We start from the raw sequence: 57,351 nt of genomic DNA on the forward strand, positions 1-57,351 counted from the left end.
GGAGTGTCTGATACACCACATTTGTCTCCATCAGGGGCGCTTCGCGCCCCAGCGCGGGCGGTGCGACGATTCGACAAGCCCGCTCGCCACAGAGGTCCCAGTTTGCTGCGCGACAGCGCTACGTCGAAGAGGTAGTGGCACCTCCCTCGCCACAAGTGCAGTGTTCTTCCTTAAATGACGGGGCTCGTCTGATCGGGGCTGTTTTCCTGCTGACATTTTCTGACAGGGTGCTCTGCTAATCTGCAGCTCTTTTGTTTTTCGGCAGGATCAACGTGTCGCGTACCACTCGTTTACTGACGTTGTTGCAGGCCCTGCGGGGCAAGAAACGCCCGGTGACCGCCGCCGTGCTGGCGGCGCAATTGGAGGTGTCCGAGCGTACGCTGTACCGCGACATTGCCGAGTTGACCGCCCTGGGCGCGCCGATTTTCGGCGAGGCCGGGGTAGGGTATGTGCTGCGCAGCGGCCTGTTTTTGCCGCCCTTGATGCTCAACGCCGAAGAAACCGAAGCGATCGTGCTGGGCTTGCGTTATGTGGACCAGCGCGGCGATGACGTGCTCAGCCGTGCCGCCGCCAACGCCTTGGCGAAAATCGCCGATGTGCTCGACCCGACGGCGCAGGAAGCCTTGCGCAACCCGACATTGCTGCCCGGCCCGCCAGGGTTTGGCTACCCGGAAAACCGCGTGCCGCTGGATGTATTTCGCGAAGCGATTCGGCATCAGGACAAGCTGCATATCGACTACGCCGATGCCAGCCAGACCCAGAGTCAACGCCTGATCTGGCCCCTGGCCCTGGGGTTTCTCAATGAAGTGCGGGTGATCGTGGCCTGGTGTGAGCTGCGCGGCGCGTATCGCACCTTTCGCACCGACCGCGTGGCGAGTGCCGAGGTCGTCGGCGAACGTTATCCGGGGCGGCGCAGCGACTGGCTGCGGGCCTGGCGCAAGCTGATGGAGCAGAATGAATCCGGGCCGTTCACTCCTGACAAAAACTGACACACCCCTGGCTTAGCATGCTGTTACAACCACCTGAAAAGGAGCTTTGCCATGTCCCAGCCTGAATTGGCCCCCGCCATCGCCGCCTATATCGCGGCGACCAATACCCGCGACACCTCGGTCATTGCCCAGTGTTTTGCCGACGATGCCAATGTGTTCGATGAAGGCCAGCACCAGGTGGGCACCGCCGCCATTGCACGCTGGATGGAAGACACCGGGCGCCGCTACCAGCCGCGTGTCGAGGTGCTCAAGGTGCAGCACCGTACCGGCAAGGTGCTGGTCAGCAATGTGGTCTCCGGCAATTTTCCCGGCAGCCCGCTGGAGTTGCGCTACACCTTTCGCCTGGACGCGAAGGGCAAGATTTCACGGCTGGACATCTCCCTGTAGGTCATAATCGCGGGCATGACTTTCGACTCGCCCCTCGCTGCTTACCAACACGCCATCGCCCAACAGGGTTTCGTTGCCGACGACGCCCAGCGCCGGGCGGTGGATGCCCTGCAAGCCTGTCATGCGGCCTTGCATCAAGGCCGTTCGCCCGTGACTGGCGTTTACCTATGGGGGCCGGTGGGGCGCGGCAAGACCTGGTTGATGGATCAGTTCTACCAAAGCCTGCGGGTGCCCGCGCGGCGTCAGCATTTTCACCACTTCATGGGCTGGGTGCATCAGCGTCTGTTCCAGCTCACCGGCACCCATGACCCGTTGCAGGCCCTGGCGCGGGAGCTGAGCCGGGAGGTGCGGGTATTGTGTTTCGATGAGCTGTTCGTCAGTGACATCGGTGACGCGATCATCCTCGGCCGGCTGTTCCAGGTCATGTTCGAGGAAGGTGTGGTGATGGTCTGCACCTCCAATCAACCACCGGCCCAGCTGTATGCCGATGGCTTCAATCGGGAGCGCTTCCTGCCGGGCATTGCGGCGATCGGGCGGCATATGCACGTGGTGGCGGTCGACGGTGGCGAGGATCATCGCTTGCATCCAGGCGTGGGCCGGCAGCGCTACTGGGTGAACCAGCCCGATGCGCTGGCGAACGTGTTCGCACAATTGGCCGAAGGGCAGGTGGTGAGTTGTGGCCCGGTCAACGTCGGCCATCGTTCCATCGTGTGCGTGCAGGCCAGTGACAGCGTGCTGTGGTGCCGCTATGCCGACCTCTGCGAACAACCCCTGGCGGCAATGGATTTCATCCTGCTGTGCGACCGCTTCAAGGCGATCCTGCTGGGGGAGGTGCCCAACCTGAGTGCGCAACAGCGCCCAGGCCGGATTGCCCGCGGCACCGAGGATGGGGTCGAGCGCGTGGTGGCCGGTGATCGCGAGTTGCCGCAGTTGTCGGTGCACGACGACAGTGTGCGTCGCTTCATCGCCTTGGTGGACGAGTGCTACGACCGCAAGGTGCCGTTGTTCATCGACGCCCAGGTGCCACTGGAGCGCCTGTATACCGACGGTTACCTGGCGTTTCCTTTCCGTCGCACCCTGAGCCGGTTGCAAGAAATGCAGCTGCAGCGCTTCGGCTGAGGCCTGTACGAAAAAAGCCCTGGATGGGCACTTTGGGTTTTTTTAGTGCCAAAGCCTTCGCGCTTTCGGGCGCACATTTGTAGTTAATCTCCTTCATCTGGTGCTGACTCCACGCTTACAATCGTGCCCCTCAAAGGGAACCGGTTCCCTTGTAGTCGTGATCGAGGACGGAAATGGACACCCCAGATATCCTGGTGCTGCAAGCCAGCTACACCAATCCTGTACATGCCGAAGCCATTGCCAAGGTGCTTAACCATTACGCCGAAGACCCCATGGGCGGCGGCCATAGCCTGCCCGCCGACCTGCTGGAGCAACTGCCGGCCGAGTTGGCCAAGCGCCCCCATGCGTTCAGTGTGCTGGCGTTTGTCGGCGGTGAACCGGCGGGGCTGGTGAATTGCTTTGAAGGGTTTTCCACCTTTGCCTGCCGCCCCTTGGTCAACGTGCACGACGTGGTGGTGATGAATGAGTTTCGCGGCTTGGGACTGAGCCAGAAAATGCTGCTGAAGGTCGAGGACATCGCCCGCCAGCGTGGTTGCTGCAAGATTACCCTGGAGGTGCTGGAAGGTAATGCCGTCGCCCAGTCGGCGTATCGCAAGTTTGGTTTTGATGATGCGAAGTTTGATCCGGCCCATGGGCGCATGTTGTTCTGGAACAAGCCGCTTTAATAAATAACCGGCGAAAAAAAGGGCGCCAGCAGAGGGCGCCCAATAAACCTTTGCCAACGGAGCGGAATGGCCCAGGGTGTTGCGGGTTAACTAACGATTAACTTAACTCTTGGGTTGTTCCTGTTCGGTCGTATTGGTGTTCGGTGTCTTGCCGTCGGCGGACGCCGTTTGTTCAGTCGTGCCGTGAAGCGTCTGCTGCGTGAAGGTGAAGTTGTTGTAGAACTCCTTCGAGCGCTCCGAGCCGCCTTCGGCAAACGCGGCGGCGGAGCACAGGGTCATCAGGCTGGCAAGCATCAAGGTCGAGAGTTTCATCTGTGTTTACTCATTAAGTGTGATCGGTTATCTGCTCTGTCCTTGATCAGAATCGTGGGGCGATTCTGGTGCGATCTTATTAAGTGGGAATTAACGCGAGAAACATCCGAAGTTAACAATATCGTTAACTTCGGATGGCCGGCTTTAAAGCTTCCAGTCCAAGGCCAGCGTAATGGCGCGTGGGTCGCCCCAATACACGCCGTTATAAAAGCCGACGCGTTCGTAATACTTTTTATCGAACAGGTTGTTGACGTTAAGCGACGCTGAGACGTGCTCGTCGAATTGATGGCGGGACATCAGGTTGACCACCGTGTAGGCCTGTTGTGTGATCTTCGCCCGTTCGGTCACCGGTGTGTTGCCGACGCGTACCCCTGTAGGTCGGTTGCTCCAATCGTAAATGTCGCTCTGCCAGTTCACCGCGCCGCCGACCGTGAGGTTGCGCCACGCCCCCGGCAAACGGTAGGCGCTGGACACTCTCAGCAGGTTCAGCGGCTGCCCGGTGTTGTTGCGTTTGCCCGAGCCGTTGACCGAATGGGTGTAGGTATAACCGGCCGTCAGGTTCCAATCGGGCAGGATTTCTCCGGCAGCTTCCAATTCGAAGCCGTTGACCTTGTTACCTTTGCCGCCGGACTTGTAGTACTCCTCGCCGGTGGTCGGGTTTCGCTCCACCGAATCGTCCCGCTCGGCGACGTTGTCCTGGGTGCTCCAGAAATACGCCGCCGCCAGGTTCAAGCGTTCGTCGAGCACGCTGCCCTTGAGGCCTACCTCGTAGTTGCTGCCGACCACGGGCTCCAGGTACTTCTTGTTGGCATCCCGCAGGCTCTGGGGTTTGAAAATGTCGGTATAGCTCGCGTAGACGGTGTACTCCGGCGTCAGGTCGTAGAGCAGGCCGGCGTAGGGCGTCCACATATCATTGTGGGTCTGGCTGGTTTTCCCGGCGGCGGTAAGCTGGTCGTTGGCATCGTAGTGCGGGGCGGCGCTTTTCAGTTCCCAACTGCCATAGCGGCTGCCCAGCACTGCATGCAAGCGGTCGGTAAGGCTCAGTCGCGTGGCCAGGTAGCCGGCCTTTTGTTGCTTGCTGCTGTGTTCGCCCTTGAGGTCGGTGACGGTGTCGCCGAACTTGGCGATCCCGCCCATGTATTTCCAGTCTTCGATGGTGTAATAGCCGGCGGGTAGGTTGCTGCGCATCACGGGGGAGACGTCCCGCTGCGTGGCCTCGCCATAGCCCATCATCAGTGCATGTTCGCGGCCCAGCAGTGCATAGCTGCCGGCGAGGTTGAGGTCGACGGCCTCCATTCTCGATGTGCCGCGCATATGGCTCGCCCAGGCGGTCATGCCGCTGCGGTCATCGTTGGGGAAGCCTGCGCCGCCGTAGTACACCTTGCCATCCGTATCGCTCTGGCGATGGGTGTAGGCGGCCTTCACGTGCCAGTCGCCGCCCAGCCGATGGTCGAGGGTCGCGAAGGTGGTCTTGTCCGTCAGCGGCCAGGAACTCCAGTGCGCCGCCATATTGGTGGAGCGCGACAGTCCGGCCTTGCCGCCCTCACTGTTCCAGTACGGCACGGTACCCCATGAGGTGCCCTGGACCTGCTTGTTCTGGTAATCGAAACCTACGGCCAGCACGGTATCGTCGGAAAGATCGCCTTCCAGGATGCCGTAGCCGACCGCCCGCTGCAGGCCATAGTTGTCGCGGAACGATTGGCTGTCACGGTAGGCCAGCACCGTGCGTCCGCGCAGCTTGCCGTCGAACGCCAGCGGGCCGCCCACGTCCACGTAGCTGTAATAGTTGTCATGGCTGCCGGCGCTGACGCCGGTTTTCGCCTGCCATTGGGCCGTCGGGCGCTTGCGCACCATATTGATGGTGGCCGAGGGGTCGCCGGCGCCGGTGGTCAAGCCCGTGGCACCGCGTACCACCTCGATGTGGTCATAGATGATGGTATCGGCGTCGGACTTCATGTAGCCGAAGGTATTGAGCATTCCGTCAATCTGGAAGTTGGTGATGCCGTAGCCGCGGGAGGAATAGGACACGCGGTCGGAGTCGTTGTGCTGGACGTTGATCCCGGTGGTCTGGCGCAGCACGTCGGTCAACGTGTTGAGATTGAAATCATCCATCTGCTGGCGAGTGATCACCGAGATCGATTGTGGGGTTTCCTTGACCGACAGGTTCAGGCGGGTGGCGGTGCTCATCGAGCCGGTGGTGTAGGCACCGGTGTGTTCGGTGGTGGCGCCCAGGCCTTCGGCGGAGATGTTGGTCGCGCCGAGTTCGAGCGGGGTGTGTTCGGGGTCGGTTTCAGCCAGCAGGTCCGGGCTTAGGGCGGCGCCGCACAGGCCGAGCGTGAGGGTCATGGAGCGGGTAAAAGGCGCGAACATCGCGGAAGACTCCTTGTCGTCTTTGCGGCCACCCCGGAAAGGGAAGGCCTTGGCTCAAAGACGAAAGGAGCGGGGGAACTTTAGGGCTAAACGAGAATGATTGTTATTTTTCTGTTACAAGGCCGGCGGTTCCTGCAGGACCACATCGGTCGGATTAACCTTCTTGGGCTTGATCAGGCTGAAGTCAATCAAGGCCTTTTGCGGGCGCATGTAGGGGTTGCCGATCATCAGCGGGCGCGGCGTGAAGCTGTCGCTCACGACGCTCTTGCTGCGGTCCAGTTCGTTGAAACTCAGCCCGGCGAGGTCGGCCCAGGTGTGGATCAATTGCGAGCTGCTGTAAGGGCGTTGCAAGTCGCCGGCAAACTTCCAGTCGTGGGTTTCACGCCATTTCGGCGAGGCGTAGGCCATGAACGGAATGGTGTACATCGGCGCTGTCGGCTTGCCTTCGTTACGCCCCAGCGTGGCGTGGCCAGCGGAATCGAATACGTCTTCGCCGTGGTCCGACAGGTACAGCAAAAAGCCGTTGGGATCGGTCTTGGCGTAGTCCTTGATCAGGCTCGACACCACGAAATCGTTGTACAGCACCGCATTGTCGTAGCTGTTGTAGATGGGCAGTTGATCGTCACTGATCCCGGCAGGCACGCCCTGGCGGTCGGTGAATTTGTCGAAGGTCGGTGGGTAGCGGTACTGGTAGCTCATGTGGGTGCCGAGCAGGTGCACCACGATGAACTTGCGCTCGGCCGGATCGGCCAGGGCCTTGGAGAATGGCTCCAGTACATCGCCGTCGTATTGGCGGGCGTTCTGGTTGCGGTTGTTGTTCAGGTACACCTGCTCGTCGGCCTGTTCGGAAAAGGTCGTGAGCATGGTGTTGCGTTTGGTCATGGTCTGCTGGTTGGTGATCCAGTAGGTCTTGTACCCGGCCTGTTTCATCACGCTGACGATCGACGGTGTCTTGAGGTAGAGATCGGGGTTCTCCTCGTCGGCGAACGTCAGTACCTGTTGCAGGGCTTCGATGGTATAGGGGCGCGGGGTGATGACATTGTCGAACACCGCCAGTTGGTCGCGCAGCTTGTCCAGTTCCGGCGTGGTGTTGCGCGGATAGCCGTAGAGACTCATGCGTTGACGGTTGGTGGACTCGCCGATCACCAGCACCAGGGTCGACGGCTGGCCGGCCATGGTGTCCTTGAGGTTGGTCAAGGGCGCGATCTGGCTGGCGCTGTCGAGCATGCCCTGCATGTTGTCCAGCTGTTCGGTGTAGCGGCGGTAGGCAACGATCATCTGCCAGGGCACGGCCGGTTCGATGCGCGATTCGAAGCGGTCGATGGCGTCGTCCAGGGTGTCGCTGCGGGCAATCTGCTTGACCAGCGGGTAACCGATGATCGCCACCAGGATCGCCGTTGCCGCCACCAGGGCCTGGCCGCGCGGCAAATACACCGGGCGTACCCGGGTCCACAGGAAAATAGCCACGGCGGTGTGGGCAATGAACGCCAGCACGATCCACCAGGCGAAGTATTGGGTGGCGTACTCGCCGGCTTCGGAGATGTTCGACTCGAACATGATGAAGATGACGCTTTGGGAAAATTCCTGCTGGTAGATGAAGAAATAACCCAGGCTGGCCATGGAACAGGCCCACAGCACCACGCCGATCACAGCGGCCAGCAGGCGCGTACGGCGGGGGAATACCAGCAGGGGCGCGAGCCATATCGCGCTCATGAAGAAGGCTTGGCGAAAACCACTGAAGCCGGAAGTGCCGCTGAGTTGGATCAGCAGTTGGGTAATGCCGGAGAAGTACCAGAAAAACACGAATAGCCAGGCAAGACCGGCCCAATCAAAGCCTTTCGCAGACTTGCTGCTGCGTTCGAACATCGCCATCCAGCGCTCCAACCCGATAATTTTTCAGTTGACGCGCAGGGCTGCACGCAACAGAGGCCACCCTTGCATGGGATGGCCCTTGGGGGCGGGAGTATCGGGAAGGGCATGTGAAAACTTTGTGAGATTTATGTAGCCGTTATCTTACAAAGTGATGACGGGCTCAGCAGAGCGCGGGCTGCACACCGGAAGGCTGGTCCAGCTGGGCTTGAATGATATGGGCACGCAGGCGCATGACCTCAAGCTGCAACTGATCGCGTTCGTCTTTCAACTGGCGCAATTCATCGCGACGGAGTGTGACGTAGAGGGTCTGTGGAGGACGGGTCATCTGTGCTGTGCTCATTGCTTGCCTCGCAAATAGCCGGTGTGTCGCGGTGTGCCAGAACGCTTGAGTCGAGGTTCTCGGCAACAGTCGGAAGCAATTCTGAATTCTTTTTCACTTCAATGGAACTTTTTTATTTTTGGTGGTCGTGTGACTTTCGGCGGCGTGATGGTGAAACGATGGCAATTTTTTCCCATGAAACTACACGGATCTGCCCTGGACTAACCCTCATTAGCCTCATTGCGCTATAAACTATGTCACACATTTATTCAGTAGTTGGGAGCATCAGCACATGCAACTGGGGATTATCGGACTAGGCCGCATGGGCGGGAATATTGCACGGCGCCTGATGCTCAATGGGCATACCACCGTTGTTTACGACCGTAACGAAGCATTTGTCAAAGGTTTGAGCGAAGAAGGCGCCACCGGCGTTGCCGACTTGAAGGCCCTGGTGGCCGGGCTGCAGAAACCCCGTGCCGTCTGGGTGATGTTGCCGGCAGGCGACCCCACCGAAAACACCATCAATGAACTCAGTGAGCTGCTGGAAGACGGTGACGTGATCATCGACGGCGGCAACACCAACTATAAGGATGACGTGCGTCGCGGCAAGGCCCTGGCGCAAAAGGGCCTGCACTATGTCGATGTCGGTACCTCCGGCGGCGTCTGGGGCCTGGAGCGTGGCTACTGCATGATGATCGGCGGCGACACCGAGACGGTGCAGCGCCTCGACCCGATCTTCGCCAGCCTGGCACCGGGCCTGGGCAACATCCCGCGCACCAAGGACCGTTCCGCGTCGGCTGACAAGCGTGCCGAGCAGGGCTACATCCACGCCGGCCCGGCGGGCTCCGGGCATTTCGTCAAGATGATCCACAACGGCATCGAGTACGGGATGATGCAGGCGTTTGCCGAGGGTTTTGACATCCTCAAGACCAAGAACTCGGAAAACCTGCCCGAAGACCAGCGCTTCGACCTCAACGTTGCCGATATCGCCGAAGTCTGGCGCCGTGGCAGCGTGGTCTCGTCCTGGTTGCTGGACCTGACCGCCGACGCCCTGGCCACCGACCCCAAGCTGGACGGTTACTCCGGTTCCGTGGCCGACAGTGGCGAAGGCCGCTGGACCATCGAAGCCGCCATGGAGCAAGCCGTACCGGTGCCGGTACTGTCCACGTCGTTGTTCGCGCGGTTCCGCTCGCGCCAGCAGAGCACCTACGGTGACAAGATGCTGTCTGCCATGCGCTTTGGCTTTGGCGGCCACGTGGAGACTTCCAAAAAATGACCGCCAACGGCAAGAAACTCAAGGCCGAACCTGCTCCACCCACCACCCTGTTTCTGTTTGGCGCCCATGGCGACCTGGTCAAGCGCCTGCTGATGCCGGCGCTGTACAACCTCAGTCGTGATGGCTTGCTGGGCGATGGCCTGCGTATCGTTGGCGTCGATCACAACGCCATCAGCGATGCCGACTTCGCCAAGAAACTCGAGGATTTTATCCGCACCGAGGCGGCGAGCAAGGTCAAGGGCAATGGGGATAACGCCCTCGATCCGGCATTGTGGGCGCAACTGGCCAAAGGCATCAGCTACGTCGAGGGCGATTTCCTCGATGACAGCACCTACGCCGACATCGGCAAGAAGATCGCCGGCAGCGGTACCGGCAACGCGGTGTTCTACCTGGCCACCGCACCGCGCTTCTTCAGTGACGTGGTGCAGCGCCTGGGCAGTGCCGGCCTGTTGACGGAAACCGATGACAGTTTCCGGCGCGTGGTGATCGAGAAGCCCTTCGGCTCCGACCTGGCCACCGCCGAAGCGTTGAACGCCAGCCTGCTCAAGGTGATGAGCGAGAAGCAGATCTATCGCATCGACCATTACCTGGGTAAGGAGACGGTGCAGAACATCCTCATCAGCCGTTTCTCCAACGTGCTGTTCGAAGCGTTCTGGAACAACCATTACATCGACCACGTGCAAATCACCGCCGCCGAAACCGTCGGCGTGGAGACGCGAGGCAATTTCTTCGAAAAAACCGGCACCCTGCGCGATATGGTGCCCAACCACCTGTTCCAGCTGCTGGCGATGGTGGCCATGGAGCCCCCGGCTGCCTTTGGTGCCGATGCGGTGCGCGGTGAAAAGGCCAAGGTCATCGGCGCGGTACGCCCGTGGTCCCTGGAAGACGCGCGGGCCAACTCGGTGCGCGGGCAATACACCGCGGGCGAAATCGCCGGCAAGCCACTGCCCGGCTACCGCGAAGAAGCCAACGTCGCTCCCGACAGCAGCACCGAGACCTTCGTCGCCCTCAAGGTGATGATCGATAACTGGCGCTGGGTCGGCGTGCCGTTCTACCTGCGCACCGGCAAGCGCATGAGCGTGCGCGACACCGAAATCGTGATCTGCTTCAAGCCGGCGCCCTATGCGCAATTCCGTGACACCGAGGTGGACGAGGTCAAGCCCACCTACTTGAAGATCCAGATCCAGCCCAACGAAGGCATGTGGTTCGACCTGCTGGCGAAAAAGCCCGGGCCGACCCTCGACATGGCCAACATCCAGCTGGGCTTTGCCTACAAGGACTTCTTCGAGATGCAACCGTCGACCGGGTACGAAACCCTGATCTACGACTGCATGACCGGCGACCAGACCTTGTTCCAGCGCGCCGACAACATCGAAAACGGCTGGCGAGCAGTGCAACCGTTCCTCGATGCATGGAAGGAGGACGACGGGATCCAGACCTACAAGGCCGGTGAAGACGGGCCCGCAGCGGCTGATGGGTTGCTGGCGCGCGATGGCCGCACCTGGCACTCGCTCGGATGAGTGATGCAGCGATTCATCCCATCCGTTTTATCCTCAGCGACGTGGACGGCACCTTGCTGCATCCGGATCACCGCCTGAGCCAGCGTACTGTCGACGCGGTGAGCGCCCTGCGCGAGGCCGGGGTGTTTTTCAGCCTGGCCAGCGGGCGACCGCCCAAGGCCATGCTGCACCTGATCGAGACATTCGGGATCGATGTGCCGGTGGCGGGCTTCAACGGTGGCACCTTGATCAACCCGGATGGCAGCATTCTGGTTGCCCACCACCTGCCGGCGGAGGCGGCGCTGGTGACCTTGGCGCTGTTCTCGGCCGAGCCGGATGTGGAAGTCTGGGTGTTTGCCGACGGCGACTGGCTGCGCCGTGGTCCGCCAGGGCCGGTGGAACCGCGGGAAGCCCATGGCCTGGGTTATGGGCCGGTGGTGGTGGAAAGTTTCGAACCCTACCTGGAGCGTATCGACAAGATCGTCGCCGCGAGCAACGACACCCCATTGCTGGTGGCGTTGGAAGCGCAATTGCAGCCCAAGGTCCAGGGCTTGGCCCAGGTGTCGCGTTCGCAGCCGATTTACCTGGATGTGACGGCCATGCTGGCCAACAAGGGCGAGGCGTTGAAGACCCTGGCGGCGCACCTTGGGGTGCCGCTGGAGCAGACGGCGGCCATCGGGGACGGGGGGAACGATCCGGCGATGTTTCAGGTGGCCGGGCTGTCGATTGCCATGGGGCAGGCGGAAGAAGCCGTCAAGCGCCAGGCCAGCGTGGTCACCGGCAGCAATGTCGAGGAGGGCGCTGCGGAAGCAATCGAACGGTTTATTCTAGCGGCGCGATAAGCGTCTTAAGTTCCATTGTGCAACTTGCGATCACTGTTTTGCAGTGATCGCAAGTTAGCCGCGATTTACTTCGGCATGGCCCAGGACTGCAACTGGTAGCCATCTTTGTCGAGCTCGGCTCGGGCTTGCAACAGCAAGTCTTCCAATTGCGCCGGGTCGCTATAGGTGTTCGACGACAGTTGTTTGCTGCCGATACGGGTATTGGTGCGGTCGATGACACTCAGGCTCAGGGCGCCGTTGCCGTCGTGCCAGGCCACGCATTGAAAGGGCTGGAAAGCACGGTCTGCGATCAAAAGAGCTTCGTTGATGCGGAGCGGGGCGTTCATGTGGGTCTCTCTCTAAATGCCCATTCAAGTGATTGCCGGCGGTTGGGCTGACCGTGCGGCGGGTTACTTGTACTGATGCGCGATGACGGGGTACGGGTCACATGTTAGAGCAACAAATTTCAACTTTTCCTGATGGACGTCATGTAAGCGGCTGTTTTGAAAGCTGATTGAAAGTTTTGCGAAGACGCAACTTTTTGACCTGCAAACACGAGTAGTGGCTTTTTGTCCGCTCTTATAGCGAAACGATACAAGCACGCTGTCAAGATCTTGCTAGGGTTATCGGCAACCATTACAAACTGTTGTTTCTAAATAACTTTAGTGATTTTTGACGCCAAGGATCAGTCATGGGTGTGCCCCTCGTCCAACGTCGTTTGCTCGTGGTTGACCCCTGTGACGACTGCCACGGGTTGCTGCCCGGTTTGCGTACGGCCGGGTGGGATGTCGACAGCTGCACATTGGAATCGGTAGGAGAGCGCTCATGCGATGTCGGCCTATTGCGCCTGCAGCCCTATCATCTGGAGCGGCCCGAAGCGGTCAAGGAACTGATCAGCCGCAGTGGCACCGAGTGGATCGCCGTACTCAGCCAGGATGTGCTGCGCCTGCAAAATGTGGGGGACTTCGTCTGCGAGTGGTTTTTCGACTTCCATACCCTGCCATTCGACGTGGCGCGGGTGCAGGTGACCCTGGGCCGCGCGTTTGGCATGGCGCGCCTGCGTGGCAAGGGTCACACCCCGGTAGATGAAGGGCACGAGTTGCTGGGGGAAAGCCGCCCCATTCGTGAGTTACGCAAATTATTGTCCAAGCTGGCGCCCACGGAGTCCCCGGTGCTGATCCGTGGCGACAGCGGCACCGGCAAGGAGCTGGTGGCCAAGACCCTGCACCGCCAATCCCAGCGCCATGCCAGGCCCTTTGTCGCGATCAACTGCGGCGCCATTCCTGAACACCTGATCCAATCCGAACTGTTCGGCCATGAGAAGGGCGCGTTTACCGGTGCCCATCAACGCAAGGTCGGGCGCATCGAAGCGGCCCATGGCGGCACCCTGTTCCTCGATGAAATCGGCGATTTGCCCATGGAACTGCAAGCCAACCTGCTGCGCTTTCTCCAGGAAAAGCAGGTCGAGCGGGTCGGCGGCAGCCAGCCGATTCCGGTGGACGTGCGGGTGTTGGCGGCCACCCACGTCGACCTTGAGGCGGCCGTCGCCAAGGGCGCTTTCCGCGAAGACTTGTACTACCGGCTCAATGTGCTGCAGGTGGTCACCGCGCCCTTGCGCGAGCGCCATGGTGATGTGGCGATGCTGGCCAACCACTTTTCACGCTTCTACAGCCAGGAAACCGGCCGCCGCCCCCGCAGCTTCAGCGATGACGCCCTGGTGGCGATGGGGCAACACCCGTGGCCGGGCAATGTGCGCGAACTGGCCAACCGCGTGCGCCGCGGCCTGGTACTCGCCGAAGGGCGCCAGATCGAAGCCGCCGATCTGGGATTGCTGGGCGAACAGGCAATTTCGCCACCCATGGCTACACTGGAAGACTATAAGCACCGTGCTGAACGCCAGGCGCTGTGCGATGTGCTCAACCGGCATAGCGACAACCTGAGTGTCGCGGCCCGTGTGCTGGGGATTTCCCGGCCGACGTTCTACCGGTTGCTGCACAAACACCAGATCCGCTAGGGCGGGTAAACCGAAAAGCCCCGCAACGACCCTTATCGTTGCGGGGCTTTTCCTTCTGCACCGGATTCTGTAGCGGTCGGGTTAGAAGTAATACGGGAATTTCAGGCTGAACGTAAAGTCCGGCGCATCGTCTGTCATGCCGATTGCCAGGTTCGGCACGATGGTCAGGTTATCCGACGCGGCAATGGTCATTCCCACGTTGAAATAACCGGCGTTGGCATCGCTGGAAACCACCGATTGCCAGTCGCCGCCGTTGGGCTTGAGCCTGCTCTTGCGCTGCACCAGGTCGGACACCGAGAACGACATACTCATCTTCTCGTTGAGGGCAAAGGCCACGCCGACCCCGAACTGGAAGCTGTCGCCCAGGCTGACCTTGCCGCCGACCTTCTGGTTGACGTCACTGCTGATGTCATCGAAGGATTCTTCGAAGTTATGGGTGTAGGACAGCGAGCCGAATAACACGGCAGGATCGAAGGTCTTGACCAGGGAAATGCCCGGCGTGATCGACCACACGCCATTGCCCGTAGGCAGGCTTTCCGGCACGAACAGGTTGTCGTTGCCGGGTGTATTGATCAGCTTGATACCAAACGGTTCTTTGCCGGTGGGCGCCTTGACCCGCACCGACACCACCGCATCCGGCAGGGTGGGGGTTTCGTCGAGGAACTTGTAGGCCACGCCGAAGTTGACGTCGCCGATGTTCGGGTCGCGGGTGACCGATTGTTCCGATGTGGCGGTGCCGTTGTTGCCGGCACCGGCAGACTGGTAAGTCGACTCGCGGTACACCACCGGCACGTTCACGTCGAACTGCCAACGGTTATCGACGTTGTAGCGCCCGGTCAGGTCCAGGGTCCAGTTATCGGACTTGATCCGGTCCAGGTTGATATTGCCGAGGAAAATCGAGTCCAGCGCCAGGAACCCGTTGAGGGTCAACTGACGGGCGTCGTAACGGGCATAGGTAACGCCGGTTTCGAAGCTGAACTTGCCGTTGCCGAAAAAGCCGCTGGCTTCGTTATAGAGGTTACTGACACTTTGCGCCGGGGCCGAATCATCCTTGAGGGACTGGCCGTAGGAACTGCCGCCGCCCCCCGCCCCACCGGATGCCGCCGCGGCCCCCGTGCCCGCGACGGTGGTGCCGTTGGCTTTTTGAAAGTCTGCCGGCGACTTGGCCAGGCGTTTGGGGGCCGGGGTTGCCGGTTGGTCTTCGACCTGACGCACGCGCTGCTCCAGCACGGCCAGCGCTTTTTGCTGCACTTCGTACCGCTGCTTGAGTTCCAGGAGTTCCCGTTTGAGGGTTTCGATGTCGCTGTCTGGCGCTGCATACAGAACGGATGCGGGCAAGAGCGTACTTAAACAGATCACAGCACGGAGCGATAACGATCGATGCATGAAATAAGCCGTCCTTTTCTAATGCGTAAGTGTCGACGGTCAGCGTAGTTCAATAACCGAGCGTGCGTAGGGCTTTGAGTTGATCCAGATTGCAGTTCAACGCACCGTTGTTCAAACCGTTGTTGTTCATCACGACGTTAAGTTGGGTCATGTTGTTGACGAAGTTAGTGTTGCCGGTCAGCACCGTGCCTTGCAGCACATTCCCGCCGCCGATCTGCTGCAGGCTGTTGCCCTGGTTGTGGTTGGCCTGGATCGCCATCTGCAAGCCACCGTTGTTGGCCGACACGCTCACGCGGCCTGCCGCGCTGTCACCGGTCACCGTGCCGCCGGCGACCAGCACCTGTCCTGATTGCACGATGTTGGAGGGCGCAAAACCGTTCTCGACGGTGATGCCCACATTGTTGTAGGCGGTGTTGCCATCGCCGGCGGTGCGTACGCTTTGTGTCACACCCTGGCCGCTGCCCAGGCCGGCGCCGCCGGTTACCGTGCCGGTGCCGGTGTTCGGGTTCGTGCCGTTGCCGGTCGAGCCGGTGGTTTGTACGTAGAATTGCGGGGTGATGGTCGACGAATCGATCTGCATGCTGGCCTTGCCGGTGATGGTGTCACCCACGGCGTTGGTCCAGGTGCTGCTCATGACAATGCCGAAGCTGATGATCCGTCCCGGCATCACGTAACGACCGCGCAGGTCGGCCATTTCCGAATCCTTGAGCTCGATGGGTTTGAACCCCGACGAAGCATAAGCGGGCATTGAGGCTGCCAGACACAAGACCGTCAGCCAACGGGAAGTGTTCATCTTTTGCTCCTGGAGCGTCCTGCCCCTTATTGCGCTTCTTAGAAGAAGTCGCTCTGGATAAAACCGAAATCCATCAGCTCGGCATCGCCTACGGGCCTGAACTCATTCAACTGGTTCTTGGCGGTCAGTGGCGTGGGCGGGTCGAGCAGGGCGTTGGCCTTGTCGTAACCTTCACCCAGCACGGCGAACACGATGCCGTTCCAGCCCTTGACGAAGTCATCATGGGAATAGCGCTTATGGCCCAGTACCGGGTCGCCGATATAGACCCAGTCCTTGTCGGCCCGCTGCATCACCACGAAGTGCTTGTAGCCACGAATTTCCAGCAGGACCACCACGGGGATCCTTACGGTGACCAGTGTTTCTGGCGCGATTTTGTAGCCCCGGGCACGCATGCCGATGCTTTCGAGGTAGCGCTTCATGTCCAGCATGGAAAAGCCCTGGGTACGCACCAGGTCCTGGTCGGCATTGACCAGCATGCCTTTGATGACGTGATCTTCGTCTACATCCAGCCAATAACCCTGGCGCAGAATGGTAGCGAGTGCCGCAGCACCGCAGCTGAAATCGGTTTTCTGTTCCACCAGGTTGGCGAACCGGCGTTCACGAATACTCTCGACCTTCTTGTAGATCACTGTACCGCCAGGCAGGGCGGAGATCGCCATGGTGCCTGCCCAGGTCGGGCCGGTGAGCAGCATCAGGAGGGTGAGGGTCGCGAGGCGCATGATCGTGTGACCTGCTGGACACTGGAATAAAAAAGGGCCTTGTTGCCAAGGCCCCGTTGGATCAGAAGCGCACGCCGCTGGCGCAGACGCTGCAACCTTGACCGATCGACAGGCTGTTGCTGCCTTGGTTGCCCGAACCGGATTGCAGGTTCACACCCACATTGCCGGAGTTGCGGTTAACCGAGTTGTCGAGGCTGGAGTTGTTGGACACGTATTGGGCTTTGCTGCCATGGCCATACCCGTAGCTGGTAGCGGCAGTGTTCAGGTAGCTGTTGGCGAGCGAGTTTTGCTCGGTGTTGGCGGCCGCTGCGATGTTTTTGCCATCAGCGGTGGTGATTGCCAGGTTGTTTTTACCCTGGTTGCCTTGACCGGCCTGGCCGTTGTAACCCAGGTTGCCGGAGTTCCCGTTAGCCGAGTTATCCAACGAGGCGTTGTTCTGGGTGCCTTTGTTGACGAAGTTGTTGAGCCCGCTGTTTTGATTGACATCGACGACAGCGAATACCGTTGCAAAGTCACCTTTGGCACTGGAGATGGCGCCGGAGTTGTCGGCCTGGTTACCACTGCCCGCCTGTACGTTGACCCCGGTGTTACCGCTGTTGCTGGTGACCGAGCCGTCGGCGGAGGCGTTGTTTTCGGTTTTGGTGTCATCGAACTTGTTGCCCACGCTGTTCTGCACATCGGTCACCACAGAGGCAACCACACCGGTGGGTTGAGGCGCAGGGTGCCAGCCACCACCTGCTTGAGCAGCAGCAGCCATGAGTGCGGCCAGTGCGAAAACCAGTGGTTTCAGAGCCATTTGAGGTTTCATGGTGTTTCTCCTTGCTTCTAATTAGTTGGTTAAGTGTTGGTACGGTCTAACGAGTGCTACCAAGCGTTTACTTGATAGTGATGCCCAGGGTGTTAGCCACTCGGTTCCCCACCCCGGCACTCTGGTTCACCTGAATCACTCCTCGGCTGCCTGTGAAGGCCTGGTCGCTCGTAACGACAAGGCGGCTGCCAGTGGTGGGGGTGAGCCCTGAGTCGGTTGCCAGCGTCGTGGTGTTCTGTTGCAACAGGACGCTGTCATCGATGCTTTGCGGGCCAGGGTTGATGCTGATCCGCACGGCATTGATGGATTGGTTATTGGCCCCGGCCGACTGGTTGATGCCCAGTACACCGTTGCCGTTGGTAAATGAGCTGCCCTGGATCGCCGCCCTGGCGTTCAGGGACGGGTCGACACTGCCGTCGAGGCGCTGGATGTTGACGTTGGTGGCCTGGCCACCGAGCGCGATGGCGCGGCTGTTGGACATTTGTTGCTGGTTGCCGGCCGCCTGGTTGATCGACACGACACCCTGGTATTGTTGGCCGCTGTTGTGGATCACCGCCGTGTCGTCGGCGAATGCCGGGGCGCTGGCCAACAGGGCGAGAACGAGCAGGGAACGATTCATCACTTGCCCCCCAGCATGCTGCCGATGTTATTCAACGGCGCCATGCCGCGCTGGACCGAGTCGCTGATCTGCCCGCCCATGCCGCTGCCCGCACCGTGGCCCGCGGCGGAGCCGGCCCCCAGGGTGGACATGCTGTTTTGTGTGGCGTGCAGGCCGGTCAAGGTGCCGTTGGTCTGAACTGCGCGGACAATGCTTGAGCCGCTGCTGATGCCGCCGATATCCATATCACTGAGCTCGCCAGTGGCACCGATGATGTCCCGGCTGGGGTTGGCGTTGGCGGTGGTGGGGTAGGGGTCTTTACCGAAGGCGGCGCGGCCGTACATATGAGCCTGTACGTTGCGCCCTGTCACGATCACGCCATCCTCTGCAAAGCTGGGAACACTGATGCCGACGCTGAGTACACAGCTGATCAGCAGCACGTTCATCGAACCTTGAGTGAGTGTGGCCACGGCGGCATTCCTTATTCGTCGCGCTGACCCTAAACAGCGCTGCAAGGGATAGAGCAGAAGCCGTGCCGCTTTTTATTTACCGTTGTTATTCAATGGCTTGGAGTTGTTTGTGGGCGAAGTGATGTCAGTGCTGTTTCAGCGCTGAGACACCTGCCGCCCAGGCATACACACAGCGCCGTACCACAAACGATTCACCAAGCTGTATCAGCGCTGTAACACTGCCTATGACAAAACGATGAATCCGCACCACAGGGGCGGTCCAGGGGAGTCGAGTGTCTCAAAAATGGACACTTCAGGCGCAGCGACGCCCGAGCCGGGGGCAAGCTCAGCCTTTAGGGGATTTACGCGGGATGGAATTGAGTACGGGGTTGCCATCCTGGTTCTGGGTCAGATAGACCGGCAAGACCTTGGGCAAGGAGGGGATGAGGTTATTGACCTCGGTGATGTTGTAGATGCCGCCGATGCGAATCGTCCCGGTGTTGGCGTCTGCCAGCATCACCGGTTTGTTCAGGTAGCGGTTGATCAACGGCAACGCATCCACCAGCGCCAGGTTGTCGAGCACCAGCTTGCCCTGGCGCCAGGCCAGGGCGCTGTCATTGGCGGTGATTGCCTGTATGCGCGGCGTTGCATCGCCCTGTTGGTAGCTGGCCTGCATGCCCGGCGTCAGGGGCACGCTGCCGTGTAACGCGTCGCTGGCAATCTGCACCGAGCCTTCGAGCAACGTGACCCGCACCTGGTCTTCATACTTCCAGACGTTGAACTGGGTGCCCGTGACGCGCACCTGGCCTTCGCCTGCGTGCACGATGAACGGATGGGCGCTGTCATGGCTGACTTTGAAGAACGCCTCGCCCTTGTTCAACGTGACGCGGCGCTGATCCTTGTAGTTGCTGAAGACCAGCTCGGTACCCAGGTTGAGTTCCACCTGGCTGCCGTCGCCCAGGGTGACCTGGCGCAAGCCGTTGGCGGCCTGGAAACGCTCATAGGAACTCGGCAGCCAGCCGGCTTCCCAGCCAGTGAAGGCGGCCAGAGGCAAGGCGACCAGGCAGATCGCCGCCGCGACCGCGTAGGTGCGCAGCCGGCTGCGCGGCTTGAACGGCACCACCACCGACGGGATCTCGTGGCGCGGCAGGTGGTCGGCGACGTCCCAGATTTCCAGCATGGCCGCGTATTCAAAGGCGTGCAGCGGATGGGAGTCATGCCATTGCGCAAAAGCCTGACGTTCATCCGCGGTGCAATCACTGGCGTGCAGGCGCATGCACCAATGCGCGGCGGCGTCGGTGATGGCGTCATATTCGGCTTCTGAAACGGACTTTTCGCTCATTAACTCATCCTGATTTCGCACATTCTAACCTCCCGAGGTGGACCGCGAGAACAGGCGTCATGGCGATTGCACATCAATTGGAACTTATTCTTATTTGCCAGGACCTAAAAAATTCAGGACATTCCCACAATGGAGTACGAATATGCTGAAGAAAACCTTAGTCGCCCTGTGTGCAACCACCGCGCTGCTCAGTGCCGGCGCCGCCATGGCCGATAAGCCCGGTGCGGGCTGGATCACCATTGAAAAGGCGATTGAAGTGGCCAAGACCAAGGCCGGCTACATCGAAGTCTATGCGGCCGAAGCCGATGACAACGGCTATTGGGAAGTCAAGGGCCGCAAGTCAGACGGCACCGTGTATGAAGCGCGCATCGATGGCGCTTCGGGCAATATCCTGCGTGACCAGAAAGACTGATAGACCCGCCGGGAGCCTGTTCAGGCTCCCGCATCCAGTTCCCGGCCGAGTTGGCTGATCATGTAGGTCACCGAGTCGGCATTCGCCAGAATGGTATCGATACGTTTATCGGCGTCGCTCATGAAGATGGCACGGGCATCACTGAGGGTGCGAGTGCCGGTGGTGCTCAGCACCTTGTCCTTGGCCGGTGTGGTCCCGCGGTTGCTGCCGAAGTCTTCCCATTCCTGGGAAAAATCGTCCCAGGTCTTGAACAGCAGGGCGGCGGGCGTGAGGGTGGACAAGGCGGTCTCACGCAAGTCGGCCAGGTCGGTCTGCATCGGCCTGGCGCCGCGGATGCTGACATTGATCAGGTCGTGGAACGGCCGCATGCTGTCCAGGTAGGCCAGGTCTTCGGTCAAGGATTTGATGTGGGTGATTTCGTGAATCAGCACCGTTGCCCGTGCATGGGCAGAGAGGTTGAAGGGCGTGTTCAGACGGTTTTGGTAGATATCCATGTGCGGGTCGAAGAAGCGATCGAGCAAATAGATTTTCTGCTCCGTGTCATTGGGCAGTACGAAGGCAAACGTGTCGTGTGGGCTATAGCGATGGGTGCCGGCGACAAAACGCTGTGAGTCGGGACCGATCAGGGTGTGATTGGTCAACTCATCGAGCAGTTCGTCGACGCGTCGCTCGACTCTTTGCACTTGATCGGAGGTCAGCGTGACCACGCCGAACAACTCACTGAAAAACCGCCCCGCGCGGCCGTTGGGGTCCAGGTGCGTGGCAAAGTGCAGGAGGTTGCGCTTGCAGGTGACCGCATAGTACGTCGCGACATTGAGCGCTTCATCGATGCACTGGGCTTTCCAACTCGACAACGCCGCAATTTCCCGCATGCCCGCCGCTTCGATATTGATGGCATCGCGCTCGGCCGCCCGTGTTTGCACCCTGCCGGTGTAGCGACTCAAGGTTTTTCCGTAGCGTGGATGATGTCGATCCAGGTCCAGTGTCCAGCCGCCCTGGGCATGGTGTTGTACATAAGGGCCGTGCAACTCGCCGTTGCTCAGGCGCCAGCGTTGCCCGGCTTTTTTCACCGGGTAGACCTTGCCTGCCACCGCGACAAAATCGCGGGTGCCGGTCTCATCTCGATAGGGGCTGTTGGGTGAAACTTGCTTCAAATCAGCCAAGGCCACCCCATGGTTTTCAAACGCTTGCAAATGGGTACGCCCGGGAGCGGTCAGGTCCAGGTCAGCCGACCTATCGGGTGAGGGCGCAAAGGCCTTGTCCATGTCCCTGCGCAAAGAGGCCAGCTCGGCCACCCCGGCGGCAAAGGTCTTGAGCGCGTGTTGCCAGCGATGTTGCTGCAGGTCTTCAGCGGAGGCCTTGAACAATTCATAGCTGCGCCACACCACCAGCGGATAGGCGAGCTTGCCGGCCAGCAATTGCAGGCCCTTGGGGATTTCCTCGCTGAACAGGCTGGTGACCGCGTCCCATTGGGCGCTGCCCAATCGCTCGAACTGGCGGGCCAGCATCCGCAGCAGCATCTCACTATTGTCATCGAACAACTGGTTCAGCAGGTTGCCGCCGATGGGCGATACGCCAAGACGAATCTCGGACAATCCTTGGCTCCAACGCTCGCCCAGCAAGTTGCGGTAAGTCGCTTGATGGGGCGCATCCAGCTGCCCGACTATCCAATCCTGCAGTGCGCCCGGGGTGGTGAATTCATGGAGCAGCGCGGCTTCATCCGCGTATTCGCGCAATAGATGCCTGGGACTGTAGGGCGCGTACAGGACCAGTGGGCCGCGGATGCCGGCGGCCGGCCCGATCAGGTAGCAGCCCAGCGCCTTGACCCGCGCCGCGCCCTCGGTGGCGATCAACTCAAGCGGACGAACGATCGCGGTCGCGCCACGCACGGCGGCCCGCGCCACCGCATCGGGCATGTCGAAGGCTTGCTGGATATAGCTCCAGGCCGAGGCGGACAGCCGCTCATCGAGGGTTTGCCCATGGGCGTATTGCAGCAATTGCCAGGGCAATTGCCGGCAGAACAATCGACGCCGTTCGCGGGCCTCTTCGGACTGACCCTTGAGAAGAGGGGTGAGCCGGGCCTGGTAGAGGCGTTTCAAATCCAGTTGGCGCACCAGCTGCACGATGGCATTGCCGTCCAATGCCGCCGGCAGCGGCGTGGCGGTACGCGAACGTGGCCGTATGGCGTCGCCACTGAGTTCGGGCAAGTGCCGCAAGGTAAAGTCCGTCAGGGTCTGGGCGTTACCTTTCAGGTCGATACGGCCGGGTATCAATACGTTATCCGGATTGACCACTTGCCCCGGAAAACGCGCGTTGAGCAGTTCCGCAAGCACACGCCGGGCTTCATTGCGCATCGGCGTGATGCTGTGCAGGTAGTCACGTGCGTCCGGTGCGCTGATGCGGTATTGCTCCAGCAGTTCGGCGTGGAGGATTTGCTCGTGGGGTGGCGCCATGCCCAGCCCTACCGGCAGCGCCTGCTGGCGGACCAGCGCGTGCGCGATGGCGATGGCCCTGGGCAGGTTGCTCGGTGGCGGGCGGCGGATCAGGTTGTCCATGCCGGTCTGCAAACGCGCGGCCTTCAGTCCCATCCAGAACAGATGATTGATCTCGTCACGGGTGAAGTCGCTGTAGGTCTGTTGCCGGTCATGCAGCAGGTGATCGTCGATACGTTGCAGTGGGCCGAGCTGACAGGCCTGATGGGGCACGCGCTTGGAGACGCGCAGGTTTTCCATCAGGGGCAGTCGCCGCCGGGGATCCTGCAGGCGTTGCTCCAGGTCATCGCGCAGGGCCTTGATCGATGCAAAGGCTTCATAGCCGCCATGGGGCGTCCACAACAGCGCCATGCCTGAATGCACGTTGTCCAGGCCGCCACGTTCGGTCAATACAAAACAATTGGCCAGGGCATGGGGCGTGGCATCCGAGCCGATGCGGACAGTCAGGCCGAACGCATCCGGGATAAAGCCGTTCAAGCCATGGCGGGTGAGGCGGGTCATGCTGTCGGCCTGGAGCGTGCTGTCCAGCAACGCCAGGCCGGCGGGCGACAGGCTCTTGTTCAGCGCCCGCAGTTGCGCTTCGCCGTTCAGGCCTTGCAGCATGCCCTGGCTCAGGTGCGCCTGGTTATTCTCCAGCAGCACATTCGGCAAGCTGCGCAGGTCATTGCGGGCAAACGTGCTCACTACCTGGTCGATGATCGCGTTGAAGGTCGCGAGGGTCAGGTTGTTCAGTTTGTAGGCGGCACCGGCGCTGCGCTTGCCGTAGAACCAGGTGAGGTTGGACGCGGGCAGGGCATCGGCTTGCCTGGCCAGGCGGGCGATAAAGTGCTCGACCATGCTCGAAGACGCCTGGGGCAAGCGCTCTTCGCGCTCCTGGGCCTGGGTGGGGTAGGTATTGATGTAGACGTCTTCGGGCTGCAGGTCCAGGTTTCGTCTGCTCAACTCCACCTGCAGGGCATGGGCGGCCAGGGTGCGCAGGGTTGGGAGTTGGCTGCGCTCCCGTGCCATTGCCGCCTCGACCGCCTGCAGGCGTTGCAGGTGCAGCCTGGCTTTTTCCGCCTGGACGGTGGAGGGGCGGCCATTGCCGCTGCTAATCGGATGGATGGACCAGCGTCCGTCGCTTTCCTGCTCCAGCAACCGAGTGTCGAGCATGTTGCGTACGTCCAGGGCGCTGTCGAGCAGGGCGGCCAGGTCGACGTTGCCTGCGCTGCGCCGATAAAGCCCGAGCGCATGCTCAAGGTTGCCGAGCTGTTTGGCGACGATGTCCGCGACCGTTTCCTGGAACACATCGCCGGCGACAGGTGTTCCGGTCACCTGGATTTGATCCATGCCGACGAATACGCTGCGCTCATCCATGGACAGGAAATTAAGCAACTCGTCTTCGTGCCCCGCGGTCTTGAGCATGGCCAGCAGGGTGTCGTTGAGGTCCTTGAGGTCGGCGAGTACCTGCAAGCCACGGGATTGGGTGTAGAGGTACGCGTGGGCAGTGCTGATCATCAGGGTGCTGGCCAGCTCGACGTAATGCTGAAAAGGCGCATGCACCCGCACTTTTTCGATGTTCAGCTGGCTGTCAACGGCTTTGCGCGCGGCCTGGTCCGGAAGGAATACCGTGCGCAGCCGCAGGCTTTCAGCGCTGCTGAGGATCGTTGCCTGGTGCTTGAACAACAGGTCGGCGCGAAACTTGTCAGCCATGACCCGGCTGAAGAAGCGCACGCGCGACTGGCCATCCTTGAAGTCTTCGTTCCAGTAGGTTTGCAGCAGGCTGTTCAATAACTTCGAAAGAATGCTGGCGGTTTGTTCGACCACGCTGTCCCAGCGCTGTTGCTCCTGGACCAGTTGCTCGGCGCTGAAGGCCCGGGTGTCATGCCCGATGTTGAAATACGTGTGGGTCTGGTCCGTGGGCCAGGCCTGCTGCACATAGAAGCGCAACAGCGCATCCCGCAGCGGTTCGGAGGCGACCCAGTGCATGTCCGCGGCCGTGGCCGCACGGCGGAAAAAGTTCACCCGGGTGTTGCTCTGGTTCACCCCTGGAAAATAGGTGCGGGCCATGATGCCGAGCAAGGTGTCGAGCATCTCGCGCAGGCTGGGGAGTTTGCGCAGCTCGGCGAGCATCGCCAGCACATTTTTCTGCTGGGCCGCGAGGATCACGCGTTCCTGGTCCTCCATCACTGCGCCCTGGATCACTGCGGTGGTGACTGTCAGTCGTGTGTCCGCCCCAAGCCCATCCCGCTCGTCGATCGACAGGAAACTCAGCAGGTCGGCGCGGTGCTGCGGTTGAGCCAGGCGGTCGCCGAGTGCATCGAACAACCCGGTGTGGCTTGCGAACAGCTCCAGGCCGCCGTAGGGCGTATAGAGCACGGTCTTGGCCTCGTCGGGTGTCGGGCTCATCACGAAGGCGCCGGCCAATGGGATGGCAGGTTGGTCGGCGAGGCCCACCAGCAGCCTTTCCACCCGCATGGGATAGCCGGTTTCCGTCGGCGCCATGCGTATCGCGTCAGTGGCGTAATACAGCGTGTTCAGCCAATCAAGGTCCTTGACGGTGAACCCGAGCGCACGCTCCCGTTCCGTCGGTTCCTTGCGTCGGTCCGGGCGCAACAGTTCTTCGAAGAAATAAGGTGGGGTGACGTTTGCCATGCTGCACTCTCCATCGGTATGGCGCGTTTGAGGCTCCAAAATAGGTGCTGGCATCACGTGGAGGGCGGTAGATAACTGGCGCAGATCTCAAGCGCCCGTTGACAGCAGGCACGGCAGGCGTTGTTTAATCATCGGTCTGGATTCTTGTTGTCTCTTCCAATTATAAAATCGGAGCTACAGATGTCTGCCCAGTCCCCGATAGTCGACAACGCCACAGCCCTCATCGGTTTCAACGACCTGGTGGGGTTGCTGAGTGCGGTATTCGTGAAACACGGCACCGCGCCGGAAGTGGCCGAAATCCTGGCGCGCAATTGCGCCAGTGCCGAGCGTGACGGCGCCCATAGCCACGGCATTTTCCGCATCCCCGGTTACCTCAGCACGTTGGCCAGTGGCTGGGTCAATGGCAAGGCGGTGCCGGTGGTCACTGATGTGGCGTCCGGCTTTGTACGGGTAGACGCCGGCAACGGGTTTGCCCAGCCGGCCCTTGAAGCGGCGCGCGCGCTGCTGGTGGATAAGGCTCGCAGTGCCGGTATCGCACTGCTGGCGATCCACAATTCCCATCACTTCGCGGCCTTGTGGCCGGATGTCGAACCCTTCGCCGAGCAAGGATTGGTGGCGCTGAGCGTGGTCAACAGCATGACGTGCGTGGTGCCCCATGGCGCCGACCGGCCGCTGTTCGGCACCAACCCCATTGCCTTTGCCGCGCCGCGTGCCGACGGCTTGCCGATTGTGTTCGACCTGGCCACCAGCGCCATCGCCCACGGCGACGTGCAGATTGCCGCGCGCAAGGGTGAGCGCTTGCCGCCGGGCATGGGGGTCGACAGCCTCGGCCAGCCCACCACCGACCCCAAGGCTGTGCTGGAAGGCGGCGCATTGTTGCCCTTTGGCGGGCACAAGGGCTCGGCGTTGTCGATGATGGTCGAATTGCTGGCGGCGGCCTTGACGGGCGGTAACTTTTCCTTCGAGTTCAACTGGGCCGACCACCCCGGCGCACGCACGCCCTGGACCGGGCAACTGTTGATCGTGATCGACCCCAGCAAAACCGCCGGGCAAAGCTTCGCCGAGCGCAGCCAGGAACTGGTGCGGCAGATGCATGCGGCGGGGTTGCGGCGCTTACCGGGGGATCGACGTCATCGCATACGGGCGAAGTCGTTGGAGGAGGGCGTGGTGGTGGATCTGGACGCGTTGAACCAGCTGCGGGACTGGGCTACGTAGCAGTTGACGAGGCTCGTCAGCTGCTACGGGCATGTGTCGGTCAGTTACGGCGACCCAGCAGCAGGCCAACCACCAGGCCAAAGCCCGCGGAGATCGCCACGGTCTGCCATGGATGGCCACCGATGTAGGTTTCGGTGGCATCGACCACCGGCTTGCTGCGCTCGCGCACGTTGGATACCGAGTCCAGTGCCTGCTTGAGTTTGATGGCGACCTGTTCGCGCAGGGTTTCGCCTTCTTCGCCCACCAGGGCAGCGCTGCTTTTAAGCAGCTTGTCCGATTCTTCGATCAGGGCCGTCAGTTCACTGAATGCTTGATCCTTGATTTGATCTTCAACAGCTTGGGCGGCAGTTTTGCGGGCCATGGGTGTGACTCCTTGCAGGTGAATGTGACAGTGAACAATGGAGTGCCGGGCGGTGGCAAAAGTTGCAGTTTTTTTGCCGGGTCGGCACTGGCGAACGAAATCCGAATCCGGAAAAATCGACCTACAGTGTAAGATGTCGTCTATTTGTGCAGCAGGAATTTCAACATGAGCTTCAATCTCGCCAACAAGACCCTCGCCGAACGCGCCGAGCTGGAAGATGAAAAGTCCCGCCTCTACGACCTGTGGCAAACCAACCTGGGCAAAGCCAAGGGCGAAGCCGCGCGGTTGTTCGGTGAGCGCGCCAAGCGCAAGGGCAAGTGGGCCGAATGGGTCCGCGCCGAACTCGACGGCATGTCGCCGCCGGAGTTTTCCAACATGGTGCGCAGCGAAGTCAACAAGTTGATGGCGGCGGCGAAGTAAAGCCGGCGGCAATCGCTTCGCGTACTTTAAGCAACATCGGATCAAGCTGGGCCTGGGTGCGCCAACCCAGTTCCACCGGGTAGCGCGGCAGCGCCAGCGGGCAGGGCAGGACCCGCAGGCCGGTCATCTCGGCGATGGCCTGCGCCGCATGCCCGGGAATGGTCGCCACCGCCTGGCTGCCCTTGAGCAGAAACGGCAGTGCGGCAAAATGACTGGTCGAGGCGCACACCTGGCGGCTCAGGCCCTGCGCTGCCAGCCCTTCGTCGGTGATGCCGATGAACCCGCCTGACGACACCAGCACATGCTCGCGGGTGACAAATTCATCCAGGCTGAGACTTTCCTGGCCCGGCGCCAGGCTGCGTGGGTCCACGACGCAGCGATAATCCCCCTCTCCCAGTACCTGCCGACTCAACCGGCTTTGCGCAAAGCCGCCTGCGGTAATCGCCAGGTCCAGGCTGCGGTCGAGCAGGGCACCGGCAACGATCTGGCTGTGGGTCTGGCGGAAGATTACCCGCAACTGTGGCAGGCGCTGTGCGATGGCATCCATCAGCCGGCGGCCATAGGCGATCTCGAAGTCATCCGACAGGCCCACCACCACCGACCGGCCTTGATAATTCGGGTTGTCCGGATTGACCATCGCCAGGCTTTGCCGACAGCGCTCCAGCGCCTCGCTGATCACCGGTTTCAATTGGTTGGCCCGCAGCGTCGGCGCCAGGCCACGGCCGGTGCGCACAAACAGTTGGTCGCCATAGACGTCGCGCAGACGTCGCAGGCCTGCACTGATGGCCGACTGCGTGACACCCAGGCGCAACGCCGCGCGGCTGGCGCTGGACTCATCGTGCAGGGCTTCGAAGGTTTTCAGCAGGTTCAGGTCGACCTGGGCGATATTCATCTGGCTCATATCATTCAGCACTGAGGTGGGCTTTATTCATGATCGAGCCTGGCGAGAGAATGGGCAACCCCCCTTATCTGGAGTGATCGTGATGCCCGTTTCTACTGTGGCGGCCCTGCAAATCGGTTCCCTGCCTGGCGGCAAGGCCGACACCCTGGCGCAAATCCTCGCCTATGAAGACGAGATCCTGCGCAGCGGCGCGCAATTGGTGGTGATGCCCGAAGCGCTGCTCGGCGGCTATCCCAAGGGTGAAGGATTCGGCACCCAATTGGGCTATCGCCTGCCCGAAGGCCGCGAAGCCTTTGCCCGCTACTTTGCCAACGCCATCGATGTGCCGGGCGCCGAGACCGAGGCCCTGGCCGGCCTGTCGGCACGTACCGGCGCCAGCCTGGTGCTGGGGGTGATCGAGCGCAGTGGCAGCAGTTTGTATTGCACCGTGCTGTATGTCGAACCCACGGGCGGCCTGGTGGCCAAGCACCGCAAGCTGATGCCCACCGGCACCGAGCGGCTGATCTGGGGCAAGGGCGACGGCTCGACCTTGCCGGTGATCGACGCGGCGGCAGGGCGTATCGGCGGTGCGGTGTGCTGGGAAAACATGATGCCGCTGCTGCGCACCGCGATGTACGCCAAGGGCGTCGAGGTATGGTGCGCGCCGACGGTGGATGAGCGCGAGATGTGGCAGGTGAGCATGCGCCATGTGGCGCATGAAGGGCGCTGCTTTGTGGTCAGTGCGTGCCAGGTGCAGGCCTCGCCCCAGGCATTGGGCATCGAGGTCGCCAACTGGCCTGCGGAACGCCCGTTGATCGCCGGCGGCAGCGTGATTGTCGGCCCGATGGGCGACATCCTCGCCGGGCCACTGGTGGGGGAGGCCGGGCTGCTGACGGCGCAGATCGACACCGATGACCTGGTGCGAGCGCGGTACGACTATGACGTGGTGGGGCATTACGCCCGCCCGGATGTGTTCGAGCTGGTGGTGGATGAGCGCGCCAAGCCAGGTGTGCGCTATATCACCGACTGAAAGCCGGTGGAAATGTGGCAGGGCCCCTCAGCGTTTAGAGGATTGGTTTTCCAGCCATTCCTCGCGGGTCATTTCCCAGATATCCCGTGGGAAAGTACCTGCCACAAACTCACCTTCATCCGTTCTGATCAAACGCATACCCGTACGCTCGGAAATCCGCCGCGAGCCCAGGTTGGGCGCGGCCTTGGGCACTCGCAGCACAGGGCGCTTGAGCACGCCGAACCAGTAGTCGGTCACCGCCGCGCTGGCTTCGGCCATCAACCCTTGCCCCTGCCATTGCGGCCCCAGCCAGAACCCGCGGTTGTTATCCTGCTCGTCCATCAAGCTGACGTTACCAATCAACTGTCCAGGCGCGCTTTTCAGGCGCAGGGACCAATGCCATTCCTCGCCACAAGCCATGGCGGGCAGGGCGATGTGCTCCAGGTAGGTGCGCGCGCCGTCGGCCGGGTAGGGCCACGGCACCAGGGCGTTGAGGTAACGCACCACGTCCCAATGCGCGAATTGCTGCTGGATCCCTTCGGCATCGTCCAGGGTCAGCGGGCGCAGGATCAGGCGTTCGGTAAAGAGTGTCGGTTGCATGGTGTCATTACCAGGTCGCGGTATTCGGCAAGTCCAGCGTGCCACGGTCCACAAAGCGCATCGTGCCGAACAGCCCGCCCGCCAGTTTGCCCCGCAGCACGTAGGGCAGGTTGTTCAAGCTCTGGGTCTGGCTCAGGCCCAAGGTCTGGCGCAGCACGGAAAACGCCGAAACGCTGACCGGCACCATCAGCACGGTCTCGGAAAAACGCGGGATGCTGCCGCGCTGGTCACTCACCCCCGACGCCAGCGGCCGGCCATTGACCTCCAGATCCAGGGCCACGCCGTTGTAGTCGATCGCCGTTTCATTGGGGTTCTGCACCCGCAGTTTCACGGCGAAGCGCACTTCCAGGTCCTGGCTTTGCAGCGGCTCGATGCCCACCACATTGATATTCACCGGGTCGCGGTTGGGGAACAGCGCACAGGCGCTCAGGCTCAGCAGTAGCAGCGATAGAACCATGAGCTTGCGCATGCAAAGGGTGCTCCTATTTCGTGACGTCCGGGTCCTGCATCACTTTGAGGGTAGAGGACTCCGGATCAAATTCATCTTCTTCCAGCTCTATGAACGCTTCCGGCAGGAAAATGTTCAGCAGGATTGCACAGAACGCGCCCACGGTGATCGGCGATTCGAAGATGTTGTGCAGCGCCTTGGGCAGGTCGCGCAACACTTCCGGCACGGCGGCCACGCCCAGGCCCATGCCCAGGGAGATCGCCACGATCAGCACATTGCGGCGGTGCAGCCCGGCTTCGGCGAGGATCTTGATGCCGGCCACGGCGACAGTGCCGAACATGATCAGGGTCGCGCCGCCCAGCACCGGCTTGGGCATCAGTTGCAGCACCGCGCCGATCATCGGGAACAGCCCCAGCAGCACCAGCAGGCCGGCAATGAAGTACGCCACGTAGCGGCTGGCCACGCCGGTCAACTGGATCACGCCGTTGTTCTGGGCGAACGTCACCATCGGCAGGCTGTTGAAGGTCGCCGCCATCGCCGAGTTGAGGCCGTCGGCCAACAGGCCCGACTTGATGCGCTTGATGTACAGCGGGCCCTTGACCGGCTGTTGGGAAATCATCGAGTTGGCCGTCAAGTCACCGGCCGCTTCCAGGGGCGAAATCAGGAAGATCACCGCCACCGGGATAAACGCCACCCAGTCGAACGAAAAACCGTACTTGAACGGCACCGGCACGCTGATCAGCGGCACCTGGGGCAATGCCGCCATATCGACGCGGCCCAGGTACCAGGCCACCACAAAGCCTAGGGCCAGGCCGATCACGATCGAACCCAGGCGCAGGAACGGGTTATTGAAGCGGTTGAGCACCACGATGGTCAGCAGCACCAGGGCCGCCAGGCCCATGTTGCTCGCCGCGCCCAGGTCGCTGGCGCCAAAGCCGCCGGCCATGTCGGTAACGGCCACCTTGATCAGCGACAGGCCCATCAGGGTAATGATGGTGCCGGTCACCACCGGGGTGATCAGTTTGCGCAACTTGCCGATGAACTGGCTGAGCACCACTTCGATAAACGCCGCGAAAAAGCAGATGCCAAAGATCGTCGAGAGGATCTCATCGGTGCCGCCGCCCCGGGCCTTGACCATGAACCCCGCGCTGAGAATCACGCTGATAAACGAGAAACTGGTGCCTTGCAGGCACAGCAGCCCCGAACCGATAGGGCCGAACGTGCGCGCCTGCACAAAGGTGCCGAGCCCCGAGACAAACAGCGCCATGCTCACCAGGTAGGGCACTTCGCTTTCCAGCCCGAGCACGCCACCGACGATCAGGGTGGGGGTGATGATGCCGACGAAACTGGCCAGCACGTGCTGCAACGCGGCAAATATCGCCGCACTGAAATGCGGGCGGTCCTCGAGGCCGTAGATCAGGTCGGATTTATAGCGGGGGCGGGGGGCTTGAGCGTCAGACAAAATGAGGGCTCGGGTCAGAAAATGGAGGCGCAGGATGCCAGAAACGGCCCGGCGTCAGAAGTGTAAAAAAATATTTATAAAGACCCTGCATAAAACCCCGATTCCTGCCGATACTGCTTATAGGCCCATCTATCAAAAACAACAGTGATGGCCGGTGTCAGGCAGTGCGTTGACGCTGGCTGATCGTTTCGTGGCATGGACGCGCGCCGCCACTCTATTTCGAGATCGCCCTTATGTCGCTCCGTCACCTGAATATCGCCCCTCGCGCTTCCCTCGGTTTCGCCTTCATCGCCCTGTTAGTGGTGGTGTTGGGCGGGTTCGCGGCCAACCGCATGACGTTGATCCGCCAGGCCTCGGTGGACATGAGCAGCAACCAGCTGCCCAGCGTGACGTACCTGGCCCAGATGACGGAGAACGTCCTGCGCATGCGTATCCTGTCATTTCGAGTGCTGGTCAACCGCGAGCCAGCCGGCCTGCAGGAAGCCGAAACCCGCATCGGCGTGCTGGTCGACAAGGTCAAGACGGCCCAGGCCGGCTACGCGGCATTACCCGCCGGTACTGAGGAAGCGGCGTTGTACAAGACGTTTGTCAGCACCCTGGATAACTACTTCAAGGCCCAGGCGGACATGCTGGCGCTGTCCAAGCAAGGCGACGTCGAGCAGATGCGCACCCTGATCAATACCCGGATCAAGGAAGGCACCGATCAGATGGGCGAGCAGTTGAACAAGCTGATTGCGATCAATGCCGCCAACGCCAAGCAAGCCAGCGACGCGGCAGGGCACAGTTACACCAGTGCCATCACCGGGATTATCGTGGTTTCGGTCAGCGCTGCACTGCTCACGGTGCTGCTGGCCTGGCTGCTGACCCGCAGCATTGTCACGCCGTTGCGCAAAGCCGTTCAGGTGGCTGAAACCATCGCCGGTGGCAACCTGACCAGCGTCGTTGAAGATAATGGCAACGATGAACCCGCGCGCCTGATCAACGCCCTGTCGACCATGCAAACCAACCTGCGCCAGACCATCCAGCACATTGCCGGTTCGGCCACGCAGCTGGCCTCGGCGGCGACAGAGTTGAGCGCCGTGACCGAGGAAGCGTCCCGGGGCCTGCAGCAACAGAACAATGAAATCGACCAGGCCGCCACGGCGGTCAACGAGATGACCGCGGCGGTGGAAGAAGTGGCGCGCAATGCGGTGTCCACCTCCGAGGCCTCCAACCAGTCCAACCAGGCCGCGCGGTCGGGTCGCGACCGGGTGATGGAAACCGTCGGCGCGATCCAGACCATGACCCAGGACGTCCAAAACACTGCCGCGATGATCGAAGGCCTGGCCACCCAGGGCCGTGACATCGGCAAGGTGCTGGACGTGATCCGCGCGATTGCCGAGCAGACCAACCTGCTGGCGCTCAACGCCGCCATCGAAGCGGCCCGCGCCGGTGAAGCCGGCCGCGGCTTTGCGGTGGTAGCGGATGAGGTGCGGGCGCTGGCTCATCGCACGGCGCAGTCGACCCAGGAAATCGAGAAGATGGTCGCCGGCATCCAGAACGGCACCGGTGAAGCGGTGCAGTCGATGCAGCAGAGCAACCAGCGCACCCAGGACACCCTGGAAATGGCCCGCGCCGCCGGCGTGGCCCTGGAGCAGATCACCCAGTCCATCAGCCTGATCAACGAACGCAACCTGGTGATCGCCAGCGCGTCGGAAGAACAGGCCCAGGTCTCCCGCGAAGTGGACCGCAACCTGGTGAACATCCGCGACCTGGCGACCCAGTCGGCGGCGGGCGCCAACCAGACCAGTGCCGCCAGCCATGAGCTGTCGCGCCTGGCGGTGGACTTGAATGGGATGGTGGCGAGGTTCGTTATCTGATCTGAAAAGCAAGTAACGATCTCGGTCAATGGCCAGTGTTGTCAGCTCGCTGAACTGGCTGCTGCCGGGTCCTACCTGTCAAAGTTCACAGTAGACGCTGTCGACGGCGAAGAATATTACTGAAACCTCATTTAAACCACAAAAATGAGGTGGAGTATGGTTTCCGCAAAGAATGAAAAACGCTCTGAAGAGCTACTACCGCCGCCTGTTATTCCTGGAGAGTTGAATTCAGAAGGGTTGATTTCTGTCGATGATGCAAGAAGCGGCTTTCTATTTAAATGCAAAGTTAATGAAGCGTATAAGGGTGATGTGCTGCGCGTTCTATTGGATGACTCGAGAGCACCGATCTTTAGTATTAGGATTCAGGATGATATGGATGATGATAGTCCTCCGTTTGAGTTCACATTTCCTGCAGTTCTTGCGAGAGAAGGTACTTATCGTCTAAGGCAAGAACTCATGATGTCTGGCGAGCAACCTATAATATCGGAGGCAAAGCAGTTTATTATTGATTTCACACCCCACGATGAACCCGCTCGGCCATTGCTGCTTGCCAATTTGCCTGATGGAAAGGTTACATCCGACTATCTCGATGAACACGGCGGTGTGAAGTTTTCATTTGAGGACCCAGAGGGCTGGAAACCTGGGGATACCAACAGACTCTATTGGTGCGATGAGTTCACAAACTTTCCCCCGTTTTTGGAAAGGGTTCCGCTAGAGGAAAAGGGTAATACTTACCTTCTAAAGGCTGATGATATAAGCCGTTCAGGCCCTGGGATATTCTATTTTTGGAATGAACTACAGGACCTTGCCGGAAATATAAGTAGAGCTTCTCCGCCAATAAGACTTCAAGTCGACCTCTGACGTCCTGCAGGTATGCACAATTGGCACGCTTTCGGTTCTCCCTCAACGACAATGTTGATGTCGCGCCGAAAGCGTGCCAAACCTGAGTCGGACAGCGCTTATTTGAATGGGCGCGCTCTTTTTGCTGCTTCATTCACCAGATTGTGCGGGCGTTTACCCGCCAACGCTGCCAACAGATTATCCACCGCACACTTGGCCATCGCCTCCCGCGTCTCATGGGTCGCGGAGCCGATATGCGGGGTCGCCACCACGTTGTTCAAACGCAGCAACGGCGAGTCGTGGCTGAGCGGTTCTTTCTCGAACACATCCAACCCCGCCGCCCGAATCGTACGTTGCTGCAAGGCGTCGACCAACGCCGCCTCGTCCACCACCTTGCCCCGCGAGATATTGATAAAGATCGTCTGCGGGCCCATCCGCGCAAATTGCTCGGCGCCGATCAGCTTCTCGGTTTCGGCGGTCAGCGGCAGGGTCAGGCAGACAAAATCGGCCTGTTGCAGCAAGTCGTCGAGGCTGCGGTACTGCGCGCCAAAGCGCTGTTCCACCGCCGGCTTGGGCGAATGGCTGTGGTAGAGCACCGGCATGCCAAAACCGAAATGCCCGCGCTGGGCCAAGGCTTCGCCGATGCGGCCCATGCCGATGATGCCCAGGATCTTGCCATGCACGTCGCTGCCGAAGTGTGACGGGCCGATATTCTTGTTCCACTGGCCGGCGCGCACCATGTCGGCCAGCTCCACCACACGCCGGGCGGTGGCCAGGATCAGCGCGAAGCCGGTGTCGGCGGTGGTTTCGGTGAGCACGTCCGGGGTGTTGCTGAGCAGGATGCCGCGCCGGGTCAGGTAGTCGATATCGTAGTTGTCGACCCCCACGGACACGCTGGCCACGGCTTCCAGTTGCGGCGCGAGGTCGAGCAAGCCGGCATCCAGGCGCAGGCTGGCACCCAGCAGGCCATGGGCGGTAGGCAGTGCATCGCGCAGCTTGGCCAGGCCGGTCTCGTCCAGTGCGTCTATCAGGGTGACGTCGCACTGTTCATGCAGGCGCGCCATCAACGGTGCGGAGAGCTTCTTGTACAGAACCACAGACTTTTTCATGGGGTTTTCACCTTCAATTCGAGGGTCGAGATGGGCGCGCGTTCACGGTCACTGGCGCCGGGCTTGAGGAAAATCGTCAGCACCACCGACAGCATCAGCGCGCCGCTCATCAGCAGGTACGAGGCGCCGGGCGAGCCGGTGCTGCTATTGAGGTAACCCACCAGGTAGGAGCCGCCGAACGAGCCGAGGGCGCCCATGCTGTTGATCAGCGCCATGGCGCCACCGGCGACGTTGGCGGGGAGGATTTCCGGGACAATGGCAAAAAACGGCCCGTACGGCGCATACATGCAGGCTCCGGCAATGACCAGCAGGGTGTAGGACCACCAGAAATGTTCGGCGCCCAGAGCGTAGGAAGCGTAGAACGCGATGGAGGCAATCAGCAGCGGCGGCCACACGAAGCGCTTGCGCTTTTGCAGTTTGTCCGAGCTCCACGACACCGCCAGCATAGCGATCACGGCGGCGAGATAGGGCAGGGCCGAGAGCCAGCCGGCTTCGACCATGTCCATCTGCAGGCCTTTCTTGAGGATCGACGGCAGCCACAAGACGAAGCCGTACACGCCGATGCTCCAGCAGAAAAACTGCAGCGCCAGGATGATCACCTTGGGCGAACGGAACGCTTCGGCGTAATTCTTCACCGCCTTGATACCGACCTGCTCGGCGGCCAACGCGCTTTCCAGGTCTTTTTTGTGCTGCTCGCTCAGCCACTTGGCGTCTGCGGGTTTTTCATCCGCCAGCTTCCACCAGATAAATGCCCACAGCACCGCCGGCAGGCCTTCGATGATAAACATCCAGCGCCAGCTGAAATGCTGCACCAGGTAGCCGGACACCACCGACATCCACAGCATGGTCACCGGGTTGCCGAGGATCAGGAAGGTATTGGCCCGCGAGCGCTCGGCACGGGTGAACCAGTGGCACAGGTACACCAGCATGGCCGGCATCACGGCGGCCTCGACCACGCCGAGCATGAAGCGAATGACGATCAGCATGTAGGCGTTGGACACCACGCCGGTCAGGGTGGCCAACCCGCCCCAGAGGATCAGGCTGACGAAAATCAGCTTCTTGACGCTGCGCTTTTGCGCATAGATGGCGCCCGGCACCTGGAAGAAGAAGTAGCCAAGGAAAAACAGTGCACCCAGCAACGACGACATGCCGGGGGTGATCATCAGGTCCTCGGCCATCCCGGAGGCGGCGGCAAAACCGTAGTTGGCGCGGTCCAGGTAGGCCAGGCTGTAGGTGATAAAGACGATGGGCATGATGTACCACCAACGGCGGGTGGCGAGTTTCACGGTGTCCATAAGGTTGCTCCTGAGCTTGTTGTAGTTGTGGCAACAGGGTGTGGGTCAAGCGACGGATCGGGTGGGTAATTCGGAGCGGGTGGGCAAGCCTTCCATATCGCCGCGGCTTTGCACGGCGCGGCTGCCGATCCAGTTGCCGCGTTGTACCGCCTCGGGGAAGCTGAGGTTTTCCAGCAGGGCGCTGATCATGCCCACGGCAAAGCCATCGCCGGCGCCGACGGTGTCCACCACCTTGTCCACGCGCACGGCGGCGACAAAGCCCTGGTCCAGCTGGGTGCGGAAGTAGGCGCCGTCCGGGCCGAGCTTGATCGCCACGGCTTCGGCGCCCTGGTCGAGGTAGAACGCGGCAATATCCGCCGGGTCGTCGAAACCGGTGAGCAGACGGCCTTCGCCCAGGCCCGGCAGGACCCAGTCGGCGAGGCCGGCGAGGGCGTTGATTTCGCGGATCATCTGTTCCTGGCTGGTCCACAGCGACGGACGCAGGTTTGGGTCGAACGACACGCTGCGCCCGGCGTTGCGCATCTGGGTCATCAATTCGCGGGACAGCTCGCGGGTGGCCTCGGACAAGGCCGGCGGAATGCCGGTGGCATGCAGATGGCGGGCCTGCAACAGCACCGGGCTGATGGCCGCAGTGGACAAATGGCTGGCGGCCGAGCCCTTGCGGAAGTACTCCACCTGCGGGTCATCGCCGGCTTCTTCGCGGGACTTGAGCTGAAAGCCGGTGGGGTGCAACGGGTCGACCGCCACATGCCGGCAATCCAGGCCTTCTTTTTTCAGCGTGTCGACCACAAAGCGCCCAAGGGAATCATTGCCCACCCGGCTCAGCCAGGCGACGTTGAAGCCCAGGCGCGACAGGCCGATGGCAACATTGCTGTCGGCGCCGGCAATGCGTTTGTGAAACTGCGCCACCTGGGCCAGGTCGCCGGTCTGCTCGGCGACAAACATCGCCATGGTTTCGCCAAACGAGAGGATATCGATCTCAGACATGGGCATTCTCCCCACGGGGTTGGCCAAGGAGGGCGAGGGCGGCCACCTGTTGCGCGGTGACGTCGACCAGGTCATCGCCCTGCAACGGGAATTCCACCGCCCGTGTAATGCCTTGAGTCATGTGGGTGAGCAGTTGTTCCCACAGATGCAGGTCGGTGGCGCCGGGCGGCAGTGCCACCAGCTTGCCGTCCGCGCGACGGGCCACGGCCTTGCAGTGCAGGTAGTCGACGTGCCGGCCGAGCAGGCGCGCGGCGGTCAGGGCGGATTGGTCCTGCCATTGCCAGTTGCCGATATCGAAGGTCATCTTTACCGGCAGGCCCAGGCGTTCGACTTCAGTGAAGAAGCGCTGCATCGGCTCGATGCGCCCGCCGTGCAGGGTCTGGTCGTTTTCCACCAAGAGTTTGACCGGATGGTGGGCGAGCAGGGCGTGCAGGCTTTCCAGGTCGTTGGTATCGGTGAAGTAGCCGAGGGAGACTTTCAGCCAGCGCGCACCAAAGGCCTGGGCGCGGTCCAGGGTTGCGTTGAGGTCGGCATTCGGCTGGGCGCGGCCGGCGATCCACAATTCCAGGGGCGATGAGAACACACACTCCAGGCCTTGCTCGGCGGCAGCCTGGGCCAGTTGTGCAGGTTGCTCGCTGGTCAGCAGTTCTTCGCGCCACTCGATGCGCCGGGCACCGGCGGCGGCCAGCAGTTCGACAAAACTCAATTGGCCTTGCTGGCGGACCAGGTCGGCGCCGTAGCTGGAAAGGCTGATGGAGACGGGGTATTTGTGCATTGTTGTTTACCTCTGAAACCGGTTTCATTTTTTCACGTTATAAAGGTTGAATCGACTCTGCTACGTGTAAGGACGCTGGGTCGAACCTCGAATGATCAACTGGGGCAAAAAGTCCAGGGTGCGGGTCGGTTCGGTGTCACCGCGCAAGCGCTTGAGCAGGCAGTCGAACGCACTGGCGCCAATGGCTTCGGTGGGTTGGGCGAGGGCGGTGATGCCGTTGCCCACCAACGGGTACCAGTCGAGGTCGTCCAGGGCGATCAACCCGATATCGTCGAACAGGTTGCAGTCCAGCGCCTTGAGCGCACGGGTGCAGGCCAGTGTGGCGACGCCGTTGGCACAGAACACTGCCTTGGGGCCGGGTTTGGCGAGAAAGGCTTGCAGGCGTGGTTCCAGCCCGTCATCGAGCGCCAGCACCGCGCCGGTCAGCGCCGGGTGCCGGGCGATTTCGCCCTTGAAGCTGTCCAGGCGTTCCTGCCGTGAACTGGTGCCATCGCAGGCTTCGCTCACCAGCAATACATCGCGGTAACCCTGCTGTTCCAGGTGTTCCACCGCCATGCGCACCGCCGCCGGGTTATCCAGCCCCACTAGGTCGCTGTGCAGCGGCTCGACCTTGCGGTCCACCAGCACCAGGGGCATTTCCCGTTGCAGTTCCAGCAATTGGTCGAGGTGATGGCCGAGGGTGTTCACGATCAGCCCTTCGATGTTGTAGGAGCGCAGCGCCGCCAGGTGTTGGCGCTCCTGTTCGTCATCGCGGTCGGTGTTGCACACCACCAGGCTGTAGCCGTGCCGGCGGCAGGCGGTTTCGACGCCGTGCATCACGGCAATGGAATAGGGGTTGCGGATATCGGCCACCAGCATGCCGATCAGGCGCGTGCGACCACGTTTCAACCCGCGGGCCATCTGATTGGGGCGGTAGCCGAGTTGTTCGATGGCCTGTTCGATACGCAGGGCGATGGCATCGGAGAGCAGCGCGCGGTCCTCGCCGATAAAGCGGGACACGCTGGCTTTGGACACGCCGGCGCGTTGGGCGACGTCGAGCATGGTGACACGGGTGCGTTGGGCGGCGGAAAAAGGGGTCACGGTCGCGGGCCTTTCTTATTGGTGTTGGAGGTCATTAAACATCGACAAGGATGCTTGAAACCGGTTTCAGAAAACACCAAATCAGAAGATCCGTCAAGCCAATGCGGCGCCGACGTAGCTGTTGAAACCGACGAGCGGCGATGCCTACCTGTTAGTTTTGACAGTACCCAAGCGTGGTATTTGGGCGCTTAATCCTTGCCAAGGGCATCTTCCGTTGTATCGTCGGCAGGACAGTTATATGAACACTTCCAACCCTCGTCGCAGACGTGTCTCCAGAAGCAATATTTTGTCTTTTTCCGAGATCAAGGTGCCCATCCTTGATGATGCCGTGCCCCCGATTATCGAGGGGTATATCCCGCGCGAGTACCTTGATTCGGATATTGAGGTGGTCATCGAGGAGCTTTGGCCAGAGTCCGCGCCGGAGGGGAGTTTCGACGTCCTGGTCGTTCATTGGCGCCGTAGTGGAAGTGAGGGAGAGCCGCTCCTGCGCCGGCGGTTCAATGGCCCGATTGATCCGGCGATTTTTCCACTGCGTATTCCCGTTGACCGGAGGTATCTGGAGAACGACGGCACCGTGCTGCTGAGCTATGAGGTGCTTGAGCAGGGCACTTTGCCCACCTCTTCGCCAACGCGCGTGTTAGTGCTGGACCGTACCCCACCCAACAACAATATCGCCCCCCAGGTGCCTGAATTTCCCGTCAGTATCATCGATGAGGATTATCTGGCTGAGAACCCGACTGTGAACATGCGGATACCTTTTTACACTGGCCGTCGCGCATGGGACCGGGTCGAGTATTACCTTTCGGATGAAACACCACCACCGGAGCGGGATACGCCTGATGGTTTTTTTGACTTTGTTTCTGAAACTGAGCCGTTGGTTTTCCCCGTACCAGGAGATCTGTTTCGGCTTTATCGAAACGGCCTTCAATACATGCATATTGTGTTGCGGGACCGCTCCGGTAACCCAGGGCCGCGATCAATTCAGACACCGGTTATTGTTGATCTGGATCCCTCGCCCTCCGACCTCCAGGCACTGGTTGTTCCGGCGATGGTGAACGGCTTGATTGATCGCCAGGATGCACGCCTTGGCGTTGTGGGGAAGGTGCTGTACGACAATTGGCAGGAGGGGGACCATGTCACGGTTACGTGGGGCGCTACGCCGTTATCGCCACAGCCGGTCACCCAGCTGCCTCTTGATGTCAGCATCCCTTGGGAAACGTTGATTGCCCAGGGACTGGGGCAAGCTTCCGGCGTTGCTACGTACACCATTACTCGCACCGGTGGAACGCTCCCCACCCCTCCCAGCCCGCCGACGGTGATCAGATGGAACTTCACGGTGGCGGGGCCAGACCACGGCGATGCACCGCAACTGCTGAATCTCGACCTTCCTGCCGTGATGGTCTGGGGTGAAGGTTCCATGACCGAGAACCTTATCGATATACGTGATCAGGATCAGCGCATTTACGCCAGTGTTCCGTTGTACCACCGGCCTCAGGATGGGGAAAAGTTGACGCTGTATTGGGGCAACTTTCCCAGTACCGCTGTACCGGTTGCACACTACACGGTGGATGTAAGTAAGGGCGATGCGGAAGGCAGCATTGTCGAGTTCAGTGATATTCCCTGGAATGTCATCACGGGAGCAGGCAATAACGACAGAATGCCTGTTTATTACACGACCTCTAACGGCGTTAATGAACAATTGGCCAACTTCACCAACGTGACAGTGGCCGTGGTTCCTATATTGAGTCTTACGCAAGTGCAATTTCCCAGTGCAACTGCAGACGCCTGGATAAATTGTCAGACTGTTCCTCCCATGTGGGACCATATCCCCCTGGGAATTCCGGGAAATACACAGCTCAGAGAAGGCGATGCGGTGCTCTTGAGTTGGCAGGGTTATGAGGGTTTTTTTACCGGGCCCATTGACGGGACTGAAGACTCTTTGCTGCATTTCCTTTCGGCGGAAGAAGCGAAGAAGGGTTATATATTTAAGCAAGATAACTATGAAGAAAAGATAAAGCCCATACGGTCAGACAATCCGGCAAGCGTGGGGAGTTCGGCACTGGTGTCTTACGAAGTGCTCCGTGGCACCAGAATCATAGGCAGGGCACGGGAGAGGCAAGTCAAGATTGACCAACGCTACTCCAGTGGACGTTATTGCGGTCCCGACGAAGACGGGGAACAGGACTCGCCTGTTAACGAGTGACTGAGTCCAATAATAAAATTGAGCTTCGATAGTGGTCTCAAGTGTTTTAGAGGCGGGGCCAACTATTCGGTTCAAGGCGAGCGATTTCTCGTTTCGCCTGTGACATTGAAGTGGTAACCGGCGTTAATAATTCGCTTATGGAGAACGTAGATGACTATCTTTAGTAAGAAACAACAGGCTGCACTTGCCTCTCGAAAGCTCAATCGAGAGTATGTTTCCAAGTATGGCGGCGGTATTTTTGAGTTTGAGGCGCCGGAGTTCAGCTCGCTAAACGATCAGGGGCTGATCCTCGCAGCGGCCTCAAGAAGAGACTTACCTGTTACGTTTGTAGCGCCATCGCTTGAAGTGCCTCCTGCAGAAGCGCGGCTGGAATTGGTGATGCGCGATAAAGGTGTGACAAATTGGGCACCGTCTCTGCATACGCTTCGCTATTCGGGAGCCGGTGCAATCAATGCGGGCGACATTATTGTCAGGAATATTCCGACCTCCCGCCTGAGTCAGGGGAAGTACGAAATTGCCTATATCTTGTATGAAGACAAGCTCCCTACCCTGTCAGGAATCGCGCCATTGGAGGTGGATCTGACGGCACCCTACAAATTCAATGTCGACGACGATGAAGAACACGATATCCATCCGTTTGCTCCGTTATTACCGGCCGACCTAGGGCCGGAAATCGACGAACTCTATGTAGAGGAACATGATGAGGGATTGGTATGTACCTACCCGAATTACGAGGACTATGGTCGAGCAGACGGTGACACAATCACGGTCTATTTCTCGAAGTATTCCTCATCGCTTCTTGCTACAGAGATCGACACGGTGCCGGTGGAAGATAGCCTTGAGTTTGTTATTCCATGGGACCGGATCGAAGTGCTGGAAGCTGGCATATACTATTTGTTTTATATCCTGAAAGACCTGGCCCGTAACAAAAGCAGGGAATCTGTTCCCTGTCCCGTCCGGCTGAACCTGGTGGGGGTTCCTGATCCTTTGCAGGCGAGGGTGCCGTTGGCGCTGTTGCCGGCCGATGGCCTGATTGATCTGGCGGATGCTCACGAGCCCGATGGCGTGACGGTGGAAATTCCTCAGTACGCCAATGTGCGAGAGGAGCTGGATGTCATTGACCTCACCTGGGGCGGCGAGAGCGTTGGGCGCTTCAATGTCAGGGATTACACGCCGTTTCCTCTAAGGCTGCCGGTTGATACCGATATCATCTTCGACGTGTATGGTACCGGCCCCGGGGAAGTGGACACGGATATCGATTACCTGGTTGATCGCAATGGCAACGAATATCCCGCGCCCACGCTAACCATTGAAGTGGATCTTTCAGGCCCCGGCCCCGACCCGACGCCAGACCCGGAAAACTCTCGGCTCAACCTGGTGAACGTGTACGGTAGCGATCCCGATCAGGAAAACCATTTGCTGCCGGAAGATTTCGGTAACGACGCGACCGTCGAGATTGTGCTGTGGGAGGTTCCCCCGCCTGTACCCGGTATCACCCTTACTGGTTATTGGGGCAGTTTTGCGTACCCCTTCGATTCAATCGAGCTGGATGGCGAAGCCGGTGGAGACACCGTTACCCTCAACGTGCCTTGGCCAATCATCAAGGAGGTTGGCAATGGCACGGTCCCGGTGTTCTATACCTTGAGTTGGGAAGTCAATGACAACCTCCAGCGATCTCGTCCCCAGAATGTCGAGGTCGACGCCAACATAGTCGTCATGGAGCAGCCGACCTTCGTCAAGGCTGGCACGGATATGGCTTGTACGGATCTGGATCCGTTTAACTTTTCCGCACGTGTCAGAGTGCCGGGCAATACCACCTACTTCCAGGAGGACGCTGTCGTCCGCGTGGAATGGCAGGTATACAGCGACAGGGCCAGCACTACGCCATTGGGGGATCCTGTATCGTTCAACTCGCTACCGTTGACACCGGATATGGTTTCAAATGGTTTCTTCCTGACGATTCAGCCTTACACCACCGTCATCAGGCCTGCTGGGCGCAACTCAGTCAGCATTCAATACTTTGCGATGGTTAATGGCGTTGAGGAGCCATCTGAGAAGGGCTTTACAACGACGCTGTTCGCAAACCGGTCTACGCCGCCGCTGTACTGCGAGGAGCTGCCGGTTCTCGGGGAGGATGAATAGTCAATACACGTTGTTCAAAGGGCGCTTCGGCGCCCTTTGGTTTTCACCTGTCATGAGCTTCCTTGCGTAGTTGCGTTACCCCATTCCCGCCATTGATACGCGATTTTCCTTAGGATGGTTCGGATAATTCCTACATCCGTCGTTAGTGCTCACCGGTAATTTTGCGGGCCTTAACTGGCCAGTTTCCACTGCATTCGAAACAGGCCGAATTTTTCTGTTATGGAACGCCTGTTGAACGAGTGAGTGATCATGAATACCCAGTCTATTTTTAAGTTAAATCCTTTAGCCTTCGTCGTTAAGGTTGCGTCGATTGCATCACTGTTAGCTCTCGCTCCGCACGCTCAGGCAAGGCTGATCGAAAATCGAACCGAGACCATTGACTTTCACGACGTGCTCGACAGCTATACGTTGGAAAATGCCACGCTCAACGTGATAGAGGGGCGAACCGAGAGCGTCTATGCCGCCCGCTCCAACCTGAACCTGAGCGACTCGAGTACCGTCCTCGGCACCGTCGTTGCACAGGCGGGCTCGAACGTCAACGTGGATACCAGTCGTGTTGTGGCGCAGGGTGATTTCAATGCGGGTATCACGTTGTACAGCAGTAATGCGTTGATCAACGGCAGCGTGATTTCCAGTGCCGACTACGATGGGTTGGTGCTCAGTCGTTTCTCAGGCTCCACCGTGGGTTCCAACGCGACTGTCAATGGCAGCGTGGTTTCCGGGGCAACCGGCGGCGCAGCGGTTGGAGGCCACAGCGTGCTGAACCTGGACCGCAGCATCGTGCAGGGTACAGACGCTGGCAGTTTCGGTTTGAAGTTGCAGGGCGCAGAGGCCCATGCTCGTCAAAGTGTAATCACAGGCGGCCTTAACGGCGTAGTCCTGACGAATGAACCCCGTAGTGTGCTTGCCAATAGCTTGGTACTGGACAATACCCACGTGACTGGCGAAACCGGTGCAGCGATTGTGGTAGAAGGCCTGCTGGGCAGAGGGGCCAACGCATCGATTGAGGTGCTGAATGGCTCGACACTGTCCGGTGGCAACGGCAACCTCCTTGAGGTCAAGGATGGGTCTTCGGCCACTGTACGGGTTGATAACAGCCAACTACTGGGCAACGTGATCGTTGAGTCGGGCAGTACCACACACCTTGACTTGCAGAACCGGGCTGCGTTGACCGGTCGCCTGGAAAATGTTTCGTCGTTGAGTATCGGTAGCCAGTCGCTGTGGGACATGACCGGCAACAGCCAGGTCGGCGCCTTGAATCTGTCGGGCGGGATGATCAGGTTTGGTGCGAGTGACGCCTTTTACCAGTTGGACCTGACCAGCCTGTCAGGTAACGGTACGTTTGTGATGGGCACTGATTTTGCCCGGGGCTTGACCGACTTCCTCAACATCACGGGTTCCGCCAGCGGCAACCATCAATTGCTGCTATCCAGCAGCGGCGTCGAGCCGGTCAGTGCCAATGAGGTGCGTATTGTTCATACCGGTGGCGGTGATGCGCAGTTTTCGCTGATAGGCGGATCGGTCGATGTGGGGGCGTGGTCTTATGGGCTCAAGCAAGACGGCAATGACTGGTTCCTCGACCCGTCGTCGCGGGTCATCAGCCCTGGCACCCGCTCGGTGCTGGCGCTGTTCAATGCCGCGCCTACCGTGTGGTATGGCGAGCTGTCTTCTCTGCGTACCCGTATGGGTGAACTGCGCCACAATGGTGCTGAGTCCGGCGGATGGGTCCGCAGTTATGGCAACAAGTTCGAGGCCAAAGGTGGTGCCGGAAATGGCTACACCCAATCGCAACGCGGTTTTTCCCTCGGTGCGGATATGCCGATGATGGACAGCCCATGGCTATTGGGGGTCATGGCCGGTCATAGTGAATCAGATCTGGATGTTGGCCGTGGAACGTCGGGCACTATCAAAAGTTACTACGTCGGTGCCTATGCCACTTGGATGGATGAAGACAGTGGCTACTACTTTGACGGTGTGGCCAAGGTGAACCACCTGCGCAATGACTCCAAGGTGGGGTTGAGCGATGGCGCACAGGCCAAGGGTAACTACTCCACTAATGCCTTGGGTGTTTCGGCAGAGGTCGGGCGTAATATTCGGTTGGATGATGCGTTCTTCGTTGAACCGTTTGCCCAAGCGTCGGTGATGACTACCAAGGGCAAGAGCTACCAACTGGATAACGGGATGCAGGCCAAGGGCGATCACACCCACTCGGTCCTGGGTAAATTGGGGGTGACTGTCGGCCGTGATTTTGTGCTCGATAGCGGTAGCGTTGTACAGCCTTACTTGCGCGGTGCGGTCGCTCATGAATTTGCCAAGAACAACAAGGTGTCGGTGAATAACCAGACTTTCAATAACGATCTCTCGGGCAGCCGTGCAGAGTTCGGTGCGGGGGTTTCGGTGTCCTTGTCCCAGAACCTGCAGTTGCATGCCGACTTCGAACATGCGAAAGGCAAGCGGATTGATCAGCCTTGGGGCGCCAACGTGGGCGTGCGTTACAGCTGGTAATCAACAATGCCCTGGATCAAGTGATAAAAAACGCCCCGGTTTCCGGGGCGTTTTTTTGGCGGGTCAAACATTGAACAGGATTTGCATACGTTGATCCTTCATATTGACGTCAACGTAGTAGACGTCCAAGGCGCCACTGACATGGTTGGTTTGCTGGTTATGGATAAACTCAATCGTGCCGCGCGAGGCTGTATAAGCGGGAGGTGGCGCGTCATTGAGCTCCATATAAATAATTGAAAAACGCTCGTCGGGTTCGTCGGGCTTGAGGGTATACCGGCCGGAGGGCAATGTCGCCGGATCCGCCAGATATTGGAAAACAACGATTCGCCGGCGGTTGCCAATGCCTAAATCCCGCTGAGTGGCCTCAACCCACCAATAATCGGATTTGAGTTCATGTTTGGGGAAATCGTCCTTGAAAGCCTGAGTCGCGATCGTTCCCTGAAAGTAAACTTGGTTAGTGGACCGGCTGTTTTCACTTACCGCAGATGCAGTTGCAGTACTCATGGTTATAGTCTCCCGCTCTCGTCAATAAATGTCCTGTGAAGGCATCATTGCCCACTTGGGACAAGCCTGTTAAATGCGACGGTTTACGTTTGCCTCCTTTGCACGCGCTTTCATTCCATTGCCTTTAATGAAATATTGTCGACGATCAGAAAAGTAATGCCCTGTATTTGCAGCGTGATGTCATGAATGCCAGCGGGGACGGTGAATAAGTAGGTGTATGAATCCCAGCCTCCCTCTCCGCGTAACTCGAACTCAGGTACGTGATCGGGGGTTATATGAAACATTACAACCCCATGGCCGCCGGTTGGTGTTTGTGCATCGATAGAGAAGACCAGCGCCTGCTCGGGAACGACCCTGATGTCCTGCTCGATATAAGCGCCCAGATTCAACTGACACCGTTGATCGTGGAAGGTCGCGGAATTGGGTGGCGGTGACGAAGTCCATTCATCGCCGTTGCGTGAGAAGTCCCCGTTACCGATCAACTCAATCGGTATGATCGTCCCTTCTTCCTCCACTAGCCTGACGTTATCGAACCAGACGTCCCCCGACGTTCCTGTCAATTGCACGGTTGCGCTGACAGTGCCTGTGGGAGGCGTGAACGTTAATGACTGACGCAACCAGCCTTGGTTGCCGGACATCGATATCGATTCATTGACCCCCGAAGGCTGAAAAACCACCGTTATCGAGCCGGTACCTCTGTAAGTAATCAGCGTAAACAGGCTGAGGGTATAGACCGTTGCCTCAACCACAGGTACCGTTTGCTCAGCCATTCCTTGAGTTCTGACGATGCAACTGTGCTGGGAAAAATCAACCCTGCCGGGAAGTGTCGCGGTGGCTGTCCAATGGGTTCCATGGTCGATAAAGTTTCCATTCAGGATCAGATTCTTATTTAACGGAACAAGTGGTGACATGGCGTGCTCCCGCAGGCTTTGATACCCGTCATGGCCCGTGCTTTTTGACAAGTGGCTTTATTCAGCGCCATTAACGCCTTGCCCACAACTGTCAGAATTCACAGGTTTGCTCGCCATTCGTCGCCTTTTCTATGCTCCCGCTAAAACGCTCAGCCAGGCGGAGCCGAACAACAGCAACGCCATACCTTGGTTAAAACGCTGCATGGCCTTGGTCGAGCGAAACACCCGGCTCGACCCCACCCCCAGCAACGCCCACGCCCCCAGGCACGGCAACGAAATCATAAAAAACGCCAACGACAGGTACAGCACATGGCTCTGGCGCGCCTCACCGTTGTCGGCAAACACACTGACCACCGCCAGCGCCATCATCCAGGTCTTGGGGTTGACCAATTGCAGGCTGGCGGCGCCGGCCAGGCCCAGGCGTTTTTGCGGGGTGTTCGGGTCGATGGCTTCGGCCGGCGCGCGGAAGATCTGCCATGCCAGATAGCTGAGCCAGGCCACGCCCACCCATTGCATCGCGGCCTGCACCCTGGGCAATTGCGCCAGCGACTGGCCCACGCCCGAGCCCACCAGCAACACAATTCCCGCAGCCCCCAGACAGGCACCCAATACGATAGGCAGTGCAGCCTTGAGCCCATAACGCGCGCTGTTGCTCAGCACCAGGATGTTGGTGGGGCCGGGGGTGATGGAGGCAACGAAGGCAAATAACAGGAAGGGCAGTAACGGGGAGGACATGCTGGGGACTCCAGTGAATCGTTCAGTGGCGTCCATCCTCACAAGCCTGTGCGTTACTGTCTGGAAGATTTGAGCAGCGCTTGCGGTACGCGGCCGGTGTCAAGCCGTAGGCGCGCACGAACCAGCGGCCCAGGTGACTTTGATCGGCAAAGCCCAGGGCAATCGCCATATCCGCCGGTTGCTCGCCCTTGGCCAACAAATGCCGGGCACGGGCCAAGCGCAGTTGTACGAGGTAGGCATGCGGCGGCAGGCCGAAGGCGCTCTTGAACGCGCGGGTCAGGCGGAAGCGGTCGACGCCACAGGCTACGGCCAGTTCGTCCATGCCGACGTCTTGATGCAAGTGGGCATGCAGGTATTCGCGGGCCTTATGGGCGACCAGTGGCAAGCGTGGATCGTCACGGTAGCGCGCGCGCCACGCCAGGTGACCGGTGAGGCGCTCCAGCAATTGGTCCATGACACGCTGGCGCACGATGCGCAATTCACCGCTGTGCAGCGTCTGGAACGCCTGGCTGGTGGCGATGGCCAGGCGTGGATCGCTGGTCAAGGTCGTGGCGAAACCCAGTTGGCTGTTGAGCGGCGCTTCTTCGAACACCGCACTCACTTCCCGCGCCAGCCACTGCGGGTCGAGGTACAGCATGTGGTAGGTAAAGCCGTCCGGCGTGGGCGCGTCACCGTCATGCAATTCACCGGGCTCCACCAGGAACACCTGGCCGGGCACGCTGTTGTGCCGGGTGCGGCGGCAGTTGAACTGCTGCACGCCTTGTTCGGTGACGCCGACCAGATAGCTGTCATGCCAGTGGGGGTCGTAGGCGTGGCCCTCGAAATGCGCGCGCAGGGTCTCGATGCCGGTGTCGGCGTCCTGGGACAGATCGATCCAATTATGCGCAGCCATGAAACACCGGGACGGAATGTGTAAGGGTATTAGCGCCCACCGACACCTGAGCGTCTAGAAGGTTTGTGCAGCCTAGCCGAACAGCCCGGCGGCGATGTTGATCGAGAACCCCAGGATCGCCGTATTGAACAAAAAGCCGATCAGCGACTGCCCCAGCACCACCTTGCGCATGCCGCGGGTGGCGACGCCGACGTCAGAGGTTTGCACCGCCACGCCGATGGTGAAGGAGAAATACAGGAAGTCCCAGTAGTTCGGCGTCAACAGCCCTTCGGCAAACCGCAACGCCGGCTCCTTGCCATTCCAGGTGTAATACAGGCGGGCGTAATGCACGCTGAAAATCACCCCGATCAACAGCCATGAACCGATCACCGTCAGCCCGGTAAACCCGTAGTGCAGCAGGCGCTCGGACGTGGCCAGGTCTTTGCTGCCCACCAGTTCGAAGGTGATGGTGGCCAGGCTCGCGATGGCGGCGATGCACACGGTGAACAGCACCAGCCCGGCGTTTTCGTCCTCGATTTCGGCGATACGCTTCACATCGTCGGCCTTGGCACGGCTGGTCAGCCACAGCATCAGCACCAGGTAGGTCCAGACCCCGGCGTTCCAGCCGATGAGGATTTTGCTGGCGAGGGTGTCGGCCGGCGCCAGGATGCCGACGGCAAGGCCGAGCACAGCGGCGGTGGAGAGGCGAGGGTGGGTACGGGCTAGAAAGGGCATGGCAGCTCACAGATGGTTACCTGTGAGCACCTTAGCGCATTTTTGTTGTGGCAAGCGGGCTTGCCACCGTTACAGTGTCCCCCCCAAAAGCCTTAGCGCTTTTTGCGCACCAGCTTCATGACCACCACAAAGAACACCGGCACAAACACCACCGCCAGGGTCGCGGTGATCATCCCGCCGATGACCCCGGTACCAATCGCCTGCTGGCTCGCCGAACTGGCACCGGTGGCAATCGCCAAGGGCACCACGCCGAGGATAAACGCCAGCGAGGTCATGATGATCGGGCGCAACCGGAGTCGTGCGGCTTTCAGGGTGGCGTCGATCAGGTCTTCGCCCTGGTCATACAGGTCCTTGGCGAACTCGATGATCAGGATCGCGTTCTTCGCCGACAAGCCGATGATAGTGATCAGGCCGACCTTGAAAAACACATCGTTGGGCATGCCCCGCAAAGTCACCGCCAGCACTGCGCCGAGCACGCCCAGCGGCACCACCAGCAACACCGACGTCGGGATCGACCAGCTTTCATACAGCGCCGCCAGGCACAGGAACACGATCAGCAGCGACAGGCCCAACAGGATTGGGGCCTGGGAGCCGGACAAACGTTCCTGCAACGACAACCCGGTCCACTCCTGGCCCAGGCCTGCCGGCAATTGGCTGACCAGGCGCTGGATTTCCTCCATCGCCTCGCCGGTGCTGTGGCCGGGTGCGGCCTCGCCGGAAATGGCGATGGCAGGGTAGCCGTTATAGCGCGTCAGTTGCGCCGGGCCCTGGGTCCATTTGGCTTCGACAAACGCCGACAGCGGTACCATCTTTCCATCCTTGTTGCGCACGTGGATCTTCATCAAATCCGCCACCTGGCTGCGCTGGTCGCCTTCGGCCTGTACCACCACGCGCTGCATGCGGCCCTGGTTAGGGAAGTCGTTGACATAGGCTGAACCGATGGCCGAAGACAGCACATTGCCCACATCCGCAAACGAGACGCCCAGCGCGTTGGCCTGCTTGCGGTCGACTTCCAGCTGCACTTGCGGCGCCTCGGCCAGGGCGCTTTCGCGCACGTTGGCCAGGATCGGGCTTTTTCCGGCGGCGTCGAGCAATTCGGTACGCGCCGCCATCAAGGCTGCATGGCCTACACCGCCGCGGTCCTGCAAGCGGAACTCGAAACCGCTGGAGGTGCCCAGGCCGTCCACCGGGGGCGGCAGGATTGCATAGGCAATCGCGTCCTTGAGTTCGCTGAAGGCCATGTTGGCGCGGTCGGCAATCGAGGCGGCGGAGTCATCGCTGCCGCGTTCCGACCAGTCCTTGAGCGTAGTAAACGCCAGCGCGGCGTTTTGCCCGGAGCCGGAGAAGCTGAAGCCCATGATCATGGTGGTGTCACCCACCCCTGGCTCCCCGGCGTTATGCGCTTCGATCTGTTCGGCCACCTGCACCGTGCGGTTCTTGCTCGCGCCGGGCGGCAGCTGGATGTCGGTGATGGTGTAGCCCTGGTCTTCCACCGGCAGGAACGAGGAGGGCAGGCGGCTGAACATCAGCCCCAGGCCCACCAGCAGCACCAGGTAGATCAGCAGGTAACGGCCGCTGCGCTTGAGGGCATAGGCGACCCAGCCTTCGTAACGGTCGGTGAGTTGCTCGAAGCGCTTGTTGAACCAGCCGAAGAACCCGCCCTTGGCATGGTGCTCGCCCTTGGCAATCGGCTTGAGCAGCGTGGCGCACAGGGCTGGGGTCAAGGTCAGGGCGAGGAAGGCCGAGAACAGGATCGAGGTGGCCATCGACAGCGAGAACTGCTGGTAGATCACCCCCACCGAGCCGGCCATGAACGCCATCGGCAGGAACACCGCGACCAGCACCAGGGTAATGCCGACGATGGCGCCGGTGATCTGGCCCATGGCTTTTTTCGTCGCCTCCTTGGGCGACAGGCCCTCGGTGGCCATGATCCGCTCGACGTTCTCCACCACCACGATGGCGTCATCCACCAGGATGCCGATGGCCAGCACCATGCCGAACATGGTCAGCACGTTGATCGAGAAGCCCAGCAACAGCATGGTGGCGAAGGTGCCCATCAGCGCGATCGGCACCACCAGCGTCGGGATCAGGGTGTAGCGCACGTTCTGCAGGAACAGGAACATCACCGCGAACACCAGGGCCATGGCTTCGAGCAGGGTGTAGACCACCTTGGTGATCGAGACCTTGACGAACGGCGAGGTGTCGTACGGGATCTTGTACTCCACATTGGCCGGGAAATAGCGCGACAGCTCGTCCATCTTCGCCCGCACCAGGGTCGCGGTGTTCAGCGCATTGGCCCCGGGCGCCAGTTGCACGCTGACGGCGGTGGACGGCTTGCCGTTCAGGCGCGTGGAAAACTGGTATTCCTGACTGCCCACTTCTACCCGCGCCACATCGCCGATGCGCACGGTGGAGCCGTCCGGGTTGGCCTTGAGCACGATATCGGCGAATTCCGCCGGCGTGGACAGCTGGCCCTTGACCAGGATCGCGGCGGTGATTTCCTGGGTCCTGGTACCCGGCAAGTCACCGATGCTGCCGGCCGAGACCTGGGCGTTCTGTGCGCTGATCGCGGCATTCACGTCGGCCGGCGTGAGGTTGAAGCCGATCAGTTTCTGCGGGTCGATCCAGATGCGCATGGCGCGTTCGGCACCGTACAGCTGGGCCTTGCCGACCCCGTCCAGGCGCTTGAGCTCGTTCATCACGTTGCGCGCCAGGTAATCGCTGAGCGCCACATCGTCGAGCTTGCCGTCGTTGGAGGTGAGGGTCACCAGCAGCAGGAAACCGGCGGAGACTTTCTCCACCTGCAAACCCTGCTGGGTCACGGCCTGGGGCAGGCGCGGCTCCACCGCCTTGAGGCGGTTTTGCACATCGACCTGGGCCATTTCCGGGTTGGTGCCGGGCTGGAACGTGGCAGTAATCGTTGCCGAGCCGAGGCTGCTCTGGGATTCGAAATACAGCAGGTGATCGGCGCCGTTGAGCTCCTGCTCGATCAGGCTGACCACGCTTTCATCCAGGGTCTGGGCCGAGGCGCCCGGGTACACCGCGTAGATTTCCACCTTCGGCGGCGCGACGTTGGGGTACTGGGCCACCGGCAACTGCGGGATGGCCAGCAAGCCGGCCAGCAGGATAAACAGGGCGACCACCCAGGCGAAGATCGGGCGGTCAATAAAGAACTGCGGCATTGTCAAAGATCCTTATTGGCCGGAAGCCTGGGCAACGGGTGTGGGGCTGTCATCGACCTCGACTTTTTCACCGGGGCGCGCGTGCTGCAGGCCTTCGACGACGATACGGTCGCCGGGCTTGAGGCCATGGCTGACCACCCAGCGGTCAGCGATCACCGCACCCAGTTCCACCGGCTGCTGGCTGACGGTCTGCTCGGCGTCGAGCAGCAGCACCATGGGGATGCCGGCGCTGTCGCGGGTGATGGCGCGTTGCGGCACGCTGATGCCCTGTTTGTCGACGGCCTGCTCCAGGCGGACCCGTACGAAGCTGCCGGGCAACAGGTCGAGGTCCGGGTTGGGGAACTCGCTGCGCAGGATGATCTGCCCGGTGCCCGGGTCGACGCTGATCTCGGCGAACAGCAACTTGCCCGGCAGCGGGTAGAGGCTGCCATCGTCCTGGATCAACGTGGCCTTGGCCTGGTCCTGGCCTACCTGCTTCAAGCTGCCGGCGCGGAAGGCGCGGCGCAGGTCGTTGAGCTCGCGGGTGGACTGGGTGAGGTCGGCGTGGATCGGGTCCAGTTGCTGGATGATCGCCAGGGGCGTGGCTTCGTTCTGGCCCACCAGTGCCCCTTCGGTCACCAGGGCGCGGCCGATGCGCCCGGAAATCGGCGCGGTCACGGTGGCGTAGCCCAGGTTCAACCTGGCGCGCTCGACGGCGGCCTTGTTGGCGGCGACTTCGGCGTTGGTCTGGCGCAGGTTGGCGCGGGCGTTGTCGTAGTCCTGGCCGCTGATGGCATTGCCTTCCACCAGTTGGCTGTAGCGCTGCTCCTGCAGGCGCGCCTGGAACGCATTGGCCTCGGCCTTGCTCAGGTTGGCCTGGGCGCTGTCCAGGTCAGCCTTGAACGGTGCCGGATCGATGCGAAACAACACGTCGCCCTGTTTGACGTCATGGCCTTCCTTGAACACCCGTTGCATCACCACCCCGGCCACCCGTGCGCGCACTTCGGCGATGCGTGGCGCGGCGATGCGTCCGCTCAATTCGCTGGTGATGGAGAGGGGCTTGGCCTCAAGGGTTTCGATGCGCACTTTGGCCAGGGGCATTGGCGGCGCTTCGTCGGCCGATTGGTCACAGGCACTCAGGGCCAGCGTCAGGGCCAACAGGCAGAATGGCGCAAACAGATTCTTCGACATGCTCTTATCCCAATATTGACTGGCGCATCCTAAGGGCACCTGCGCCGTGGTGCTGTGAAGCTGTGTAGGTCGTCTGTGAAGAAATGTAAGGTGCGGCGCGCGGGGCGCCGAGGGCGTATATCCTTGCACGATCCTGCAACACACCAACAAACCGCATTATTTGGAAACACCATGCCCAACATCCTCCTGGTGGAAGACGACGCCGCACTCTCCGAGCTGATTGCCAGCTACCTGGAACGCAATGGCTACCACGTCAGTGTGCTCAGCCGTGGCGACCACGTCCGCGAGCGCGCGCGCCTCGACCCGCCGGACCTGGTGATCCTCGACCTGATGCTGCCCGGCCTCGACGGCCTGCAAGTGTGCCGCCTGCTGCGCGCCGACTCGGCGGGCCTGCCGATCCTGATGCTCACCGCCCGCGACGACAGCCACGACCAGGTGCTGGGCCTGGAAATGGGCGCCGACGACTACGTGACCAAACCCTGCGAGCCGCGTGTGCTGCTGGCGCGGGTGCGCACCTTGCTGCGGCGCAGCAGCCTGTCCGAGCCTCAGGTGGCCAACGACCAGATCCTGATGGGCAACCTGTGCATCGACCTGTCGGAGCGCACCGTGACCTGGCGCGAGCAGGCGGTGGAGTTGTCCAGCGGCGAATACAACCTGCTGGTGGTACTGGCCCGGCACGCGGGCGAGGTGCTCAGCCGCGACCAGATCCTGCAACGCCTGCGCGGTATCGAGTTCAACGGCACCGACCGTTCGGTGGACGTGGCCATTTCCAAGCTGCGCCGCAAGTTCGACGACCACGCCGGTGAAGCGCGCAAGATCAAGACCGTATGGGGCAAAGGCTACCTGTTCAGCCGTTCCGAGTGGGAATGCTGACCGATGTTTCGTGTACTGCTACGCCTTTACCTGATCACCATCATTACCTACAGCGCGGCGATCTTCCTGATTCCCAAGCTGGTGATCCAACTGTTCGAGCACCGTTACCTGGACTACAACGTCGAGCAGTCCCGAGGCATGCAGAAGCTGATCGTCAAGCAGTACCTGCGCGCGCCGGTGGAGCGCTGGTCCCTGGTGACCGAGCAACTGGGACGTGACTTCGCCCCCCTCAAAGTGCAATTGCTGTTGCGCCAGGACGCCAGCTACACCACGCAGGAAGCCAAACTGCTGGAGCAGGGCAACCCCGTGATTCACCTGGGGGAGTTCGGCTGGATGGAGGACATCAGCTCGCCGCTCAACGAGCAGTTCGTGGTCAAGCTGACCATTCCGCCAGACCCGCTGGACATGAACCTGTTGTACTGGTCGATGAACGTGCTGATCGGTGCGGCGTTGCTGGCCTGCCTGCTGTTCTGGCTGCGTCCGCACTGGCGCGATCTCGAACGCCTGAAAAGCACCGCCACGCAACTGGGCAAAGGCAACCTGGCCGAGCGCACACACATCCCGGCCAGCTCCAATATCGGCAGCCTGGCAGCGGTGTTCGATACCATGGCCGACGACATCGAACACCTGCTCAACCAACAGCGCGACCTGCTCAACGCGGTCTCCCACGAACTGCGCACGCCCCTTACGCGCCTGGATTTCGGCCTGGCCCTGGCGCTGTCGGAAGACTTGCCGGAGGCCAGTCGCCAGCGCTTGCATGGCCTGGTTGCGCATATTCGCGAGCTGGATGAATTGGTGCTGGAGTTGTTGTCCTACAGCCGCCTGCAAAACCCGGCGCAATTGCCCGAGCGTGTGGAGGTGGTGCTCGATGAGTTTATCGACAGCGTGCTCGGCAGTGTCGATGACGAACTGGAAAATCCCGAGATCGTCATCGATGTAGCACTCGACTGCGCTGTGGAACGCTTCAGCCTCGACCCGCGCCTCACCGCCCGTGCCCTGCAGAACCTGCTGCGCAATGCCACGCGTTACTGCGACAAGCGCATTCAGGTGGGCGTCAAGGTCTGCGCCAAAGGCTGTGAAATCTGGGTGGATGACGATGGCATCGGCATTCCGCTGGACCAGCGCGAGCGTATCTTCGAGCCTTTTTACCGTCTCGACCGCAGCCGCGACCGCGCCACCGGTGGCTTTGGCCTGGGCCTGGCCATCAGCCGGCGAGCCCTCGAGGCCCAAGGCGGCACCCTGACCGCACTGGCCTCGCCGTTGGGCGGCGCACGGTTCCGGGTGTGGTTGCCCACGGCTGCCGATTAGAAAATCTCCCGGGGAAGGCGCACACTGTGCCCCCGCTTTACCCGAGGAGAGATTGGCAATGACTGGTGTCCACACGTCTGCTCAACGAGGTTTCTCTACCCAGGCCGCCACCTACGCCCAGGGCCGGCCGAATTATCCCAGGCAACTCACGGGCTGGCTCACGGATGTACTCGGCGTCGATGGGCACTCACGGGTGATCGACCTGGGCGCCGGCACCGGCAAGTTCACGCGCCTGCTCAGCACCCTGGCACCGACGTTGATCGCCGTCGAACCGGTGCAGGCCATGGGTGCGCAGTTGACCCGGCTGTTGCCGGACGTGCGCCTGGTCAACGGCACCGCCGAAGCCATCCCCCTGGAAACCGCCAGCGCCGACGCGGTGGTCTGCGCGCAAGCCTTTCACTGGTTCTCCACCCAGGCCGCGCTGGCGGAAATCCACCGCGTGCTCAAGCCCGAAGGGCGCCTCGGGCTGGTGTGGAATGTGCGCGATGAGTCGGTGGACTGGGTAGCGGCGATCACTGCGATCATTACGCCCTACGAGGGTGACACCCCGCGTTTTCACTCCGGACGCTGGCGCGAAGCCTTCGACGGCAAGTACT

Annotated in this window: 50 protein-coding genes (1 of these 50 only partly in view); 20 read left to right on the forward strand and 30 right to left on the reverse strand. The window is 60.6% G+C overall.

Annotated features, from left to right (window positions below; genetic code table 11):
- Positions 1-272: 272 nt before the first annotated feature.
- The 4 genes from J1N02_RS27420 (at position 273) to J1N02_RS27435 (ending at position 3,160) form a co-directional block, all read left to right on the forward strand.
- Complete coding sequence (locus J1N02_RS27420; RefSeq protein WP_027606462.1) at positions 273-989, forward strand: helix-turn-helix transcriptional regulator; 717 nt, start codon at positions 273-275, stop codon at positions 987-989.
- A 51-nt stretch (positions 990-1,040) separates the two neighbouring features.
- Positions 1,041-1,376 (forward strand): nuclear transport factor 2 family protein, encoded by a 336-nt coding sequence (locus tag J1N02_RS27425; RefSeq protein ID WP_027606461.1) that lies wholly within the window; start codon positions 1,041-1,043, stop codon positions 1,374-1,376.
- Positions 1,377-1,391: 15 nt separating this feature from the next.
- A complete protein-coding gene (gene zapE, locus J1N02_RS27430; protein WP_421148054.1) occupies positions 1,392-2,495 on the forward strand; it encodes a cell division protein ZapE in 1,104 nt (367 codons plus the stop codon).
- A 173-nt stretch (positions 2,496-2,668) separates the two neighbouring features.
- Positions 2,669-3,160, forward strand: coding sequence for a GNAT family N-acetyltransferase (locus J1N02_RS27435; protein ID WP_027606459.1), 492 nt, complete (start codon positions 2,669-2,671; stop codon positions 3,158-3,160).
- Positions 3,161-3,262: 102 nt separating this feature from the next.
- Here J1N02_RS27435 and J1N02_RS27440 read toward each other — a convergent pair whose 3' ends face one another.
- The 4 genes from J1N02_RS27440 to J1N02_RS27455 form a co-directional block, all read right to left on the reverse strand.
- Entirely contained in the window at positions 3,263-3,472 is a 210-nt protein-coding gene (locus J1N02_RS27440; protein ID WP_141157534.1) for a hypothetical protein, read from the reverse strand.
- Positions 3,473-3,616: 144 nt separating this feature from the next.
- Positions 3,617-5,842, reverse strand: coding sequence for a TonB-dependent siderophore receptor (locus J1N02_RS27445; RefSeq protein WP_421148055.1), 2,226 nt, complete (start codon positions 5,840-5,842; stop codon positions 3,617-3,619).
- Between the two features lie 114 nt (positions 5,843-5,956).
- Positions 5,957-7,714, reverse strand: coding sequence for a phosphoethanolamine transferase CptA (locus tag J1N02_RS27450; protein WP_027606456.1), 1,758 nt, complete (start codon positions 7,712-7,714; stop codon positions 5,957-5,959).
- Between the two features lie 160 nt (positions 7,715-7,874).
- Positions 7,875-8,054 (reverse strand): DUF6026 family protein, encoded by a 180-nt coding sequence (locus J1N02_RS27455; protein ID WP_256221270.1) that lies wholly within the window; start codon positions 8,052-8,054, stop codon positions 7,875-7,877.
- Positions 8,055-8,280: 226 nt separating this feature from the next.
- Here J1N02_RS27455 and gnd point away from each other — a divergent pair, with 226 nt between their 5' ends.
- The 3 genes from gnd to J1N02_RS27470 are packed head-to-tail and all read left to right on the forward strand — an operon-like array spanning position 8,281 to position 11,650.
- The gene (gene gnd, locus J1N02_RS27460) at positions 8,281-9,309 is read left to right on the forward strand and encodes a phosphogluconate dehydrogenase (NAD(+)-dependent, decarboxylating) (RefSeq protein ID WP_223841635.1); all 1,029 of its coding nucleotides are present in this window, start codon (positions 8,281-8,283) and stop codon (positions 9,307-9,309) included.
- Positions 9,306-10,829, forward strand: coding sequence for a glucose-6-phosphate dehydrogenase (gene zwf / locus J1N02_RS27465; RefSeq protein ID WP_027606454.1), 1,524 nt, complete (start codon positions 9,306-9,308; stop codon positions 10,827-10,829). Before gnd ends, zwf begins: the two co-directional genes overlap by 4 nt.
- Complete coding sequence (locus J1N02_RS27470; RefSeq protein WP_027606453.1) at positions 10,826-11,650, forward strand: Cof-type HAD-IIB family hydrolase; 825 nt, start codon at positions 10,826-10,828, stop codon at positions 11,648-11,650. The genes zwf and J1N02_RS27470 overlap by 4 nt, the downstream gene beginning before the upstream one ends.
- 65 nt (positions 11,651-11,715) lie before the next feature.
- Here the strand turns inward: J1N02_RS27470 and J1N02_RS27475 are convergent, their stop codons facing one another.
- Positions 11,716-11,976, reverse strand: coding sequence for a hypothetical protein (locus tag J1N02_RS27475; RefSeq protein ID WP_032887053.1), 261 nt, complete (start codon positions 11,974-11,976; stop codon positions 11,716-11,718).
- A gap of 344 nt (positions 11,977-12,320) precedes the next feature.
- Between J1N02_RS27475 and J1N02_RS27480 the strand changes: the two genes are divergently transcribed.
- The gene (locus J1N02_RS27480; protein ID WP_027606451.1) at positions 12,321-13,643 is read left to right on the forward strand and encodes a sigma-54 dependent transcriptional regulator; all 1,323 of its coding nucleotides are present in this window, start codon (positions 12,321-12,323) and stop codon (positions 13,641-13,643) included.
- Positions 13,644-13,724: 81 nt separating this feature from the next.
- On the opposite strand, the gene J1N02_RS27485 is transcribed toward J1N02_RS27480, so the two are convergent.
- The 7 genes from J1N02_RS27485 to J1N02_RS27515 form a co-directional block, all read right to left on the reverse strand.
- On the reverse strand, positions 13,725-15,029 hold the full coding sequence (locus J1N02_RS27485) for a hypothetical protein (RefSeq protein ID WP_421148056.1): 1,305 nt from the start codon (positions 15,027-15,029) through the stop codon (positions 13,725-13,727).
- Positions 15,030-15,078: 49 nt separating this feature from the next.
- Positions 15,079-15,822 carry a hypothetical protein gene (locus tag J1N02_RS27490; RefSeq protein WP_027606449.1) on the reverse strand — a complete coding sequence of 248 codons (744 nt, stop codon included), beginning with the start codon at positions 15,820-15,822 and terminating at the stop codon, positions 15,079-15,081.
- A 38-nt stretch (positions 15,823-15,860) separates the two neighbouring features.
- Entirely contained in the window at positions 15,861-16,541 is a 681-nt protein-coding gene (locus J1N02_RS27495) for a C39 family peptidase (RefSeq protein WP_027606448.1), read from the reverse strand.
- Between the two features lie 61 nt (positions 16,542-16,602).
- Complete coding sequence (locus J1N02_RS27500) at positions 16,603-17,349, reverse strand: hypothetical protein (protein ID WP_027606447.1); 747 nt, start codon at positions 17,347-17,349, stop codon at positions 16,603-16,605.
- Positions 17,350-17,416: 67 nt separating this feature from the next.
- Complete coding sequence (locus J1N02_RS27505) at positions 17,417-17,968, reverse strand: hypothetical protein (RefSeq protein ID WP_027606446.1); 552 nt, start codon at positions 17,966-17,968, stop codon at positions 17,417-17,419.
- Entirely contained in the window at positions 17,968-18,417 is a 450-nt protein-coding gene (locus tag J1N02_RS27510) for a hypothetical protein (RefSeq protein ID WP_027606445.1), read from the reverse strand. The genes J1N02_RS27505 and J1N02_RS27510 overlap by 1 nt, the downstream gene beginning before the upstream one ends.
- Positions 18,418-18,742: 325 nt before the next feature.
- Positions 18,743-19,738 carry a FecR family protein gene (locus J1N02_RS27515; protein WP_027606444.1) on the reverse strand — a complete coding sequence of 332 codons (996 nt, stop codon included), beginning with the start codon at positions 19,736-19,738 and terminating at the stop codon, positions 18,743-18,745.
- 142 nt (positions 19,739-19,880) lie between these two features.
- On the opposite strand from J1N02_RS27515, the gene J1N02_RS27520 reads away from it, so the two are divergent.
- On the forward strand, positions 19,881-20,150 hold the full coding sequence (locus J1N02_RS27520) for a PepSY domain-containing protein (RefSeq protein WP_034104642.1): 270 nt from the start codon (positions 19,881-19,883) through the stop codon (positions 20,148-20,150).
- 20 nt (positions 20,151-20,170) lie between these two features.
- Here the strand turns inward: J1N02_RS27520 and J1N02_RS27525 are convergent, their stop codons facing one another.
- Entirely contained in the window at positions 20,171-25,276 is a 5,106-nt protein-coding gene (locus tag J1N02_RS27525; protein ID WP_098479697.1) for a dermonecrotic toxin domain-containing protein, read from the reverse strand.
- A gap of 180 nt (positions 25,277-25,456) precedes the next feature.
- Between J1N02_RS27525 and J1N02_RS27530 the strand changes: the two genes are divergently transcribed.
- Entirely contained in the window at positions 25,457-26,491 is a 1,035-nt protein-coding gene (locus J1N02_RS27530) for an Ldh family oxidoreductase (RefSeq protein ID WP_098479696.1), read from the forward strand.
- A 40-nt stretch (positions 26,492-26,531) separates the two neighbouring features.
- On the opposite strand, the gene J1N02_RS27535 is transcribed toward J1N02_RS27530, so the two are convergent.
- On the reverse strand, positions 26,532-26,852 hold the full coding sequence (locus J1N02_RS27535; RefSeq protein WP_032887039.1) for a DUF883 family protein: 321 nt from the start codon (positions 26,850-26,852) through the stop codon (positions 26,532-26,534).
- Positions 26,853-27,017: 165 nt separating this feature from the next.
- Between J1N02_RS27535 and J1N02_RS27540 the strand changes: the two genes are divergently transcribed.
- On the forward strand, positions 27,018-27,272 hold the full coding sequence (locus tag J1N02_RS27540) for a hypothetical protein (RefSeq protein ID WP_003190904.1): 255 nt from the start codon (positions 27,018-27,020) through the stop codon (positions 27,270-27,272).
- On the opposite strand, the gene J1N02_RS27545 is transcribed toward J1N02_RS27540, so the two are convergent.
- Positions 27,244-28,164 (reverse strand): LysR family transcriptional regulator, encoded by a 921-nt coding sequence (locus J1N02_RS27545; RefSeq protein WP_098479695.1) that lies wholly within the window; start codon positions 28,162-28,164, stop codon positions 27,244-27,246. The genes J1N02_RS27540 and J1N02_RS27545 overlap by 29 nt on opposite strands.
- A 91-nt stretch (positions 28,165-28,255) precedes the next feature.
- Between J1N02_RS27545 and J1N02_RS27550 the strand changes: the two genes are divergently transcribed.
- Positions 28,256-29,182, forward strand: a complete 927-nt coding sequence (locus tag J1N02_RS27550; protein WP_027606438.1) for a carbon-nitrogen hydrolase family protein — start codon at positions 28,256-28,258, stop codon at positions 29,180-29,182.
- 27 nt (positions 29,183-29,209) lie between these two features.
- Here the strand turns inward: J1N02_RS27550 and J1N02_RS27555 are convergent, their stop codons facing one another.
- The 3 genes from J1N02_RS27555 to J1N02_RS27565 are packed head-to-tail and all read right to left on the reverse strand — an operon-like array spanning position 29,210 to position 31,671.
- Positions 29,210-29,761 (reverse strand): GNAT family N-acetyltransferase, encoded by a 552-nt coding sequence (locus J1N02_RS27555; RefSeq protein ID WP_027606437.1) that lies wholly within the window; start codon positions 29,759-29,761, stop codon positions 29,210-29,212.
- 7 nt (positions 29,762-29,768) lie between these two features.
- Positions 29,769-30,230: an LEA type 2 family protein gene (locus J1N02_RS27560; protein ID WP_065927877.1), complete on the reverse strand. Its 462-nt coding sequence runs from the start codon at positions 30,228-30,230 to the stop codon at positions 29,769-29,771.
- A 13-nt stretch (positions 30,231-30,243) separates the two neighbouring features.
- Positions 30,244-31,671 (reverse strand): nucleobase:cation symporter-2 family protein, encoded by a 1,428-nt coding sequence (locus J1N02_RS27565; RefSeq protein ID WP_027606435.1) that lies wholly within the window; start codon positions 31,669-31,671, stop codon positions 30,244-30,246.
- A 233-nt stretch (positions 31,672-31,904) separates the two neighbouring features.
- Between J1N02_RS27565 and J1N02_RS27570 the strand changes: the two genes are divergently transcribed.
- Positions 31,905-33,530, forward strand: coding sequence for a methyl-accepting chemotaxis protein (locus tag J1N02_RS27570; protein WP_027606434.1), 1,626 nt, complete (start codon positions 31,905-31,907; stop codon positions 33,528-33,530).
- A gap of 156 nt (positions 33,531-33,686) precedes the next feature.
- On the forward strand, positions 33,687-34,391 hold the full coding sequence (locus tag J1N02_RS27575; protein WP_141543040.1) for a hypothetical protein: 705 nt from the start codon (positions 33,687-33,689) through the stop codon (positions 34,389-34,391).
- 98 nt (positions 34,392-34,489) lie between these two features.
- On the opposite strand, the gene J1N02_RS27580 is transcribed toward J1N02_RS27575, so the two are convergent.
- The 5 genes from J1N02_RS27580 to J1N02_RS27600 are packed head-to-tail and all read right to left on the reverse strand — an operon-like array spanning position 34,490 to position 39,616.
- Positions 34,490-35,479 carry a 2-hydroxyacid dehydrogenase gene (locus tag J1N02_RS27580; RefSeq protein WP_405125916.1) on the reverse strand — a complete coding sequence of 330 codons (990 nt, stop codon included), beginning with the start codon at positions 35,477-35,479 and terminating at the stop codon, positions 34,490-34,492.
- Positions 35,476-36,774, reverse strand: a complete 1,299-nt coding sequence (locus J1N02_RS27585) for an MFS transporter (RefSeq protein WP_421148057.1) — start codon at positions 36,772-36,774, stop codon at positions 35,476-35,478. The genes J1N02_RS27580 and J1N02_RS27585 overlap by 4 nt, the downstream gene beginning before the upstream one ends.
- Before the next feature lie 45 nt (positions 36,775-36,819).
- A complete protein-coding gene (locus tag J1N02_RS27590; RefSeq protein ID WP_405125915.1) occupies positions 36,820-37,761 on the reverse strand; it encodes a sugar kinase in 942 nt (313 codons plus the stop codon).
- Entirely contained in the window at positions 37,754-38,536 is a 783-nt protein-coding gene (locus tag J1N02_RS27595; protein ID WP_098479690.1) for a sugar phosphate isomerase/epimerase family protein, read from the reverse strand. The genes J1N02_RS27590 and J1N02_RS27595 overlap by 8 nt, the downstream gene beginning before the upstream one ends.
- A gap of 60 nt (positions 38,537-38,596) precedes the next feature.
- Positions 38,597-39,616, reverse strand: coding sequence for a LacI family DNA-binding transcriptional regulator (locus tag J1N02_RS27600; protein WP_098479689.1), 1,020 nt, complete (start codon positions 39,614-39,616; stop codon positions 38,597-38,599).
- A 238-nt stretch (positions 39,617-39,854) separates the two neighbouring features.
- On the opposite strand from J1N02_RS27600, the gene J1N02_RS27605 reads away from it, so the two are divergent.
- From J1N02_RS27605 to J1N02_RS27615, 3 genes are all read left to right on the forward strand, one after another.
- Positions 39,855-41,819: a hypothetical protein gene (locus J1N02_RS27605; protein ID WP_421148058.1), complete on the forward strand. Its 1,965-nt coding sequence runs from the start codon at positions 39,855-39,857 to the stop codon at positions 41,817-41,819.
- Between the two features lie 150 nt (positions 41,820-41,969).
- Positions 41,970-43,961: a hypothetical protein gene (locus J1N02_RS27610; protein ID WP_098479687.1), complete on the forward strand. Its 1,992-nt coding sequence runs from the start codon at positions 41,970-41,972 to the stop codon at positions 43,959-43,961.
- 249 nt (positions 43,962-44,210) lie between these two features.
- Complete coding sequence (locus J1N02_RS27615; protein ID WP_166655320.1) at positions 44,211-46,466, forward strand: autotransporter outer membrane beta-barrel domain-containing protein; 2,256 nt, start codon at positions 44,211-44,213, stop codon at positions 46,464-46,466.
- Between the two features lie 63 nt (positions 46,467-46,529).
- On the opposite strand, the gene J1N02_RS27620 is transcribed toward J1N02_RS27615, so the two are convergent.
- The 7 genes from J1N02_RS27620 to J1N02_RS27650 all read right to left on the reverse strand — a co-directional run bounded on the left by J1N02_RS27620 (position 46,530) and on the right by J1N02_RS27650 (position 54,574).
- Positions 46,530-46,970 (reverse strand): hypothetical protein, encoded by a 441-nt coding sequence (locus J1N02_RS27620; RefSeq protein WP_027606426.1) that lies wholly within the window; start codon positions 46,968-46,970, stop codon positions 46,530-46,532.
- A 110-nt stretch (positions 46,971-47,080) separates the two neighbouring features.
- The gene (locus J1N02_RS27625) at positions 47,081-47,881 is read right to left on the reverse strand and encodes a hypothetical protein (protein WP_085205426.1); all 801 of its coding nucleotides are present in this window, start codon (positions 47,879-47,881) and stop codon (positions 47,081-47,083) included.
- 129 nt (positions 47,882-48,010) lie between these two features.
- Positions 48,011-48,616: a LysE family translocator gene (locus J1N02_RS27630; RefSeq protein ID WP_027606424.1), complete on the reverse strand. Its 606-nt coding sequence runs from the start codon at positions 48,614-48,616 to the stop codon at positions 48,011-48,013.
- Between the two features lie 22 nt (positions 48,617-48,638).
- Positions 48,639-49,508 carry an AraC family transcriptional regulator gene (locus J1N02_RS27635; protein ID WP_027606423.1) on the reverse strand — a complete coding sequence of 290 codons (870 nt, stop codon included), beginning with the start codon at positions 49,506-49,508 and terminating at the stop codon, positions 48,639-48,641.
- 72 nt (positions 49,509-49,580) lie between these two features.
- Positions 49,581-50,222 (reverse strand): DUF1345 domain-containing protein, encoded by a 642-nt coding sequence (locus J1N02_RS27640; protein ID WP_027606422.1) that lies wholly within the window; start codon positions 50,220-50,222, stop codon positions 49,581-49,583.
- Positions 50,223-50,314: 92 nt separating this feature from the next.
- Positions 50,315-53,404, reverse strand: a complete 3,090-nt coding sequence (locus J1N02_RS27645; RefSeq protein WP_027606421.1) for an efflux RND transporter permease subunit — start codon at positions 53,402-53,404, stop codon at positions 50,315-50,317.
- Between the two features lie 12 nt (positions 53,405-53,416).
- The gene (locus J1N02_RS27650) at positions 53,417-54,574 is read right to left on the reverse strand and encodes an efflux RND transporter periplasmic adaptor subunit (protein WP_027606420.1); all 1,158 of its coding nucleotides are present in this window, start codon (positions 54,572-54,574) and stop codon (positions 53,417-53,419) included.
- Positions 54,575-54,745: 171 nt separating this feature from the next.
- On the opposite strand from J1N02_RS27650, the gene J1N02_RS27655 reads away from it, so the two are divergent.
- The 3 genes in view from J1N02_RS27655 to J1N02_RS27665 are tightly spaced (at most 58 nt apart) and all read left to right on the forward strand, a layout consistent with a single transcriptional unit that may run on beyond the window.
- On the forward strand, positions 54,746-55,447 hold the full coding sequence (locus J1N02_RS27655; protein ID WP_027606419.1) for a response regulator transcription factor: 702 nt from the start codon (positions 54,746-54,748) through the stop codon (positions 55,445-55,447).
- A gap of 3 nt (positions 55,448-55,450) precedes the next feature.
- Positions 55,451-56,755, forward strand: a complete 1,305-nt coding sequence (locus tag J1N02_RS27660) for an ATP-binding protein (protein ID WP_098479685.1) — start codon at positions 55,451-55,453, stop codon at positions 56,753-56,755.
- 58 nt (positions 56,756-56,813) lie between these two features.
- A protein-coding gene (locus tag J1N02_RS27665; protein WP_027606417.1) for a class I SAM-dependent methyltransferase crosses the window boundary here: on the forward strand, positions 56,814-57,351 show its 5' portion. Its footprint extends 233 nt past the window's final position; only the first 538 of its 771 coding nucleotides appear in the window; it begins with the start codon at positions 56,814-56,816; its stop codon lies off the right edge, out of view.

It is taken from the genome of Pseudomonas sp. NFX5, assembly GCF_049132125.1.
Taxonomy (GTDB): Bacteria; Pseudomonadota; Gammaproteobacteria; order Pseudomonadales; family Pseudomonadaceae; genus Aquipseudomonas; species Aquipseudomonas marginalis.

Bases quoted from the DNA above. Each gene is read 5' to 3' on its own strand.
- J1N02_RS27635 (WP_027606423.1), bottom strand. From the start codon at position 49,508: ATGGCTGCGCATAATTGGATCGATCTGTCCCAGGACGCCGACACCGGC.
- J1N02_RS27575 (WP_141543040.1), top strand. From the start codon at position 33,687: ATGGTTTCCGCAAAGAATGAAAAACGCTCTGAAGAGCTACTACCGCCG.
- J1N02_RS27650 (WP_027606420.1), bottom strand. From the start codon at position 54,574: ATGTCGAAGAATCTGTTTGCGCCATTCTGCCTGTTGGCCCTGACGCTG.
- J1N02_RS27475 (WP_032887053.1), bottom strand. From the start codon at position 11,976: ATGAACGCCCCGCTCCGCATCAACGAAGCTCTTTTGATCGCAGACCGT.
- J1N02_RS27555 (WP_027606437.1), bottom strand. From the start codon at position 29,761: ATGCAACCGACACTCTTTACCGAACGCCTGATCCTGCGCCCGCTGACC.
- J1N02_RS27630 (WP_027606424.1), bottom strand. From the start codon at position 48,616: ATGTCCTCCCCGTTACTGCCCTTCCTGTTATTTGCCTTCGTTGCCTCC.
- J1N02_RS27470 (WP_027606453.1), top strand. From the start codon at position 10,826: ATGAGTGATGCAGCGATTCATCCCATCCGTTTTATCCTCAGCGACGTG.
- J1N02_RS27485 (WP_421148056.1), bottom strand. From the start codon at position 15,029: ATGCATCGATCGTTATCGCTCCGTGCTGTGATCTGTTTAAGTACGCTC.
- J1N02_RS27550 (WP_027606438.1), top strand. From the start codon at position 28,256: ATGCCCGTTTCTACTGTGGCGGCCCTGCAAATCGGTTCCCTGCCTGGC.
- J1N02_RS27580 (WP_405125916.1), bottom strand. From the start codon at position 35,479: ATGAAAAAGTCTGTGGTTCTGTACAAGAAGCTCTCCGCACCGTTGATG.
- J1N02_RS27435 (WP_027606459.1), top strand. From the start codon at position 2,669: ATGGACACCCCAGATATCCTGGTGCTGCAAGCCAGCTACACCAATCCT.
- J1N02_RS27505 (WP_027606446.1), bottom strand. From the start codon at position 17,968: ATGAATCGTTCCCTGCTCGTTCTCGCCCTGTTGGCCAGCGCCCCGGCA.
- J1N02_RS27525 (WP_098479697.1), bottom strand. From the start codon at position 25,276: ATGGCAAACGTCACCCCACCTTATTTCTTCGAAGAACTGTTGCGCCCG.
- J1N02_RS27645 (WP_027606421.1), bottom strand. From the start codon at position 53,404: ATGCCGCAGTTCTTTATTGACCGCCCGATCTTCGCCTGGGTGGTCGCC.
- J1N02_RS27610 (WP_098479687.1), top strand. From the start codon at position 41,970: ATGACTATCTTTAGTAAGAAACAACAGGCTGCACTTGCCTCTCGAAAG.
- J1N02_RS27545 (WP_098479695.1), bottom strand. From the start codon at position 28,164: ATGAATATCGCCCAGGTCGACCTGAACCTGCTGAAAACCTTCGAAGCC.
- J1N02_RS27480 (WP_027606451.1), top strand. From the start codon at position 12,321: ATGGGTGTGCCCCTCGTCCAACGTCGTTTGCTCGTGGTTGACCCCTGT.
- J1N02_RS27540 (WP_003190904.1), top strand. From the start codon at position 27,018: ATGAGCTTCAATCTCGCCAACAAGACCCTCGCCGAACGCGCCGAGCTG.
- J1N02_RS27440 (WP_141157534.1), bottom strand. From the start codon at position 3,472: ATGAAACTCTCGACCTTGATGCTTGCCAGCCTGATGACCCTGTGCTCC.
- J1N02_RS27500 (WP_027606447.1), bottom strand. From the start codon at position 17,349: ATGAAACCTCAAATGGCTCTGAAACCACTGGTTTTCGCACTGGCCGCA.
- J1N02_RS27620 (WP_027606426.1), bottom strand. From the start codon at position 46,970: ATGAGTACTGCAACTGCATCTGCGGTAAGTGAAAACAGCCGGTCCACT.
- J1N02_RS27595 (WP_098479690.1), bottom strand. From the start codon at position 38,536: ATGCACAAATACCCCGTCTCCATCAGCCTTTCCAGCTACGGCGCCGAC.
- J1N02_RS27445 (WP_421148055.1), bottom strand. From the start codon at position 5,842: ATGTTCGCGCCTTTTACCCGCTCCATGACCCTCACGCTCGGCCTGTGC.
- zapE (WP_421148054.1), top strand. From the start codon at position 1,392: ATGACTTTCGACTCGCCCCTCGCTGCTTACCAACACGCCATCGCCCAA.
- J1N02_RS27490 (WP_027606449.1), bottom strand. From the start codon at position 15,822: ATGAACACTTCCCGTTGGCTGACGGTCTTGTGTCTGGCAGCCTCAATG.
- J1N02_RS27570 (WP_027606434.1), top strand. From the start codon at position 31,905: ATGTCGCTCCGTCACCTGAATATCGCCCCTCGCGCTTCCCTCGGTTTC.
- J1N02_RS27605 (WP_421148058.1), top strand. From the start codon at position 39,855: ATGAACACTTCCAACCCTCGTCGCAGACGTGTCTCCAGAAGCAATATT.
- J1N02_RS27655 (WP_027606419.1), top strand. From the start codon at position 54,746: ATGCCCAACATCCTCCTGGTGGAAGACGACGCCGCACTCTCCGAGCTG.
- J1N02_RS27530 (WP_098479696.1), top strand. From the start codon at position 25,457: ATGTCTGCCCAGTCCCCGATAGTCGACAACGCCACAGCCCTCATCGGT.
- J1N02_RS27425 (WP_027606461.1), top strand. From the start codon at position 1,041: ATGTCCCAGCCTGAATTGGCCCCCGCCATCGCCGCCTATATCGCGGCG.
- J1N02_RS27455 (WP_256221270.1), bottom strand. From the start codon at position 8,054: ATGAGCACAGCACAGATGACCCGTCCTCCACAGACCCTCTACGTCACA.
- J1N02_RS27660 (WP_098479685.1), top strand. From the start codon at position 55,451: ATGTTTCGTGTACTGCTACGCCTTTACCTGATCACCATCATTACCTAC.
- J1N02_RS27450 (WP_027606456.1), bottom strand. From the start codon at position 7,714: ATGGCGATGTTCGAACGCAGCAGCAAGTCTGCGAAAGGCTTTGATTGG.
- J1N02_RS27590 (WP_405125915.1), bottom strand. From the start codon at position 37,761: ATGTCTGAGATCGATATCCTCTCGTTTGGCGAAACCATGGCGATGTTT.
- J1N02_RS27495 (WP_027606448.1), bottom strand. From the start codon at position 16,541: ATGCGCCTCGCGACCCTCACCCTCCTGATGCTGCTCACCGGCCCGACC.
- zwf (WP_027606454.1), top strand. From the start codon at position 9,306: ATGACCGCCAACGGCAAGAAACTCAAGGCCGAACCTGCTCCACCCACC.
- J1N02_RS27535 (WP_032887039.1), bottom strand. From the start codon at position 26,852: ATGGCCCGCAAAACTGCCGCCCAAGCTGTTGAAGATCAAATCAAGGAT.
- J1N02_RS27615 (WP_166655320.1), top strand. From the start codon at position 44,211: ATGAATACCCAGTCTATTTTTAAGTTAAATCCTTTAGCCTTCGTCGTT.
- J1N02_RS27585 (WP_421148057.1), bottom strand. From the start codon at position 36,774: ATGGACACCGTGAAACTCGCCACCCGCCGTTGGTGGTACATCATGCCC.
- J1N02_RS27625 (WP_085205426.1), bottom strand. From the start codon at position 47,881: ATGTCACCACTTGTTCCGTTAAATAAGAATCTGATCCTGAATGGAAAC.
- J1N02_RS27520 (WP_034104642.1), top strand. From the start codon at position 19,881: ATGCTGAAGAAAACCTTAGTCGCCCTGTGTGCAACCACCGCGCTGCTC.
- J1N02_RS27560 (WP_065927877.1), bottom strand. From the start codon at position 30,230: ATGCGCAAGCTCATGGTTCTATCGCTGCTACTGCTGAGCCTGAGCGCC.
- J1N02_RS27640 (WP_027606422.1), bottom strand. From the start codon at position 50,222: ATGCCCTTTCTAGCCCGTACCCACCCTCGCCTCTCCACCGCCGCTGTG.
- J1N02_RS27515 (WP_027606444.1), bottom strand. From the start codon at position 19,738: ATGAGCGAAAAGTCCGTTTCAGAAGCCGAATATGACGCCATCACCGAC.